General features: G+C 69.4%; 46 protein-coding genes and 4 pseudogenes. 31 read left to right on the top strand and 19 right to left on the bottom strand.

What is annotated here, in order from left to right; translation table 11 throughout:
* Positions 1–570 precede the first annotated feature (570 nt).
* The 7 genes from ABT114_RS29845 to ABT114_RS29815 all read left to right on the top strand — a co-directional run bounded on the left by ABT114_RS29845 (position 571) and on the right by ABT114_RS29815 (position 11,532).
* Positions 571–1,959 carry a hypothetical protein gene (locus ABT114_RS29845; RefSeq protein WP_351145977.1) on the top strand — a complete coding sequence of 463 codons (1,389 nt, stop codon included), beginning with the start codon at positions 571–573 and terminating at the stop codon, positions 1,957–1,959.
* Between the two features lie 904 nt (positions 1,960–2,863).
* Entirely contained in the window at positions 2,864–3,907 is a 1,044-nt protein-coding gene (locus ABT114_RS29840) for a LacI family DNA-binding transcriptional regulator (protein ID WP_351145976.1), read from the top strand.
* A 383-nt stretch (positions 3,908–4,290) separates the two neighbouring features.
* The gene (locus ABT114_RS29835) at positions 4,291–5,676 is read left to right on the top strand and encodes an ABC transporter substrate-binding protein (protein ID WP_351145975.1); all 1,386 of its coding nucleotides are present in this window, start codon (positions 4,291–4,293) and stop codon (positions 5,674–5,676) included.
* Positions 5,677–5,678: 2 nt separating this feature from the next.
* A complete protein-coding gene (locus ABT114_RS29830) occupies positions 5,679–6,605 on the top strand; it encodes a carbohydrate ABC transporter permease (protein ID WP_351145974.1) in 927 nt (308 codons plus the stop codon).
* Entirely contained in the window at positions 6,602–7,540 is a 939-nt protein-coding gene (locus ABT114_RS29825; protein ID WP_351145973.1) for a carbohydrate ABC transporter permease, read from the top strand. Before ABT114_RS29830 ends, ABT114_RS29825 begins: the two co-directional genes overlap by 4 nt.
* 27 nt (positions 7,541–7,567) lie before the next feature.
* Complete coding sequence (locus ABT114_RS29820; protein WP_351145972.1) at positions 7,568–9,721, top strand: beta-galactosidase; 2,154 nt, start codon at positions 7,568–7,570, stop codon at positions 9,719–9,721.
* A gap of 71 nt (positions 9,722–9,792) precedes the next feature.
* Positions 9,793–11,532 carry an RICIN domain-containing protein gene (locus tag ABT114_RS29815; RefSeq protein ID WP_351146123.1) on the top strand — a complete coding sequence of 580 codons (1,740 nt, stop codon included), beginning with the start codon at positions 9,793–9,795 and terminating at the stop codon, positions 11,530–11,532.
* Positions 11,533–11,553: 21 nt separating this feature from the next.
* Here ABT114_RS29815 and ABT114_RS29810 read toward each other — a convergent pair whose 3' ends face one another.
* Together ABT114_RS29810 and ABT114_RS29805 are read right to left on the bottom strand one after the other, a co-directional pair.
* On the bottom strand, positions 11,554–11,769 hold the full coding sequence (locus ABT114_RS29810) for a flavin reductase family protein (RefSeq protein ID WP_351145971.1): 216 nt from the start codon (positions 11,767–11,769) through the stop codon (positions 11,554–11,556).
* 129 nt (positions 11,770–11,898) lie between these two features.
* Positions 11,899–12,084: a hypothetical protein gene (locus ABT114_RS29805; protein ID WP_351145970.1), complete on the bottom strand. Its 186-nt coding sequence runs from the start codon at positions 12,082–12,084 to the stop codon at positions 11,899–11,901.
* A gap of 595 nt (positions 12,085–12,679) precedes the next feature.
* Here ABT114_RS29805 and ABT114_RS29800 point away from each other — a divergent pair.
* The 3 genes and pseudogenes from ABT114_RS29800 (at position 12,680) to ABT114_RS29790 (ending at position 14,600) form a co-directional block, all read left to right on the top strand.
* Positions 12,680–13,669: pseudogene (locus tag ABT114_RS29800) on the top strand (iron-containing redox enzyme family protein).
* A 60-nt stretch (positions 13,670–13,729) separates the two neighbouring features.
* Complete coding sequence (locus ABT114_RS29795) at positions 13,730–14,383, top strand: HemK2/MTQ2 family protein methyltransferase (RefSeq protein ID WP_351145969.1); 654 nt, start codon at positions 13,730–13,732, stop codon at positions 14,381–14,383.
* Positions 14,367–14,600: a CDGSH iron-sulfur domain-containing protein gene (locus ABT114_RS29790; protein WP_351146122.1), complete on the top strand. Its 234-nt coding sequence runs from the start codon at positions 14,367–14,369 to the stop codon at positions 14,598–14,600. Before ABT114_RS29795 ends, ABT114_RS29790 begins: the two co-directional genes overlap by 17 nt.
* A gap of 207 nt (positions 14,601–14,807) precedes the next feature.
* On the opposite strand, the gene ABT114_RS29785 is transcribed toward ABT114_RS29790, so the two are convergent.
* The 3 genes from ABT114_RS29785 to ABT114_RS29775 all read right to left on the bottom strand — a co-directional run bounded on the left by ABT114_RS29785 (position 14,808) and on the right by ABT114_RS29775 (position 17,256).
* The gene (locus ABT114_RS29785; RefSeq protein ID WP_351145968.1) at positions 14,808–15,728 is read right to left on the bottom strand and encodes a Rieske (2Fe-2S) protein; all 921 of its coding nucleotides are present in this window, start codon (positions 15,726–15,728) and stop codon (positions 14,808–14,810) included.
* 398 nt (positions 15,729–16,126) lie between these two features.
* Positions 16,127–16,660 (bottom strand): hypothetical protein, encoded by a 534-nt coding sequence (locus ABT114_RS29780; protein WP_351145967.1) that lies wholly within the window; start codon positions 16,658–16,660, stop codon positions 16,127–16,129.
* A 38-nt stretch (positions 16,661–16,698) separates the two neighbouring features.
* A complete protein-coding gene (locus ABT114_RS29775; RefSeq protein ID WP_351145966.1) occupies positions 16,699–17,256 on the bottom strand; it encodes a hypothetical protein in 558 nt (185 codons plus the stop codon).
* A 622-nt stretch (positions 17,257–17,878) separates the two neighbouring features.
* On the opposite strand from ABT114_RS29775, the gene ABT114_RS29770 reads away from it, so the two are divergent.
* Positions 17,879–18,349, top strand: a complete 471-nt coding sequence (locus ABT114_RS29770; RefSeq protein WP_351145965.1) for an SRPBCC family protein — start codon at positions 17,879–17,881, stop codon at positions 18,347–18,349.
* A complete protein-coding gene (locus ABT114_RS29765; RefSeq protein WP_351145964.1) occupies positions 18,342–19,931 on the top strand; it encodes a phytoene desaturase family protein in 1,590 nt (529 codons plus the stop codon). The genes ABT114_RS29770 and ABT114_RS29765 overlap by 8 nt, the downstream gene beginning before the upstream one ends.
* A gap of 185 nt (positions 19,932–20,116) precedes the next feature.
* Here the strand turns inward: ABT114_RS29765 and ABT114_RS29760 are convergent, their stop codons facing one another.
* Positions 20,117–20,272, bottom strand: coding sequence for a DUF6131 family protein (locus tag ABT114_RS29760; RefSeq protein ID WP_351145963.1), 156 nt, complete (start codon positions 20,270–20,272; stop codon positions 20,117–20,119).
* Positions 20,273–20,360: 88 nt separating this feature from the next.
* A complete protein-coding gene (locus ABT114_RS29755) occupies positions 20,361–20,921 on the bottom strand; it encodes an alkaline shock response membrane anchor protein AmaP (protein WP_351145962.1) in 561 nt (186 codons plus the stop codon).
* 91 nt (positions 20,922–21,012) lie between these two features.
* Between ABT114_RS29755 and ABT114_RS29750 the strand changes: the two genes are divergently transcribed.
* From ABT114_RS29750 to ABT114_RS29735, 4 genes are all read left to right on the top strand, one after another.
* Positions 21,013–21,270, top strand: coding sequence for an SRPBCC family protein (locus ABT114_RS29750; protein ID WP_351145961.1), 258 nt, complete (start codon positions 21,013–21,015; stop codon positions 21,268–21,270).
* Between the two features lie 83 nt (positions 21,271–21,353).
* On the top strand, positions 21,354–22,238 hold the full coding sequence (locus ABT114_RS29745) for an NAD(P)-dependent oxidoreductase (protein WP_351145960.1): 885 nt from the start codon (positions 21,354–21,356) through the stop codon (positions 22,236–22,238).
* A 13-nt stretch (positions 22,239–22,251) separates the two neighbouring features.
* Positions 22,252–22,674 (top strand): PPOX class F420-dependent oxidoreductase, encoded by a 423-nt coding sequence (locus tag ABT114_RS29740; protein WP_351145959.1) that lies wholly within the window; start codon positions 22,252–22,254, stop codon positions 22,672–22,674.
* Entirely contained in the window at positions 22,671–23,684 is a 1,014-nt protein-coding gene (locus tag ABT114_RS29735) for a zinc-binding dehydrogenase (protein WP_351145958.1), read from the top strand. Before ABT114_RS29740 ends, ABT114_RS29735 begins: the two co-directional genes overlap by 4 nt.
* Before the next feature lie 370 nt (positions 23,685–24,054).
* On the opposite strand, the gene ABT114_RS29730 is transcribed toward ABT114_RS29735, so the two are convergent.
* From ABT114_RS29730 to ABT114_RS29720, 3 genes are read right to left on the bottom strand one after another with little or no spacing between them, the layout of a single operon-like run.
* On the bottom strand, positions 24,055–24,915 hold the full coding sequence (locus ABT114_RS29730) for an alpha/beta fold hydrolase (RefSeq protein ID WP_351145957.1): 861 nt from the start codon (positions 24,913–24,915) through the stop codon (positions 24,055–24,057).
* A complete protein-coding gene (locus ABT114_RS29725; protein ID WP_351145956.1) occupies positions 24,912–25,886 on the bottom strand; it encodes a VOC family protein in 975 nt (324 codons plus the stop codon). The genes ABT114_RS29730 and ABT114_RS29725 overlap by 4 nt, the downstream gene beginning before the upstream one ends.
* A gap of 28 nt (positions 25,887–25,914) precedes the next feature.
* Positions 25,915–27,447, bottom strand: coding sequence for an FAD-dependent monooxygenase (locus tag ABT114_RS29720; protein WP_351145955.1), 1,533 nt, complete (start codon positions 27,445–27,447; stop codon positions 25,915–25,917).
* A gap of 113 nt (positions 27,448–27,560) precedes the next feature.
* Between ABT114_RS29720 and ABT114_RS29715 the strand changes: the two genes are divergently transcribed.
* On the top strand, positions 27,561–28,196 hold the full coding sequence (locus tag ABT114_RS29715; RefSeq protein ID WP_351145954.1) for a TetR/AcrR family transcriptional regulator: 636 nt from the start codon (positions 27,561–27,563) through the stop codon (positions 28,194–28,196).
* Here ABT114_RS29715 and ABT114_RS50685 read toward each other — a convergent pair.
* Positions 28,145–28,762: an iron-containing alcohol dehydrogenase gene (locus ABT114_RS50685; RefSeq protein WP_502988416.1), complete on the bottom strand. Its 618-nt coding sequence runs from the start codon at positions 28,760–28,762 to the stop codon at positions 28,145–28,147. The genes ABT114_RS29715 and ABT114_RS50685 overlap by 52 nt on opposite strands.
* Before the next feature lie 429 nt (positions 28,763–29,191).
* Here ABT114_RS50685 and ABT114_RS29705 point away from each other — a divergent pair.
* From ABT114_RS29705 to ABT114_RS29675, 7 genes and pseudogenes are all read left to right on the top strand, one after another.
* A pseudogene (locus tag ABT114_RS29705) lies at positions 29,192–29,809 on the top strand (amino acid permease); the annotation flags it as partial.
* A 385-nt stretch (positions 29,810–30,194) separates the two neighbouring features.
* Positions 30,195–32,717, top strand: a complete 2,523-nt coding sequence (locus tag ABT114_RS29700) for a DUF4118 domain-containing protein (protein ID WP_351145952.1) — start codon at positions 30,195–30,197, stop codon at positions 32,715–32,717.
* Between the two features lie 233 nt (positions 32,718–32,950).
* On the top strand, positions 32,951–33,040 hold the full coding sequence (gene kdpF, locus ABT114_RS29695) for a K(+)-transporting ATPase subunit F (protein ID WP_351145951.1): 90 nt from the start codon (positions 32,951–32,953) through the stop codon (positions 33,038–33,040).
* Between the two features lie 12 nt (positions 33,041–33,052).
* Positions 33,053–34,717, top strand: a complete 1,665-nt coding sequence (gene kdpA / locus ABT114_RS29690; protein WP_351145950.1) for a potassium-transporting ATPase subunit KdpA — start codon at positions 33,053–33,055, stop codon at positions 34,715–34,717.
* Positions 34,717–36,846 (top strand): potassium-transporting ATPase subunit KdpB, encoded by a 2,130-nt coding sequence (gene kdpB, locus ABT114_RS29685; RefSeq protein WP_351145949.1) that lies wholly within the window; start codon positions 34,717–34,719, stop codon positions 36,844–36,846. Before kdpA ends, kdpB begins: the two co-directional genes overlap by 1 nt.
* Before the next feature lie 18 nt (positions 36,847–36,864).
* Positions 36,865–37,494, top strand: coding sequence for a potassium-transporting ATPase subunit KdpC (kdpC, locus tag ABT114_RS29680; protein WP_351145948.1), 630 nt, complete (start codon positions 36,865–36,867; stop codon positions 37,492–37,494).
* Between the two features lie 66 nt (positions 37,495–37,560).
* The gene (locus tag ABT114_RS29675) at positions 37,561–37,743 is read left to right on the top strand and encodes a hypothetical protein (RefSeq protein WP_351145947.1); all 183 of its coding nucleotides are present in this window, start codon (positions 37,561–37,563) and stop codon (positions 37,741–37,743) included.
* An 814-nt stretch (positions 37,744–38,557) separates the two neighbouring features.
* On the opposite strand, the gene ABT114_RS29670 is transcribed toward ABT114_RS29675, so the two are convergent.
* Complete coding sequence (locus ABT114_RS29670) at positions 38,558–40,564, bottom strand: GxGYxYP domain-containing protein (protein WP_351145946.1); 2,007 nt, start codon at positions 40,562–40,564, stop codon at positions 38,558–38,560.
* A 6-nt stretch (positions 40,565–40,570) separates the two neighbouring features.
* On the bottom strand, positions 40,571–41,836 hold the full coding sequence (locus ABT114_RS29665) for an ROK family transcriptional regulator (protein WP_351145945.1): 1,266 nt from the start codon (positions 41,834–41,836) through the stop codon (positions 40,571–40,573).
* A gap of 104 nt (positions 41,837–41,940) precedes the next feature.
* Here ABT114_RS29665 and ABT114_RS29660 point away from each other — a divergent pair, with 104 nt between their 5' ends.
* The 6 genes from ABT114_RS29660 to ABT114_RS50680 all read left to right on the top strand — a co-directional run bounded on the left by ABT114_RS29660 (position 41,941) and on the right by ABT114_RS50680 (position 50,211).
* Positions 41,941–43,302, top strand: a complete 1,362-nt coding sequence (locus ABT114_RS29660) for an extracellular solute-binding protein (protein ID WP_351145944.1) — start codon at positions 41,941–41,943, stop codon at positions 43,300–43,302.
* Positions 43,299–44,219, top strand: coding sequence for a carbohydrate ABC transporter permease (locus ABT114_RS29655; protein WP_351145943.1), 921 nt, complete (start codon positions 43,299–43,301; stop codon positions 44,217–44,219). Before ABT114_RS29660 ends, ABT114_RS29655 begins: the two co-directional genes overlap by 4 nt.
* A complete protein-coding gene (locus ABT114_RS29650) occupies positions 44,219–45,040 on the top strand; it encodes a carbohydrate ABC transporter permease (RefSeq protein WP_351145942.1) in 822 nt (273 codons plus the stop codon). Before ABT114_RS29655 ends, ABT114_RS29650 begins: the two co-directional genes overlap by 1 nt.
* Positions 45,041–45,043: 3 nt before the next feature.
* Complete coding sequence (locus ABT114_RS29645) at positions 45,044–49,111, top strand: glycoside hydrolase family 38 N-terminal domain-containing protein (protein WP_351145941.1); 4,068 nt, start codon at positions 45,044–45,046, stop codon at positions 49,109–49,111.
* Positions 49,108–49,677 carry a DUF7158 domain-containing protein gene (locus tag ABT114_RS29640; RefSeq protein ID WP_351145940.1) on the top strand — a complete coding sequence of 190 codons (570 nt, stop codon included), beginning with the start codon at positions 49,108–49,110 and terminating at the stop codon, positions 49,675–49,677. Before ABT114_RS29645 ends, ABT114_RS29640 begins: the two co-directional genes overlap by 4 nt.
* Positions 49,678–49,938: 261 nt before the next feature.
* A complete protein-coding gene (locus tag ABT114_RS50680; protein WP_502988415.1) occupies positions 49,939–50,211 on the top strand; it encodes a transposase in 273 nt (90 codons plus the stop codon).
* Positions 50,212–50,260: 49 nt separating this feature from the next.
* On the opposite strand, the gene exaC is transcribed toward ABT114_RS50680, so the two are convergent.
* The 6 genes and pseudogenes from exaC to xylB form a co-directional block, all read right to left on the bottom strand.
* Complete coding sequence (gene exaC, locus ABT114_RS29630) at positions 50,261–51,784, bottom strand: acetaldehyde dehydrogenase ExaC (protein ID WP_351145939.1); 1,524 nt, start codon at positions 51,782–51,784, stop codon at positions 50,261–50,263.
* Between the two features lie 96 nt (positions 51,785–51,880).
* Complete coding sequence (locus ABT114_RS29625) at positions 51,881–53,149, bottom strand: GAF domain-containing protein (RefSeq protein ID WP_351145938.1); 1,269 nt, start codon at positions 53,147–53,149, stop codon at positions 51,881–51,883.
* Positions 53,150–53,359: 210 nt separating this feature from the next.
* The gene (locus ABT114_RS29620) at positions 53,360–53,959 is read right to left on the bottom strand and encodes an N-acetylmuramoyl-L-alanine amidase (RefSeq protein WP_351145937.1); all 600 of its coding nucleotides are present in this window, start codon (positions 53,957–53,959) and stop codon (positions 53,360–53,362) included.
* A gap of 94 nt (positions 53,960–54,053) precedes the next feature.
* Positions 54,054–54,224: pseudogene (locus ABT114_RS29615) on the bottom strand (acetamidase/formamidase family protein); the annotation flags it as partial.
* Between the two features lie 203 nt (positions 54,225–54,427).
* Complete coding sequence (locus tag ABT114_RS29610; protein ID WP_351145936.1) at positions 54,428–55,636, bottom strand: ROK family protein; 1,209 nt, start codon at positions 55,634–55,636, stop codon at positions 54,428–54,430.
* A gap of 29 nt (positions 55,637–55,665) precedes the next feature.
* A complete protein-coding gene (gene xylB / locus ABT114_RS29605; RefSeq protein ID WP_351145935.1) occupies positions 55,666–57,111 on the bottom strand; it encodes a xylulokinase in 1,446 nt (481 codons plus the stop codon).
* Between the two features lie 180 nt (positions 57,112–57,291).
* On the opposite strand from xylB, the pseudogene ABT114_RS29600 reads away from it, so the two are divergent.
* Positions 57,292–57,671 (top strand): annotated as a pseudogene (locus tag ABT114_RS29600) (xylose isomerase); the annotation flags it as partial.

The raw sequence follows: 57,671 nt of genomic DNA, 5'->3' as shown, positions 1-57,671 counted from the left end.
ACCGCGGGCCGCACGCCCCGAGTCCGACGAGGACATCCAGCGGGTGCTTGTGCCGACAGCGCCGTCGACCGTACGCGGGAATCCGTGGCGACACTCCCGACGGGGACGGGCGCGGCCGCACTCCCGACGGGAACGGGCGCGGCCGCGGCGGGGACGGCCGAGGTGCGCGGCACCTCGGCGGCACCTCCGTCGCCCGGGTCGGCGGTACCGGTGGCATGGATCGCCGGAGTGTCGCTTCTCAGGGCTAGGGTCGGCAAGGCATCCGAGGCTCTGAGGAAACTGTGAATTCGTCCTGTGAGGTTGCGCTGTATTCCGTGTGATGCGATCGGGCGGGTTTACGGCGTGCGTCCGACCGGTGTTCTCGCCGGGCATGGCGAGAAGGCTCTCTACGAAATCAAGTCGTCGATACCTGCCGTGAAAGCTGAGGTTGCGTCCCGCGAATTGTTGTTTCCTGGAGCCGCTGTGATGCTTCCTCGGTGTTATGGCGCCGCTGTCGGCGCACGCCGAGTCAATCGGCCGAAAGCGCCGGCAGTCGGTTACGGGCCTGTCTTTTTCCTGTGGAGGACTGCGATGTCTGAGCGAAACGAGAACGAGATGGACGAAGCCGGCTTCTCCGGGGACGTGAGCCGCCGCTCGTTCGTCGCGGCGACGACCCTCGCGGTGGCGGCCACGGCCGTCGTGGGCAGCGCGACGGCAGCCGGGGCCGCCACGAAGACGGCGACCGGACTGAAGGTGGGCGCAGGCAAGGCCGCGTTCACGCCCAGTGCCTCGATCCTGCCCTTGGACAACTTCACCTCGGTGCACGACGATCTGTATGCGCGTGTCCTGCTGGTCGAGTCCGGCTCCCGTCGTGTCGCCCTGGCCGTGCTGGACCTCACCTCGATCAGTGCCGAGGCGATCGGACTGATGCGTGAGGCCATCACCGCGGCCACCGGCATCGCAGCGGCGAACATCATGGTCACCGTCACGCACTGCTTCTCCGCACCGCACGTCGCGGGCAGCAGCTCGTCGGCGGGTGCGGCGACGTACGTGCAGAACATCGTCACCGCCACCAAGAGCGCGGTCGCCGACGCGGTCAGGAACCTTCAGGACGCCCAGGTCGGCTACGGCCGCGGTGAGGCCGACGTCAACGTCAACCGCAACGTGCCCACCGCGGACGGCTACTGGCTGGGCGTCAACGAGCAGGGCACCTCGGACCACGGCGTGTACGTCGCCCGGTTCAACGATCTCGACGGCAACCCGATCGCTGTCCTGACCAACTACAACGTGCAGTCGTGTGTGATGCAGGACTCCGTCATGAGCGACGGCAGCCTGCCGATCACCGCCGACCTGGCCGGCGCCGCCACCGCGCACGTGGAGAGCCAGTACCCCGGCGCCGTCGGTTTCTGGCTCGTCGGCGCCTGCGGCGACCAGTTCCCGGCCTACCGCTCGAAGCGGTACACGATCGACAAGAACGGGGCGTGGACCTACGGCGTCGACCTGCACGACGCCGGCTTCGCACTGCTGACCGCGCAGGGCGAGCGTCTGGGCAACGAGATCGTGCGGGTGTCCCAGGCCATCACCAGGTACGAGAGCGGCAAGAACGTCACGGTCCGTCTGCTCACCGACGACGTCACCACCACCGAGATGGAGACCGACCATCCCACGGGCCCGGTGAAGACCGCCACCTACACGCCCACCGACACCGCCGAGGTGCCGATCTGGGTCTTCCAGGTCGGCAAGGGCGTGTTCGCCGGCGTGGAGCCGGAACTGTCGACCAGCACGGCGAACGCCATCCGCAAGGCGTCCCCGTTCGCCAGCACCTTCGTCATGTCGATGTTCGAGGGCGGCGCCAAGAACATGCCCGACCGCTGGAACTACGACAACTTCACCTACGAGGCACGGGACGGCTTCTACGTCGAGGGCACCGCCGAGAAGGTCGCGGCGCGGATCGAACGCCTCGTCAAGGCCCTGAACTGACACCTCCGGAGGGATACGCGAGGGGCGTCGGCCGCTGTCGGGGACGACTGTTGCGTCGTCGACGGCGGCGTTCGCACCGGCTGGCTCCCGTTGCCCGGCCGGCTTGGGGCACGGACGTCGTGCACGCCAGTCACCGGATGTCCGTCACGCGACGTCCTGCTGCCCCGCCGTTCCCACCTCAGAACCGGCTGGGGCGTTGTGCCGCCGCAGGTCGGCGGCGATGTCGGTCTTCGCGGCGAGGCAGAGGGCACCGATGGCAAGGTCGCTCCTGTCAGGGCCAGTTACAGCGCGTCGCGGGCGAAGAGGCCGTCAGGAATCTCGCTCGGGGAGCCTGATCGCCGCCGACGTACAAGCTCCGCTTGCCGGACAAGGATTGCCCCGTCCTTGGCCTGGGCCTCGGCCTGGACGATCCGGCAGAGGTCGGGCTCGATGATCGTGAGGGGCGATGCCGATCCGGGGCGGCCGGGCGGACCCCCTCGGCTGAGGCAGACAGCCGAGTTCGACCATCTGCTGCACGGTTCGGGGGAGTGGAGACGAGGTCCTGCTTCTGGTGATGATCGCCATCGCCGCCTCATTCCGCTGCTGCCCGCCGTGGTGTGCTGGGCCGGACTGCCCCCGTGGTACGGCGGGCGACGAGGCACGTTCACTCGCTCTGAACCTGGTCAAGTCCCCGGCGATGCGCGCTTTGGGGCAGGTGGGCGTTCCGCGCCGACTGTCACCCGCCCCTCCGCTTGGTACGACAGGCTCGCAGGCGTGACTCCGCCGGCAAGACCGGATTACCGAGATGTTGCGCGAAGTCTTGACGCGTCCTGCCCCGTTGCGTAGATATGACTGCGCAGTCATGACAGCGCAGTCAGAGGGTCGATCGGGACTAGGATTCGGCTGTCGAAGATCGGGAGGCACCATGACACCAGTGGCAGGACGCGGTGCGGGAGCCGCGCCACGCAGTGTGGATGTGGCGCGGCTGGCGGGCGTGTCGCAGAAGACGGTGTCCCGGGTCATGAACGACGAGCCGTACGTCTCCGCCGACGTGCGCCGTCGTGTCCTGGCAGCGGCCGAGGAACTTGGCTACCGCTCGAACAACGCGGCTCGCGCCCTGGCCTCCGGACGCACCCGGTCCATCGGTGTGGTGACACTCGGCACCGCCCTGTTCGGTCCGGCCTCACTGCTCATGGGCGTCGAACGTGCCGTGCGGGACAGCGGCTACGCACTCCGCGTGGTCAACACCATGGAAGGCGAGACGGCGGGCATCGCCGGGGCCGTGGACTCGCTCCTGGACCAGGGCGTGGACGGCATCGTCATCTCCGAGCCGATCGACGAGGAGGACGGCGCGGATCTCTCCGTACGGGTCGACGTGCCGGTCCTCGTCCTCGGTGCACCTCCGCCCTTCGCCGCCCCCCACGTGGTGACGGCAGGGATCGTCTCCAGCCAGATGGCACGGGCTGCCACCGAGCACCTGCTGGAGTTGGGCCATACCACCGTCCACCACCTGGCCGGTCCGCAGCGTTGGTACTCGGCCCGGGACCGTCTCGACGGGTGGCGCTCGGCGCTCGCCGCGCACGGCCGGGCAGAGCCGCCGGTCGTCGTGGGCGACTGGTCAGCCGCCTCAGGCCATGAGGCCGGCCGTGAACTGGTCGCCGACCTCGGCGTTACCGCGGTGTTCGCCGCCAACGACGACATGGCCATCGGTCTGATCCGAGCGCTGACGGAAGCCGGGCGGCGCGTGCCGGAGGACGTCAGCGTGGTCGGCTTCGACGACATCCCGGTCGCCGCCTACGTGACCCCGCCGCTGACCACGGTGCGTCAGCCGTTCGACGCCATGGCACAGGACGGCCTGAAGCTCTTGGTGCACGCCATCGACAACCCGCAGGGTGACCCGCTGCCGATGACCGACCCACCGGTCGAACTCGTCGTCCGCTCCTCGTCCGCGCCCCCGCCGCCCCGCTAGCCCCCGGGCCACCGGAGTCCCTCTGACCGACGGAGGTCCGCCCACACCAGAGCCAGCCCCGCCGCACATCTCATCTCGTGCTCGGCTTCTCCGCAGCACCCGACGCCGCTTCCGGGGCCTCGACCAGGGCCCGCACCGGCCGCCGTTCCCGCTCGCGCCCTTTCCGGTGCGGCTCCTCAGTACCCGTACTCGGCACAAGCACACAGCACGGATGACGCGCGCGGGCCGGAGCCCGCGAGAGGCGGCGAGGGACGTCCCCTGACCGGCCCGCCCTCCCTGCCCCGCCCGTCACGCCGCACAACACGCCTCAGACCACCGAATCGAGCTTCAGCACGCCGCCGCCCGGTGTGCCGGTAGCTCACACCCTTCTGCGGGAGTTCACCATGTCCGGACCCTTCTCCAGCCCCTCGTCCCTGAGCCGCCGGGGCTTCCTCGCCGCCACCGGCGCACTGTCGCTCGCCGCCACCCTGTCCGCCTGCGGCGGTGACAGCGGCGGCACCGGCGGCTCCTCCACCAAGCCCGTCAGCCAGGCCGACATCGACAAGGCCATGAAGACCCCGACCCAGCTGACGTTCTGGACCTGGGTCCCGAACATCGACAAGGAGGTCGCCCTCTTCGAGAAGAAGTACCCGGCCGTCAAGGTCAAGGTCGTCAACGCCGGTCAGGGCACCCCGCAGTACACCAAGCTGCGCACCGCGCTGAAGGCCGGCAGCGGCGCGCCCGACATGGTGCAGATCGAGTACCAGGCCATCCCGACCTTCACCATCACCGACAGCCTGCTGGACCTTCGCCCATACGGCGCCTCCGGGCTCCAGGCCAAGTTCGTGGACTGGACGTGGGGCCAGGTGAGCGGCAGCGGCGGTGAGGTCTGGGCGATACCCCAGGACACCGGCCCGATGGGCATGCTGTACCGCAAGGACATCTTCGACAAGCACGGGATCGAAGTCCCCACCACCTGGGACGAGTTCGCCGCCGCGGCGCGCAAGCTCCACAAGGCCGACCCGGACGTCTACCTCACCAACCTCGCCGCCAACCAGGTCGCCGCCTGGCACGGCCTGCTCTGGCAGGCGGGCGCCAAGCCGTATGTGACCTCCGGCAAGAGCGACATCACCGTCAGCGTCGACGACGCGGTCTCGAAGAAGCTCGGCGAGTACTGGGGAACCCTCGCCAAGGACGGCGTGATCGGCGTAGAGCCGGACTTCACCGACTCCTGGTACGCGGCCCTCAACAAGGGCAAGTACGCCACCTGGCTCACCGGCGCCTGGGGCCCGGCCTTCCTCTCCGGCTCCGCCAAGGCCACGTCGGGCAAGTGGCGCGCGGCCCCACTCCCGCAGTGGGACGCCGCCAAGCCCAGCTCGGGCAACTGGGGCGGCTCCACCACCGCGGTCATCCGCTCCACCAAGAACCCGATCGCGGCCGCGATGTTCGCGCAGTTCCTCAACAGTGACCCCGCCAGCGCCAGGATGTTCGCCACCGAGCAGTTCTTCTTCCCGGCCACCAAGACGCTGCTCGCCGACGCCGCATTCCTCGGGGACACGCCCGACTTCTACGGCGGCCAGAAGGTCAACGAGGTCTTCGCGGACATCAGCACCAAGGTCGATCCCTCGTTCCAGTGGCCGCCGTTCCTCGACCGGGTGGCCACGGACTGGACGGAAACCGTCGGCAAGTCTCTCGCCGACAAGACCGACACCGTCCGCGCGCTCGGTTCGTGGCAGTCGCGCATCACGACCTTCGCCAAGAGCCAGGGCTTCACGGTCAAGGGAGGATGACGATGGCCACCCCCACAGCGACCCCCACGACAGTGGCCGCCCGCACGAAGTCCCCGCCCCGCCGGCGCCACGGCGCGGCAGGAGCCCTGTTCATCGCCCCGTTCATGGTGCTGTTCCTGCTGCTCTTCCTCGCCCCGCTCGGCTACGCCGCCTACCTGAGCCTCTTCCAGGAGCGGCTGATCGGCGGCTCGACGTTCGTCGGCCTGGACAACTACGTGACGGCCCTGAAGGACCCGCTCCTCCTCAAGGGCATCGGCCGCGTCGCGCTGTTCTTCCTGATCCAGGTCCCCGTGATGCTGCTGCTGGCCCTGGTCTTCGCGCTCGCGCTGGACAGCGGCCTGCTGCGGCTCGCCAGAGTCATCCGACTCGGCATCTTCGTTCCGTACGCCGTGCCGAGCGTGATCGCCACGCTCATGTGGGGCTACCTCTACGGCCCCGACTTCGGGCCGTTCGCCCAGATCAGCCGCGATCTCCACCTGCCGGCCCCGCATTTCCTCAGCGACAGCTGGATGCTCGGCAGCCTCGCCAATATCGTGACCTGGGAGTTCGTCGGCTACAACATGATCATCCTGTACGCCGCCCTGCGCACGATCCCCGCCGAGCTGTACGAGGCGGCCGCCATGGACGGTGCCGGAGCCTGGCGGATCGCCTGGTCCATCAAACTCCCCGCGCTGCGCCCGGCGCTGACCCTCACCCTGCTGTTCTCGGTGATCGGCAGCTTTCAGCTGTTCAACGAACCGAACCTGCTGATGAAGGTCGCCCCGGACGTCATCGACAGCTCCTACACCGCCAACCTCTACGCCTACTCCGTCGCGTTCATCAGCCAGCAGACCAACTACGCGGCCACGGTGTCCTTCATCCTCGGGCTGGTCATCGTGATCGTGTCCTACGCCTTCCTGCTCACGGCGAACCGCAGGAGGACCTCATGAGCACCGTGACGCCCACCGCCTCGACCGCCCCGACGGCGAAGGGTCTCCCCGACCCGTCCTGCCCGCGGCGCCGGTCGCCGTCGCTCCACCGCCGCAGCACCCCGCTCACGATCGCCATGCTGGCCGTCCTGGCGTACTTCCTGCTTCCCCTGTTCTGGCTGCTGGTCGCCTCCACCAAGAGCACCCAGGACCTGTTCAACACCTTCGGCCTGTGGTTCTCGCACGCCCCGCAACTGCCGGCGAACATCAAGGCCACCTTCACCCAGGACGACGGCGTCTACGGGCGCTGGCTGCTCAACACGGTCCTGTATGCCGGGGTGAGCGCGCTCGGCGCCGCGCTGCTGGCGGCGGCGGCCGGGTACGGATTCGCCAAATACCGCTTCCGCGGCCACGGCGCGGCCTTCAACCTCGTCCTCGGCGCCATCATGATCCCGACCACCGCCCTGGCGATCCCCACCTACCTGCTCTTCGCCAAAGCGGGCCTGGTCAACACCCCTTGGGCAGTCATCCTGCCCTCCCTGATCAGCCCCTTCGGCCTCTACCTCATGCGTATCTACGCCGAGGACGCCGTCCCCGACAGCCTCATCGAGGCCGCGCGCATGGACGGCGCCGGAGAGCTCCGGATCTTCTGCACGATCGCGCTGCGGCTGCTGGCACCCGGCCTGGTGACCGTCATCCTGTTCACGCTCGTCGCCACCTGGAACAACTACTTCCTGCCGCTGATCATGCTCAACGACCCCGACCTGTACCCCATCACGGTCGGGTTCTCCCGCTGGGCCGACCAGGCCCAGAACGGCGGCGCCGGAGCCAGCAGCGACATGCTCGCCCTCGTCGTCACCGGCTCCCTCATCTCGATCGTCCCGCTCGTCCTGGCCTTCCTCCTGCTCCAGCGGTACTGGCAGAGCGGCCTGGCGACCGGCGGCGTCAAGCAGTAACTCCCCCTACTCTCCGGAGGTTTCTTCATGGCGGAACTGCCCGCCCGCGTGCTGTTCGGCGCTGCCTACTACCACGAGTACCACCCCGCCTACGGTCCGGACGTACGGCCCGACGAGCAGTTCAAGACCGACCTCGACCTGATGGCCGACGCGCACTTCACCGTCATCCGGGTCGGCGAGTCGGTCTGGTCCACCTGGGAGCCCGAGAACGGCCGCTTCGAACTGGACTGGCTCCAGCCGGTGCTGGACGGCGCCCACGAGCGCGGCATCTCCGTCATCCTCGGCACCCCGACCTACGCGGTACCACCGTGGCTGGCCCGGCAGTACCCGGAGATCACCGGCGAGCGGCGCACCGGCGAGCGCATCGGCTGGGGCGCCCGGCAGGAAGTGGACTTCACCCACCCCGCGTTCCGCTTCCACGCGGAACGGATCATCCGCAAGATCGTCGCCCGGTACGCCGACCACCCGGCCGTCATCGGCTTCCAGGTCGACAACGAACCGGGCCTGGAGCTCTTCCACAACCACGGCGTCTTCCAGCGCTTCACCGACCACCTGCGCGCCAAGTACGGCGACGTCGAGACCCTCAACCGCGAATGGGGCCTGGTCTACTGGTCCCACCGCCTGTCCACCTGGGCCGACCTGTGGACCCCGGACGGCAACGCACAGCCTCAGTACGACGTCGCCTGGCGGGAGTTCCAGGCCCGCCAGTGCACCGAGTTCATCGGCTGGCAGGCCGACATCGTCCGCGAGTACGCCCGCCCCGAGCAGTTCGTCACCACCTGCATCTCCTACACCCGCCCGGCGGTCGCGGACGACGAACTGACCGACCGCCTCGACATCGCCACCGGCAACCCGTACTACGACATGCAGGACGGCCTGCTCCTGCCCGACCCCACACCGGACGACCACGAGCAGAAGTGGAAGACCACCGGCGTCTGGTCGCTCTACCAGACCGCCGACTGGATGTTCTCCTCCCGCCAGGCGCCCTTCCTGGTCACCGAGACCAACGCCAACTCCATCGGCATGGCATGGGACAACCGCCCCGCCTATGACGGCCAGTGGCGCCAGGCCGCCTGGGCCCTCGTCGGCCGCGGTGCTCGCATGATCGAGTACTGGCAGTGGCAGACCCTGCGCTTCGGTGCGGAGACCTACTGGGGCGGAGTCCTGCCGCACAGCGGCCGACCGGGCCGCACGTATGCCGAACTCGCGCGGCTGGGGGAGGAGTTCGAGGCCGTAGGACCCCTCGTCGCCGGACTCGAACCGGACGCCGACATCACGATCGTCTACTCCACCCCCAGCAAGTGGCTGATGCAGAAGCATCCGCCTCTCGCGACCCCCGACGGCGAACCGGACCCGGCCGCCTACCACCGCATCCTCGATCCCTTCTACCGTGGCGCCTTCGACGCCGGCCGCCAGGTACGCGTCGTCCACGCCCGCCAACTGCATGACCCACGAAGCGAACGCGAAGGCATGGCCCCCGGCGAGGCCGCGCGCCGCCACCCCGTCCTCGTCGTCCCCGCCCTGTACCTCGCCGACGACACCACGCTCGACTGGCTCGCCGCCTACGCCCACGCCGGCGGCCACCTGGTCCTCGGCCCCCGCACGGGCTATGCCGATCACGAGGCACGCGCCCGGCACGAACCGGCTCCGGCCCGTCTCACGGACGCCGCGGGTCTCAGCTACGACGAGTTCAGCAACCTGGCGCGTACCGTCCCGGTCTGCACAGCGTCCGGGAGTTCGCTGACCCTGCCGGAGAGCGCCACGGCGACGGCTTGGGCCGACGGCCTCACCGTCACCGACGCCGAGATCCTCGCCACGTACGAGCACCCGCACTTCGGCCGCTGGCCTGCCGTCACCACGCGCCGTCACGGCGAGGGTCGCGTCACGTACGTCGGCACCGTGCCAGGCCGCGACCTCGCGCGTGCCCTGGCCGAGTGGCTGGCGCCGGCCGCCCGCAGCGGCTGGGCCGACCTGCCGGCGTCCGTCACGACGACCACCGGCACGGCGCCCGACGGACGCCGTGTGCACATCGTCCACAACTGGAGCTGGGAGCCGGCCCGCGTTGCGGCGCCGGTCGACCTCTCCGACGCCCTGAACGGCACGACCCTCCCCGCGGGCACGGCGCTCGACCTCGGCCCGTGGGACGTACGCGTACTCGTCTCCCCGAAGCCGAAGGAGTAACCGTGCGAGGAAGAAGAACATTGAAGGCGCTGGGCACGTTCGTCGCGGCGTCCGCGATACTGGCGATACCCATGACCACCAGTGCGCAGGCGTACAACCCGACGGGCGGCATCCTCTACCAGCTCGGTAGCGAGCCGTGCCTGAAGGGGCGGGGCAACTGCGCGGTCTACCCGAAGTCGGCGCAGCTGCCGAGCGGACGTCTGGTCGCGTCCTTCGAGAAGTCCACCGTCGTGCCGGCGACAGGCAGCGCCGACGGACAGACGCTCCCGGTCTACAAGAGCGACGACCACGGAACGACCTGGCAGCCGCTGTCCGAGGTCAAGGCTCCGGCCTACCTCTCCAGCGACCCCAAGTACGCCAAGTACACCAGCAACTGGACGAACCCCTACCTCTACACGCTTCCCCAGGACGTCGGGAACCTCAAGCAGGGCACCCTGCTCCTCGCGAGTGTCGTGTCGGGCGACGACCAGTACTACAGGGAGCACAAGGCGGCCGACCCCAACTGGACGCCCTCCAACGACGGCGACCGCAGCGACCTCGCCATCGCGCTGTACTCCAGCACCGACGACGGCGCCTCGTGGAAGGTCGTCAACGTCGTCGCGACGGGCGGCTGGCAGGGCGGCAGCGCGGGCGCGATCGGCCAGAACGTCGCGACGGCCAACACACACCAGCAGGTGGACCCCGTCTGGGAGCCGTACCTGATGGTCTACAAGGGCCAACTCCTCTGCTATTACTCCGACGAGAACGACTACACCGGCTTCGACGCGACCACCGGCGTTCCGGCCCTCGACCCCGCCAACGACTCCGCCACGGACTCGCACGGCCAGATCCTCGCCCACAAGACCTGGGACGGCCGCAGCACGCAGTGGAGCGCGCCCGTCGTCGACATCGCCGGCCTGACCCAGAGCATGGGCGGCGGCAAGACGGAGATCGGCGGCGGGCGGCCGGGCATGGCGAACGTCGTCCGGACCACGGACGGCAAATGGCTGCTCACCTTCGAGTACTGGGGCGGCGGAGCCAACACCCGGTACGTGATCGCCGACAACCCACTGCAGTTCTACCGGAGTTCGGCCACCGGCGACGCCGTCACCTCGCTGCCGGTAGACACCGGCTCCCGGCCGCTCGCCACCGGCGGCAGTCCGGTCGTCATCAGGCTGCCCGGCGGACGCCTGGTCTACAACGCGGCCGGCAGCGGCAACGTCTGGGTGAACGAGAGCGGGCGCAGCGACGGCGTGTGGAAGGAGTACCAGACGACCTCGAAGGCCGGCTACAGCCGCAACCTGCAGTACGTCGACGGCACCGGCCGCATCGTGATCCTCAACAACCAGGGCACCTCGACCATCGCCTACGCCGAGGTTGACCTCGGTCAATCGGACGGCGCCTACTACCAGTTGGTGAACCGCAAGACCGACCAGGTGATCGGTACCGGCGGCAAGACCAACGACGCGAACATCGGCAACGGAGACGTCCCCGACGTCGTCCTGGAGGACCCCGGCTCCGTGGCGAACCCGGACACCCAGTACTGGCACGTGGTGACCGAGCCGAACGGTGGCGTGACGCTGCTGAACAAGTCGGGCGGTCGCGCGGCAGCCATCTGGACCGGCAACGCGACGGCCGGGCAGCGGATCGGCCAGTGGGTCGACAACAGTGCCACCGGCAGCTGGAACCTGATCACGACCGCTGACGGTTTCTACAAGCTCCAGTCGGTCAAGAACACGAACCTGTTCCTGACCGGCACGTCCGACGGCGCGCCGCTCACCTTGCAGAACGCGGCCACGGACGGCTCGCAGGAGTGGGAGCTCATCCAGTAGGCGGAGACGCCGGACACCGCATCACCTCCCCTGCTCCTTGGAGACGGGCTCCAGCAGGAAGAGGCTGAAGGGGGCCACGAGGCTGCTGTCGGCGAGCCTGCTCTCGATGGTGGCGAAGCATTCGGCCACGAGTGGTGCCTGGACCTTCTCGCCGGTCACGGCGGTCAGGTCGAACTCCTCGAACGGGTCGACATCGGCGCCCGAGCAGTTGCCGATGTCGACCACGGTGGCGGCCATGCCGGCCGTCGGGACCGAGATGACGCGCTCTGTTTCGGCCAGGGCCTGGGTAGTTGTGGTCCCAGGGGCCGATGGTGCACGCGATCAGCGGTGGGGCATGGCGCACCATCATGTTGAGCCCGTTGGTCATCACCACCCCACGCTGTCCTTCGAAGCGATGGCCATACCCTCCATGAGCCGCCTGGCCTCCGCGTCCGTGGCAGCGGGCGGCCCCACCAGCAGGTCCCACCGGTCGCGGCCGGGCGCCAGCAGGCAGACGGCGGACGGGGGGTCCCGCTCCTCGACCGCGGGCGTCAACAGAATGGTCGCGGTCATGATGCGGACCCAACCCCGGGCCGGTCACGGCCGGCCCGGTTGTCGTGAAACGCCGAGAACGACGTCGGCTTGGAAGCCGGTGTACGAGGTGCTCTCGGTAATCAGCAGGATACTCCTCGTCGAGGCGCGACGGAGAGCTGCGGAGCCGCGGGCTGTACGGCGCACGAGTGCCCTGGTCATGCGCCGGCGCAGTCAGCGCGGACGTGCTCCGAGGTAGGGAGGAGCGACCAGGTGAAGTAACGCGATCTTGACGGTGCGGAGCCGCCGGACGGCAAGATTGCGATATGGCGGGTCACGGTGGCCTCCCTGGGCATTTCCTCATCACGCCACCCCTCCCTTTGGCCTTGTAATCCACGCCCAACCTCGGAGGCGGACAACAGTAGGAGATGTCAGCCCAGGGACATCGCCCCCCTGCGCTCCGGCGGCTCCGTGCCCGCAGTCGTCGAGGTCGACGACCTGGGCAGCTATGTTGTCCTGCTTCTCGAGTTCCGCTCCAAGCTCGGATCGGAAGTCATTTCTGTAGGTAAACGACGTCAACGCCCATCCGCCGCAAGCGCTCCTGTGAGATGGTCTGGGTCACGGGTACTCGGTGCCCATGGATTTCACATCGGTAGAGCCGACTTTGCCGTCTTCCCGAGGTTGGGTCTCGGCGGCGATTATCGAATACTTGCGGAATGCGGGACCGTCTCCGGGTGAAATGGAGGTTATCGGCGTGGCCCCGCTCGGGGAAGATTTGCAGCTGGCCCTGTATATCTGCTAAGAGGTGCATTACCGGGGGTTCGCCGGTGTCGATCCGGACCGGGAATGGGACCCCGACCTGCTCAAGATCCGGGTAGTCCTGGAGAAGTCGTTCCTCAGGGCCCTGCGCGACGGAGCACCACGGCACAGGCGCGCCGATGAGGCATTGGGCGAGTTGCTCGTCCAGCCTGTCGACGGCACCGGCGTCAGCCACTTTTTGCAGGACAAGGGTGAGCTGGGGCAGCTGCGCGAGTACGCCGCCCAACGGTCGCTGTACCACCTCAAGGACGCCGACCCGCATGCGTGGGTGCTGCCCCGACTGTGGGGCCGGGCGAAGGCGGGAATGGCGGCCGTGGAGTTCGACGAGTTCGGAGGAGGCCGCGCGGAGCGCGTGCACGCCCGCTTGTTCGCCGATCTCATGGCCGACCTCGCCCTGGACACCTCGTACGGACACTATCTCGATGCGACCGGTGGCGAAGCCCTCGCCCTCGTGAACATGATGTCCCTCTTCGGTCTGCACCGCGCTCTGCGAGGGGCCCTGGTGGGACATTTCGCCGCCGTCGAAATCACCTCGCCCCCGGGGTCACGGCGCCTTGCGCAGGCCATGAGGCGCACCGGCGCCGGACCTCCTGCCGAGCACTTCTACGACGAGCACGTCGAGGCCGACGCCGTGCACGAACAGGTCGTTCGCCGGGAAGTCGTTGCGGGCCTCCTCGAGGAGGAGCCCCGCCTCGAGGACGACGTCGCCTTCGGCGTGGACGCCACCACCTGTCTCGAAGACCGCTTTGCCGAGCGTCTCCTCGGCGCGTGGCGGGCCGGGAAGTCATCGCTGCGTACACCTGTCTGACGGACCCTCCACCGACGAGCAGGTGGGCTCGCATCCACAAGAACCGGAGACGAGATCCGCATGACCACCGTTACGTTGCCTGGTGTCTACACCCCGCAGGACGATACCGACCTACTCATCCGGTACCTGCACCATGAGCCTCTTCCCTCGCAGGCCGAAGTCCTCGACGTGGGCACGGGAACAGGTGCGGTGGCCATGGCCGCGGCCCGGCTCGGCGCGCGCGTCACAGCCGTCGACATCTCCTGGCGAGCTGCTCTCAACGCCAAGGTCAACGCGGTGCTGGCCCGTCTCCCGCTGCGCGTCAGACGTGGCGACCTGCTGGCCCCGGTGTCGGAACAGTCTTTCGACCTCATCCTCGCCAACCCGCCCTACGTGCCGGCACCCGCCGCGTCGTGCCCCCGGCGGGGGCCCACACGGGCCTGGGACGCCGGGCGTGATGGACGCCTGGTGCTGGATCGAATATGCCGGCACGCGCCCTTGCTCCTGCGGCCCGGCGGGGTGCTGCTGCTGGTCCAGTCCGCCCTGAGCCGTCCGGAAGAGTCGCTGCGGCAGTTGCAGGCGGTGGGGTTGCGCGCCGGGATCGTTGAACACCACTACATCGCCTTCGGCCCCGTCCTGCGGTCCAGGAGCGGCTGGCTGCGCAGCTGTGGTCTGGTCGAAGGCAGCGACGAGAGGGAAGAGCTGGTGATCATTCGTGCTGTACGACTCGGATGAACGCTGCCGCCGCGTAGTGGCTCAGCGTGCAGGGCCGCTGCTGGTTGAAGGACCGGTGGAGATCACCCTGGAGGACGGCACCCTCGTGAGGTCGAACCGGTTCTGTGTCGCCCTGTGCACCTGTAGACGCAGCCAGATCTACCCGTGGTGCGACACCAGTCATCGTAAGTCCGAGCGGCCCAGGCATTCGGATAGCGGGATCCGATCCGAGGCGTGAGCTTCATGACCGAACTCGTCTCAGGTTTGCTCCCGGGCGTCCTCTTCGAAGTACGGAGTACGGAGCTGCTTCCAGCCGCCCTCGGTCCGTGGGGTGGGCTGGGCGTCGTTCAGGTTGCAGGCTGCAGGCTGGTGAACTGAATCGGTGCGGCTGCCGTCGTGCCTGCGCCGCCGATGCAGGCGGGGGTGCTGCCCGTTGGGGGCGGTGTCAGGTGCGCAGCCGTGCTTCCACCCGGCCGTCGGTTATGCGGGTGTCGAAGGCGGGCTGAGGCGCGGTGGCTGGACCCGTGACGTTCCAGCCGTCGGTCAGTCGGAAGGTGCTGCCGTGCCAGGGGCAGCGCAGACAGCCGTCTTCCAGGGTCCCTTCCGACAGGGGGCCCGCCAGGTGGCTGCAGTGTTCGGCCAGCACGTGCACCCTGTCGTCCGGCTGGCGGACGGCGACCACGGCGACGCCGTCGAGGTCCCGGCGTGTCGGTCGGCCTTGCGGAAGGTCGGAGAGGTCGGCGACGTAGTGCCAGCCCGGCTCCACCATCTGAGGGACGGTTGCGGCGTGGTTGGTGCCGGCCGCCTGGTGGTAGGCGAGGTGGCCGCCGAGCGCGCCGCCGATACCGACGACGCTGAGCCCTGCCCAGCCGTACATCCGGCCTTTGGCTTCATGCCCGCGCAGACGAGCGGTGAGGGACACGGCGTACAGGGCGACACTCGTGATGTTCGCTGCGGCATGGACGATGCCGACACGCATCTGGCGGTGGCTCAGTTCCGCCCAGTCCACCCACCCTGACGCCGCAGCCGGTGCCGCAGCCAGCAGGCCGACGGTGATCAATGTGCGTGCGGCGCGTCGCTGGCCGGGCAATGCGTCGAGGACTGCGGCCGACAGCCAGCTGCCGAGGGGGATCTGTACCAGCAGCGGGTGTACCGGATGACCCAGCCAACGCCCGTGCAAACCGTCTCTGGCCCGGCCGAGTGGAACCGCCTGCACCATCCGCTGCACGACCCCGAGCAACGTGTCGGCGCTGGAGAAGCGTTCCAACCGGTCGACGGCTTGCACGACATGGCCAGGGCCTTCTGCATGGGGCAGGAGCCGTCCGGCCGCCGCGGGAATTCGGTGTGGGAGGGTGCTGAGTCTCATGTGTTCCGAGTAGCCGCTTCACCGTGCCGTAATCAGCCGGCCTCTGCCGAGCCAAACACGCCACGTGATCGGTCCTTCGACGCGATGATCGAGCGGCTGGAGGAGGCCATCGCTGACCGGAGTGGTCGGCCGGGCCACCTGCCGCCGCTGCGGTTAGAGCCGCGGGGCCGTCGCCGCCGTGATGCCGGACGAGGGTGTCCTCCCGGAACGGTGTGTCCTCTGCCGCAGTGGTCGAGCGCGGCATGTCAGTGATCGCGGACGCGGACTGGGTGACGACCTGGACTCGGGCGATGGCGACCGGGCCGGACGGGGTGCGGTGGCTGGACGTTCGCCGTCGTGGCCGGGGCCGTGAGTTGTGCGACGGCGTCCCTTGGTGGCCCGGGCTTGAGGAAGGGATCTCACGTGGTGAGCAGCCGGTTGAAGAAGGAACGGTAGCGACGTAGAGCCCTGCGCAGTTCCTCCGTGTCCACCTGCTCGCCCTGCCCCCACTGGCCCTCCAGGTCCTTCTTGTGCTGGGCGAACGTGGTGGCCAGGGTCTGCATGACGTCTGCGACGAGGGCGTCGGCGTCGTGTACGGCCTCGCGGGGATCGTCCACGAACTTGTTCTGGGTCTTCTGCCAGCGGTCGCGGAAATCCTGGTCCTCGTCCTCCGTCAGAAGCTGTGGAGCATCGTCCTCTGAAGTGTCCGTGGTGTCCGGGGCGCCCGGGGTGGCGGCTCGGGCGTCGGATCCGGCGGGGGACCGGTCTCCGTCGGCCTCGCTGGCCGAGCGCCGTGTCTGGGGCGTCGCGGTGCTCTCACCGGGGTACCTCGGGGCTTTCGCGGAGGCTTCCTCCGTTTCTCCCGGCGTCCTGGTGGTGGCGCCCGAGGGCTGTGCGAGGTCCTCGGTGGTCAGGCCGCCGGTGGTGCGGTCTGTGTCGTCGTTGCTGTGCATGGGGGTTCCTCCATGCAGGGTCGGGGCCGGGGTCGGCGTCAGGACCGGGCGGGCTGGGCCCGGCCGCCGTCGGAGAGCAACTCGTTGAACAGGGCGCGGTAGTGCACCATGGCGCCCCGCAATTGCTCGGTCGTTGCCTGGCTGTGGGTGCTGAAGGTCTCCACCTCGTGCGCAGCGCGGTAGTGCTCGAGGGTGCGCCCGTGTTCCACCGAGAGGTCCTTCATCTGCTGTTCGAACCCTTCGGTCGGGTAGCCGCGGTCGTGCATCAGGGAGGTCACCAGCTGGTCCGCGTCGTGCACCGCGTCCTCGGGCCGGTCCACGAACTCCTGCTGGACGCTGCTCCATTCGCGCGTGTAGCGGTCACGTGAGACCGGAGGCAGTGGTTTGATGTCCAGCGCGTCGTGCCGTTTCTCGCGTTCCCTGAGTTCGCGCTCGGCGGTGCGCCTGCTGTCGGAGTCTTCGACGGTCCGTTCGTACTCCGGGCCGAAGCGTTCGCGGAGGTGGCGGCGTCGCATCATGAGTGAGACCGCCACAGCGGCCAGGGCGAGCACCACCACGATCGCAATGATGATCGCCAGAAGTGTTCCCGTGGACATGGGTTGCACGCTCCTCGTAGGAGTAGTGATTTATGTCCTCCGAGTGCCCGGTTGCCTGCCGTTCATCCCTTTTGGGGTGATCGGCTCTGTGGTGATCGACGTCAGGCGACCGGTGCCACGTGTGTCCCACGCAGTCCGGCGCCGTCACGGGGGGCGACCTGGCTCCCGCCGGTCCGGGCGCCCCTCACTCAAGAGTGGGCCGGCACCGTGCCTTCAGGGGGCTGGATCACTTTCCGTGCAGCGTGCACGCCGAGTGACGGCTGGCCCTCGGAGCGGCCCCCGGGACGTTGCCTGACAATCAGCAGTGCCGATCCCCGGCGTGGCAGACGGTTCGGTGACGTGGGCGAGGAGACCGGAAAATGTCTGTCAGGTACGGATGACTCGCTGTCCTGCCCGGTTCCCGGTGGGCGCCGCGCCGCACTCTCCTCCGGCGCGGGCGAGATGCGAGGGCATTCGAGTACGCGCACCATGGCCGTGACACCAGATGGTGGATGAAGACTTGCGCCGCGCCCGAGAGTTCCAGCCCTGTGCGAGCGCCGGTTCGAACACAGGCAGGCGCTCCGAGTGCCGCACAACACGGCTGTGCCGCACACCGTCCGTTCCGGCAGAAGGGGCTCCTTCCATGGCAGTCCGACATCAGCTGATCCGGCGTCCCCCGCACGCGGTATGGGCGGTGCTTGCCGATCCGACCAGGTACGGGGAGTGGGTGGTAGGGCCCGCCACGTCCATGCCACTCGATCAGACCTGGCCCGACGTCGGATCCCGGCTCCGCTACACCGTGCGGCTGGGCCCTTGGTCGGTCGACGGGGTGACGACCGTCCGCCATCGGGAATCCGGCAGAGAGCTGGAACTGGAGGCGTCGTTCAAGTCGCTGGGCACCGCGAGGATCTTCCTCCAGCTCAGGCCGTGGGGCCAGGACGAAACGCTCGTCATCTGCGACGAGCACCCCCTGCGCGGCCTGGGAAGCACTTTCCACAACGCCGCGAGTGAAGCGGTGTTCCAACTGCGGCACCGGGGGATGCTGGCGCGCCTTGCCAGGCTCGTGGAACAGGATCACGTCGGACAGGATCACGCCGGGGCCCGTCATGCCTGACGCGGTGGTGATCGGCGCCGGACCCAATGGGCTGGTGGCTGCCAACGTGCTGGCGGACGCCGGGTGGAGCGTGGAAGTCCTGGAGGCACAGCAGGAGCCTGGAGGCGCCGTGCGCAGCGACCGCGGTGTCCATCCCGACTACGTCTCCGATCTCTTCAGCGCCTTGTACCCGCTGGCCGCCGTTTCCCCGGCCCTCGCCCGCCTCGGTCTCGCCGCGGAGGGACTGCGATGGAGCCATGCCCCGCGCGTGCTGGCCCACCCGCTGAGGGACGGGCGGTGCGCCGTGCTGGAGCGCCGCGTGCAGGAGACCGCATCCGGGCTGGAAGAGTTCGCGTCGGGCGACGGCGACGCCTGGCGGGACATGTACGAGGTGTGGAGCCGTGTCGGGCAGGACCTGGTGCAGGCCATGTTCACGCCCTTCCCTCCGGTCCGCTCCGGGCTCCGTCTGGCGGCGAACCTTCGGGCCGCGGGCGGACTGCGGCTGGTCCGGAAGCTGACCCTGCCGGTGCGCCGCCTGGGCGATGAGGAGTTCCGGGGCGAGGGCGGACGGCTCTTGTTGGCCGGGAACGCCCTGCACGCCGACCTGGCGCCCGAGGCGGTGGGCAGCGGCGGGTTCGGCTGGCTGATGTCGATGGTCGGACAGAGCCACGGCTTCCCGGTCCCCGTCGGCGGGGCCGGCGCCCTGACCGCGGCGCTCGTGAGCCGCCTCCAGCACCGCGACGGCGTCCTGCGCTGCGGGGAGCGCGCCGTGTCGGTCGTCGTACGTGGCGGCAGGGCGGTGGGCGTCAGGACGGCCGGCGGGGAGACCGTCGGCGCGCGGCGCGCCGTGCTCGCGGACACGTCGGCGTCGGCCCTGTACCGGGAGCTGGTGGGCGAGGAACACCTTCCGTCCCGGCTCCTGCGGGACCTGGAGCGTTTCCAGTGGGATTTCGCTACCTTCAAGGTCGACTGGGCGCTGACCGGCCCGGTGCCGTGGACGGCTCCGCAAGCCGCCGGCGCCGGGACGGTCCACGTGGCCGACGGCATCGACAGCCTGACCCGGTTCGCCTCGCAGATCGCCATGGGACACGTCCCCGACGAGCCGTTCGCCCTGCTCGGACAGATGACCACGGCGGATCCCAGCCGCTCGCCCGTCGGTACGGAATCGGCGTGGGCCTACACCCACGTCCCGCAGCACATCGTCTCCGACGCCGGCCCCGACCGCATCACCGGCCGTTGGGACGCCCGCGAACAAGAAGCCATGGCGGACCGCATCGAGGCACAGGTGGAACGATTCGCGCCCGGCTTCCGTACACGGATCCTCGCCCGCCGGATCCTGGCCCCCACCACCCTCCAGGCCATGAACGAGAACCTCCACAACGGCGCCATCAACAACGGCACCACCGCCCTGCACCAACAGGCGATCTTCCGCCCCGTCCCCGGCACAGGCCGACCCGAGACCCCCGTCAAGGGCCTCTACCTCGCCTCAGCGGCCGCCCACCCCGGCGGAGGGGTCCACGGAGCCCCCGGAGCGAACGCCGCCCGAGCCGCGCTGCGACCCTACGGACTGCACACCCTCCTCCACCGTGCCCAACGGATCTGAACCGCCTGGCACAAGGTGCTCGACGCGTTCGTCGTCCGGATGCGTTCGGTCCCCCCTCTGGTGTGCGTACTCCAGTGTGCCGCCCGGTGACTGCCGCGTTGCCCGCAGCGCCTCGCCGTCGGCGCAGGCGTCCGCGCGACTGCCGGCGGTCCCGGGGGATCGGTGGCGGCAGGCCGCCGGGTCGGTCACCAGTAGTGGCGTCGACCGGCGACGGCGTGTCCCATCGAGCCGAGGATCCACAGGATGGCTCCGACGACCAGCAGGATGATTCCAATGGTCCACAGGATGGATATCCCGGTGAGGAAGCCGACGACGAGCAGAATGATGCCCAGGATGATCATGACCTCTCCATTGGGGAGTGGTGCACGGTGCCCCTGTGAACTGCGAGAGATCGCAAGGGGGTGGACACGGGGATGGTCGGTCTCCTCCTTACTCCGCGCGGTGCGGTTTGTGGCCGGCGACCTGTAGGCGGACCTCGGTGGGCATGTGAGGGGAGCCGGTGGACCGACGAGCGGTCCGGAGCGGGCCCTCGCACAGGGCGTCGAGGAGAGTGCCGGGTGACGCCTGAGGAGTGAGAGTGAGTGCGACGCGGGTGTGGGGATGGGCAGGGCGGCCGGGCCCGCTACCGCACCGCCCCCGATCTCCTCGCCGCCACGGACGAGCAAACCAACACACCGACAAGTTGCTGATGCGGACGGCCGCGTGCTCGACCGCCGGCAGGGCACTGGCTTCGGTCGCGATCGCGTCGCCGAGCGCGCGGTCGCGCAGTTCGACGCCCTGCTGCGGGGGTGTGCCGCCGACGGGCAGTGCGCCGGGGTGGCGTCGGCGCAGTTGGGCGAGCAGCCACCACAGGGCGAGCAGGGCGACGAGGGCGAGGGCGGCGATGACCGCGGGCCACCACCAGCCCTGACCGCTCCAGCGGGCCCGGTCGGCGGAGCCGAGCAGGACGTCGGCCGGGGCGGTCAGGGGCCAGCCGACAGGCGGGACCATCTCCTTCCCGCAGGGCGGCGGCCCCGAGCTGAAGGACGGCCTCGTCTTCAGCTTCGGCACCTTCGGCTTCCCGCCACTGGACGCCCACGTCGTGGAGTTCCAGGCCCCGGCCGACGGCGTCCCCGGCCGCCTGTCCTGGACCGCCAAGCAGGACGGCACGCCCGAGCAGCGGCTGGATGTGCTGCACGCCTGGCTGGTCGAGGACCTGCCCGGCGGCCGGGTGCGGATCCTGACCCAGGAGACCCAGATCGGTCAGCCCGCCGCCGCGCTGGCGGGCGAGCGCCCCAACCCGATGCTCAACGGCCACCAGGCCTGGCTCGACGGCCTCGTCACCGCCGCCGCGAAGTAAGCGCGCCCCGGGTGCGTCCCGTGACACCGGGGCACACCCGGTTCTTGTCTTCACCGCACCGTATGGACAGGGAAGTTGACGTCATGACCGACAAGCTCACCGTGAGCGTGCTGGGCACCGGCATCATGGGTGCCGCGATGACCCGCAATCTCGCCCGCGCCGAGCACACCGTCCGGGCCTGGAACCGCAGCCGGGACAAGGCCGAACCGCTCGCCGCCGACGGCGTCGAGATCGCCGGCACCCCCGCCGAGGCCGTCGAGGGCGCCGATGTCGTCCTCACCATGCTGTACGACGGCCCCGCCACCCTGGACGTCATGAAGCAGGCTGCGCCCGCGCTGCGCCCCGGGACCGCCTGGGTGCAGTCGACCACCGCCGGTATCGAGGCGATCGGTGATCTGGCCGCCTTCGCCCGCGAATACGACCTTGTTTTCTACGACGCTCCGGTCCTGGGAACCCGCCAGCCTGCCGAGGCCGGCCGGCTGCTTGTCCTGGTCGCCGGTCCGAGCGAGCACCGCGAGGCCGTGACCCCGGTTCTCGACGCGGTCGGTGCCCGCACGGTGTGGACCGGCGAGGACGGTGCGGACGGCTCCGCGACTCGGCTGAAGCTCGTCGCCAACAGCTGGGTCATCGCGACCACCGCCGCGGCAGGCGAGGTCCTGGCCCTGTCGAAGGCCCTCGGCGTGGACCCGCAGGACTTCTTCGACGCCATCGGCGGCGGCCCGCTCGACATGCCGTACCTGCGTGCCAAGTCCGGCCTCATCCTCAACGAGCAGTTGTCCCCGGCCCAGTTCGCCGTGGCGACCGCCGCCAAGGACGCCCGACTGATCGTCGAGGCGGGGGAGGAGAACGGCGTACGCCTGGACGTGGCCGCGGCGAGCGCCGAGCGTCTGGAGCGGGCCGCCGCACAGGGGCACGGCGACGAGGACATGGCCGCCGCGTACTACGCGAGCTTCGACGAGCAGCACTGAGAAAGGGACCGACATGTCCAAGCCGCCACTGCCCGCCGAGGCCCAGGAACTGCTCCGCCGACCCAACCCGGCCGTGATGGCCACCCTGCGTTCCGACGGCACGCCGGTGTCCACCCCCACCTGGTACGTGTGGAAGAACAACCGGGTGCTGATCAGCCTGGACGAGGGCCGGATCCGCCTGAAGCACCTGCGCCGGGATCCCCGTGTGACCCTCACCGTCCTCGACAAGGACGACTGGTACACCCACGTCACCCTCATCGGCCGCGCCATCGAGATCTACGACGACGAGGGCCTCGCCGACATCGACCGCATCGCCGGCCACTACACCGGCAAGCCCTACCCGGACCGGGTCCGGACCCGGGTCAGCGCCTGGATCGAGGTCGAGCGCTGGCACGGCTGGGGCGCGCACCGGGACAGCGACCAGGCGGTCGTGTGAGCCCGCACTCGACCCGCCGTACGACCATGCGCGCGCTGGTCCTCGACCGCCCCGGCGCCCCCGAGACCCTGCGTCTGAGCGACCTGCCTGTACCCGAACCGGGCCCTGGCCAGGCGCGTGTGAAGGTCGAGGCCTGCGGCCTCAACCCCGTCGACTACCAGGTCGCAGCCGAGGGCCACCCCGACTGGACCTGGCCGCACGTTCTCGGCCTGGACGTGGCCGGCACCGTCGACGCGGTGGGCGAGGGCGTGACGGGCGTCCACCCGGGACAGCGGGTCGTCTTCCACGGCGATCTGCGCCGCCCCGGAGGCTTCGCCGTGTACGCCCTCGCCGACACCACGACCCTGGCCACGGTGCCCGACACGATCGAGTGGGCTGTCGCCGCCGGCCTGCCCTGTGCCGGTATGACCGCCTACCAGGCGGTGGTACGGCGACTGGTCGTCACTGCCGGGGACACGGTCCTGGTCACGGGGGGTGCGGGCGGCGTCGGCGGCTTCGCCGTCCAGCTCGCCGCACGGGCCGGAGCCCGAGTGATCACGACGGCGTCCGCCCGCAACGCCGACCGCGTTCGCGAGTTGGGGGCGGACGAGGTCGTCGACTACCGGACAGAGGACGTCGCCGCCCGCATCCGAGACCTGACCGACGGCCGGGGTGTGGACGGGGTGGTGGACACCGTGAGCCCGGAATCCGCCACGGCGAACCTGTCCCTGCTGGTGCACGGCGGCGGACTCGCCTCGGTTGCCGGACGGCCCGACCTGACCGTGGTGGCCCCGTTCACCATCGCGCCGTCGGTTCACGAGATCGCGCTGGGCGCTGCCCACAGCCACGGCGATGAGCGCCCCCGAGCCGACCTCTCCGCGATGCTCGGAGAACTGCTGACGCTGGTCGCGGACGGACACCTCGACCCCATGCTGTCCCGGACTCTCCCGCTCAGCGAAGTCCCGTCCGCGCTGGGTCAGTTGTCCGAACGGCACGTGCGGGGCAAGCTCGTGTACACCGCTTCCGGTTGAGCCGGACTCCGGGCAGACGTACCCGGCCGTACGGTTGCCCGCGTTCGCTCGGCCGGTAGGGCAACATCGAGCCCATCGGCGTCCCGTCCGAGGCCACGCCCGCCTTCGTGGGCTTCAGCAGCCGTGATGTCGAGGGCCTGGCGGACGGTCGGTGTCCGACGGCGATGCCAGGGCTACAAGGGTTTCGAAGTCGGCTCTGGTGATCTCGGACTCGTGCCAGGCATATCCACACCGGCAGCGGTTGCGGCTGACGAAGGCCCCGTCGCGGCGGGCCCTGGCACAGCGGGAGCAGCGAACTGCCCGGCGCTGCCGCCGTTCGTAGGGCACCAGGGCCCGCGATCGCTCCGAGGCCCCGAAAGGCCGCTGAGTCCTACTCGGTGAGGAAGAGCTTCGCCTGTGCGGTGAAGCCGGCCGCCTGCTCGATCTGGATCCAGTGACCGGCGTGCGGGAGCACGTGGAGCCGGGCGTTGGGAAGGTTCTCGGCCAGGTAGTACCCCGCCGCAACCGGGAGCATCCGGTCTTCACGACCGTGCAGCACGAGCGCCTGGTGCTGGATGGCCGCCAGCTCGTCCTCGGTGTACTTGACCGGTCCGTACTCGGGGTTGAAGGTCGCCAGGTGCGAGCGGCGCACGTCGTCACGGGTGGCCAGCGCGACCCGTGTCCGCGCGATTTCCTCCAGCTTGCCGGCGAAGAGGCCGGTGTCGTCGACGAATCGTACGAGGAGGTCGGCCATCGCCTCGGGCGACGGGTCCTGGTAGAAGGTGATCAGCTTCATCAGGTCCGCGGTCGGCGGGATCGGTGCCCCACCGCTGCCCATGAGGATCATCTTGTCGATGCGGGCAGGCTCGATCTGAGCGACACGAAGCGTGATCATGCCGCCCATCGAATTGCCGACGAAGTGTGCCTTGGCCACACCCAGGGCGTCGAGCAGCGCGAGGAGCGACCGGGCACGCAGGGTGGTGTATGCCGGCATGCCACCGTTCGGGGCGGGTTCCGGGTGCTCGGAGTCGCCGAACCCCAGCACGTCGGGTGCGATGCAGTAGTAGTCCCCGGCGAACGACGGCATCAGATGTGCCCAGTTGGACGGCGCGCTGACACCTGGTCCCGAGCCGTGGACGAAGAGGATCGCGGGCTTGGACGGGTCGCCGCACGTGTAGACCCGCAGTCGGTGTCCGCCCGCCTGGATGTCCTGGCTGCGGACCTCGCGGTTGTCGGCAGTGGTCGCTGTCACTGGGTGACCTCCCCGGCCGCCTTCATCGCCGCCTCCCGCAGTTCCTGACCGCGCTTGGCCAGCTCGACGAGGGCCGTGCCCAGCTTCATCGGGTTCTTGTGGCCCCACGCGCTGATGGAGTCGTACTCGCCGACCTCCCAGGTGTCGTCGTCCTCGATGATCAGGCCACCCCAGCCGTACTCAACCGCGATACCCGACGGGGAGTTGGCGTAGAAGGAGAACATCTTGTCGTTGGGGTGCATGCCCATGGTGTGCATCATCGGGACCCGTGCCTCGACGATGCGGTCGTAGGCCCAGCCCACGTCCGACATGTTGTTGTTCTCGATCAGGAAGTGGTGGAGCTTGATCGGCGCCGGCATCTCCGCGAAGGCCAGCGTGTGGTGACGGCCGTTGCAGTGGGTGAAGGCGGCGTCGACGAAGAGGCCGGGCTCGACCTCGTCCTTGATGTAGTCCGACAGCTTGAAGCCGAGGTGGCCGTAGAACTCCAGCATTCGCTCGCGGCCGCCGCCGGGCGTACAGAGCAGGAACATGTGGCCGGCGCCGCCCTGGCGGGTCTGGAAGCCGTACTTGTTGACCTCGTTGGCGTAGGGCTCATCGGCCTTCTTCAGGCCGTTGATCAGCTCGACGCGGTTGCCCTCGGGGTCGGCGGTGACGTAGATGCGGGCGACTCCGCGCTCGGCCGCGAGCTCAGGGTCGCCTTCGGTGACGTCGTGTCCGTTACTGCGCAGCAGCGCGACGACCTCGTCGAGTTCCGCGTCGGAGCCGCAGTCGAAGCCGGCGAAGGCCAGGTCGTTGCGCGGGCCCCGCACGATGATCGTGCGGTGGATGTGGTCGTCGAGCCGGAAGGTGCGGATGTCGTCCTCGTGACGGGCCGGCATCAGGCCGAGAAGCTGCCCGGCGAAGCCGCTCCAGGCGTCGAGGTCGTCGGCCTCGATGCCGACGTAGGAGAGTTCTTTGATCGTTGCGGCCATGTCGATTCCTTAAATCGGAGGATGGTGGTCAGGCGGGAACGGAGAGGCCGGTGGGATCGGCCGCGACCACGAAGCGGTCTGGGCGTACGACGACCACGCGGGCGCCGCGCTCACGCAGCCAGCCGATGAGGGCGCCGTCGATGTCGACGATCTCGTCGGGACCCTTGGTGCCCTGGTCGGCGGCGCGGACGGCGAGGTAGCGCGCACCGATGGCGTCCCAGCCGGCCTTGTCCTCGGCTGACAACACAGTCGTCGGGTCGACGTTGTCGCCGAGTACGACGAAGCCGTTGCCGAGCAGATCGTCGAGTCGGCCGATGATGCCGTTGACGGTGGCGGCTCGCGGCTGCGGGATCATCTTGCCGACCGCGCTGTCGGGTGTCGCGGCGCCGGTGAACCAGCCGGCGACATAGGACGGCGGCCAGAGCAGCGGCGGCAGTTCCTCCGACTGCGCGGCCAGAGCGGCCTGCTCCTCCTCGGTGAGTTCCTGCTTGATGATGCGGCCCAGCTGTATCGAGACCTCGGTGTAGAAGTCGACGTTGGGGCGGCGCTCCGCCTCGTAGGAGTCGAGGATCGAGGTCGGGAGCGAGCCGCCGAGCACGCCGGCGAGCTTCCACGCGATGTTGAACGCGTCGCGGATGCCCGACTGCATGCCCGATCCGGCCCACGGCGGCATCAGGTGAGCGGCGTCGCCGAGCAGGAAGACGCGCTCGCCGACGCGCCACGACTCCGCGGAGCGGACGTGGTGGCTGTAGAAGGCGTGGCCGTGGATGTCGATGTCGTCGCGCGAGACCCCGAGCGACTCCAGCAGCGGCCAGAGATCCTCGTGGGTGGCGAAGTCCGCGTCGGTCTCGCCGGGCTTGAGCGGGATCTCCCAGCGGTGGTTGTCGCGGCCGAGCGCGATGTCGACGACGGGGCGCTCCTTGTCGGACCAGAAGGTGAGGATGTGGCGGTTGGGCCACCAGCGCTTCACCTTGCCGTCGACGACGACCCAGCGGACATCCAGAGTGTCGCCGACGAGGTTGACGCCCAGCCGCTCGCGGGTCGCGGCTTCGCCGCCGTGGCAGGCGAGGGCGTACCGGGCTCGCACCGTGGAGGACTCACCGGTGGCGAGGTCACGGACGGTGACCGTGACGCCGTCGGCGTCCTGAGCCACGTCGGTCACCTCGGCGCCGTACTCGACCCGGATCTTGTAGCCGAACCGCGCTGCCCCGTCGCGCAGGGTCTGCTCCATGGTGGGCTGGTAGATCGCGTACGACGTCGCGTGGCCGAGCTGCCCCGGCGGGAACGGCAGGTGCAGCAACTCGGTGCCGTCGTAGGTGATCCAGCGCAGGGCGAGAGTGGGATCCATGTCGGCTTTGACGCGCTCGTCGAGGCCGACCTGCTGGAAGAGGCGCATCGTCCAGTCGTTGATCGTGACGGCGCGGGCACGGCTGTAGATGTCGCGTTCGCGCTCGAAGGCGATCGCGTTGATGCCAAGCGTGCCGAGCGCGTTGGCCGCGGCGACGCCCGAAGGGCCGTAACCAATGATCGCGACGTCGGTGTCGTAATCATGAGGACGCATGGATGCCTCGGTTCTGTAATGAAGATTCCAGACAGAAGTACGTGGGCCATTAGAAGTGGCCGAAAAAGAGGCTGTCAAGGGTCTGGAGCGAACGATCCAGATAGGGTGTGGGTATGCCGACCACAACCGCCGGACGCCGCAACAAGCGCCTGCTCCAGGGTGAGCGTTCGCGTGATGAGATCCTGGATGCTGCCTCGCGGATGATGTCGATCCGCGGATTCGACGGCACGAGCATCGCCGACATCGCCCGAGAGTCAGGGCTGCCCAACAGCTCGATCTACTGGCACTTCAAATCCAAGCTGGGCATCCTCGCCGCCGTCATGGAGCGCGGGGCCGACCGCTTCTTCATGAATGCCACCACACCTGAACCAGACCCGGGCGACACACCCGAGGTGTACTTGCGCCGCGCTCTCCGCGCCTCCGGTGCCGCGTTCGTCGACCACCCGGAGTTCCTGCGGTTGTTCGTGCTGCTACTGCTGAGCAGCGACACCCCGGAGACGGCCGAGATCATCGGACGAGTACGAGCACACGGGCGCTCCAACCTCCACGCTCTGATCACCCACGCCTTCACCACCATCGCCCCCGACCAGGCCGGGCAGGTGGCCGACGACACTGTCGACTTCGCGCTCGCGGGCTTCGACGGCGCCTTCCTCGCACTCCAGGCGAACCCTGCCGCAGCGCACGAACGCCTGATGGATCAGCTCGCCATCGCGCTGTCAAGCCTCGGTAGGGAGGCTCTCGGCGCATGACCGGGACCGGCCAGGACGGACGCCGGTCTTAGGCTTCGGCGCATGACGGATTCCCCTCGCGCCGCCGGAACCCGGACGCTCGCCCGCGGCCCGCACGCCATGCAACTCGTCAGCACGGCGAGCGACGGCCTGAGCATCCACAGGGCCTCGACCGCGTGCGCGATGGCGTTCATGCCGCTGGTCGCGGACACGATCGTCGGCAGGGTCACGGTGAGTTCGGGATCGTAGAGCACCGAGACCGGCAGGACACGCGTGTCCTTCCCGGTGCGTTTGACGCCGTCCTTCGTCAGCCCCCACACGGGTGCCATCTCGGATCCGGCGTACGTCGTCGGTACGGCGATGATCGGCAGGCCGTGGCGGAGGGCGACGGCCTTGCCCAGGCCGATGGCCGAACCGCCGCCCACGGCCACGCAGCCGTCGGCATTCAGTTCCGCCACGCGGTCACGGGCTTGGGTAGCCGCTTCCACGGGGACGTGCATCCTGGCGTGGGGATGAACGCCCGCCGCCCGTTCCCCGATCAGGCCGGCGACGGTTACTGCGAGCTCTTCCTGTTCGGGACGGGTCACGCTCCGGACGGAGTCGTGTGGGTCACACTGCCGTCAACGTCGCGTCAAGGTCCGCGGCTTGGGCGTGAAGAAGCCGCAAGGAGAGGTCGAAAGCGGTGGGGGACGGACAGAACCTGGGCCTACCCGCGTACTGCCTTCCCGCGTGCGCGGGCCCTTTGTGAAGGAGCACGTATTCCATGTCCGTCCTGACCACCGAACCGGTCGGCGCCGCCCCGCCCGACGAGGAGCCGCGGGATACCGGCGAGCGCCACCGGCTCACCGCCGTCACTGGGCTCGCCGCCCTCTCCCTGGATGCCATGGCGTCGGTGGCGTACGGTTCCGAGGCGATCGTCCTCGTCCTGGCGGCCTTCGGCGCGCACGGCCTCGGGTTCACGCTGCCGGTGACTCTCGCGATCGCCGCACTGCTGGCGGTCCTGGTGGCTTCGTACCGGCAAGGCGACGCTCAACGGCTTCGGCGCCGTGCTCACCGGCATCGCGGCCGTCGTCGTCACGGCGACCAAGTTCGAGGACGGCGCCTGGCTGATCGTGATCGCCCTGCCGCTGCTGGTGGTGGCCTTCGAAGCCGTGCACCGCGCCTACGCCCGGATCGGTGAGCGGCTCGGCCTGGGGTGTATCCCGGAGCCGCCGCACCGGGACCGGTCCGTGGTGATCGTTCCGGTGTCGAACCTGTCGCGGCTGACGTGCGAGGCCCTGAACGCCGCCGCCTCGCTCGGCGACGAGGTGCGCGCGGTCACCGTCTGTCACCCCGATCCCGAGGACAGGGCCCACACCCATGCGCTGGCGCGCGACTGGGAGCTGTGGAACCCCGGCGTGCCCCTGATCCAGCTGACTTCCGAGCGCCGCGCTTTGGGCAGCCCGATCGCCGAGTACGTGGGCGAGACGGTCGCTGCTGAGCCCGGAACCCGTGTGACCGTTCTGATTCCCGAGGTCGAGCCGGACCGTCTGCGGCTGCGGCTGCTGCAGAACCAGCGCGGTGCGGTCGTCGCGCACGCGGTGCGCCGGGACACGGACGCGGTGATCTGCCGCCTGCGGTTCCGTGTTTCTTGATGCCTCACCCTGCTGTTGGCCCGCACCCCGCTGGTGCGGGCCAACAGCAGGGTGGGCCGTACGGCGGGATCGGTTCCCGCAGACGCACGAGTGGGCCGTAAGAGTTCCGTCACAGCCGTACGGGCCGCCCTAGGGGGGTGTCAACGGCGCTCGAATTCGGCCGGAGAGCGGCACCAGAGCCCTTCCCGGTCCGCGGGCGCGTTTCGCGCGGGAGGCGTGACATGCACCCACCGCACCGGGCGCTCTGGGTCGACAGCGGGACTCGATACACCCCGAGGGGGTCTTGCCCGACGCTGGGCCGGTGTCGTCGCGAGGAGCGGCCCGTAGGGGCGCACCATGGTAGGGCGCACGCACGAATGGTGTGTGACCTGGCAGGAGCCCGCTGGTGGCACGTGGACGGTTGCGGATCTACCTCGGGGCCGCCCCCGGGGTCGGAAAGACGTACGCCATGCTCACGGAGGGGCAGCGGCTGCGTTCACTGGGTGCGGATGTGGTCGTGGGCTTCGTCGAGCCGCATGGGCGTCGGCCGACCGCTGCCCTGGCCGACGGTCTGGAGACGATCCCCCGGCGCACCCTGACCCATCGCGGTGCGGTCTTCACCGAGATGGATCTCGACGCCGTGCTGGCCCGCCGCCCCCAGGTCGCGCTGGTCGATGAACTGGCCCACTCCCACGTTCCGGGGACCCGCAATGCCAAGCGGTGGCAGGACGTCGAGGAGCTCTTGGCTGCCGGCGTCGATGTCGTCACCACGCTCAACGTCCAGCACCTGGAATCCCTCAATGACCTGGTCCGGCAGATCACCGGGGTCAGGCAGCGCGAGACCCTGCCCGACGAGGTGGCGCGCCGCGCCGACCAGATCGAACTGGTGGACCTGCCGCCCGAGGTGCTGCGCCGCCGCATGGTGCACGGCGATGTCTACCCGCCGGACCGCATCGAATCCGCCCTCACCCACTACTTCCGGGTCGGCAACCTCACCGCACTGCGCGAACTCGCCCTGCTGTGGCTGGCCGACCGAGTGGAGGAGGGGCTGCAGCGCTACCGGGCCGAACACGGCATCTCCGCCCCCTGGGAGACCCGGGAGCGGATCCTGGTGTCACTGAGCGGGGGGCCGGAGGGCGAGACCCTCATCCGCCGCGCCGCGCGGATCAGCGCTCGTACGCCCGGCACCGAATTGTTGGCCATCCACGTGATCCCGGAGGACGGGCTCACCGCAGTCGACCCGGGCGTACTTGACGCCCAGCGCACCCTTCTGGAGTCGCTCGGCGGCAGCTACCACCAGACCACGGGCGAGGACGTCGTCGATGCCCTGCTCCAGTTCGCCGAGGCGGAGAACGTCACCCAGATCGTGCTGGGCGCCAGTCGGCACGGCCGTCTCGCCTCCTTCCTGCGAGCAGGCGTGGGGGCGCGGACGATCAAGGGGTCCGGCCCCATCGACGTGCACATCGTCACCCATGAGGAGGCAGCCGGTTCAGCTGCGCTGAGGCTTCCCCGTCCGAGTCGTGGCCTGGGCCCAAGACGGTACTGGTCCGCGCTGGCCGGCGCCGTGGTGCTGCTGCCCGTACTGACGCTCCTGCTGACCGCGCTGCGGGACCACCTCAGTCTCGCCGGAGACCTGGTGATCTATCTGCTCGTCGTCGTGGTGGTCGCCCTGGCCGGCGGGCTCTACCCCGCTCTGCTGGCCGCTGTTGCCGCGGCGTTGCTCGCCGGCTACTACTTCACCGCACCGGTGCACTCGCTGGCGATGGAGCGCGCCGACGAGATCACCGCGCTCGTGGTCTTCATCGCCACGGCCGCTCTCGTCGGCACCGCAGCGGGAGCGGCTGCGCAGCGTACGCACCAGGCGGTACGCGCGACATCGGAGGCGAGGGCGTTGAGCCGCCTGGCCGCCGCCGTGATGCGTGGCCAGGATCTGCCGGCACTCGTCGAGCAGATCCGGGAGAACTTCGGCCTCAGCGCGATCAGCCTGCTCGAAAGGGACCCGGAAGCATCCCCCGTGCCCCGCTGGTACGTGATCGCCAGCGCGGGGGAGCGGCCGCCGGAAAGGCCCTACGAGGCGGATGTGGAAAGCCCGGTCGACGACACTCTCACGCTGGCGGCTCGCGGCTCAGGACTGAGTACGGAGGATCAGCGCGTGCTCGCCGCATGCGCCGCCGAACTGGGGCTGGCCCACGCTCGGGGGCGGATCGCCGGGCGTTCCGGTGGCACGGACACCTTCACCGAGACCGAACGCACCCGGGCATCCCTGCTTCTCGCGGCAGGCCGCGATCTGCGTGCTCCGCTCCGCACAGCCGAAGAAGCGCTCGTGCGTTTGCGGGGCCGACTCGCATGCGAGCGTGCCCGGGAAGCGGCGCAGCTGCTGGACACCGCCCGCGCGGCCGTGCACCGTGCGGCGCAGTTGGTCACCGATCTCGACGACCTGAGCCGTCTGCACGCCGGGGCACTCGATCTCTACCTGCGCCCGGTCGACCTCAATGAGGTGCTGGGCGCTGCCTTGGACGACCTCGGGCCCGGTGGCCACTCGATCGTTCTGCGCCTGCCGGAACAGCTGCCCGACGTGATCGCCGATGCCGCCCTTCTCACCCGCGCCCTGACCGCCCTCGGGGCCGACGCACTGCGTCACAGCCCACCGGACCGGCCCCCCGTCTTCTGCGCCCAGGTCCGGGGCGACCGCCTGGTGATCCGGGTGGAGGACGGGATGCCTGAGCAGAGAACGGAATCGAGCACGCTCCCCTCCCGGGCACCGGGTACCAGGAAGGCCGACAGCCTGGCTCTGCGGCTTTCGCGTGACCTGGCCGAGGCCATGGACGGGACCCTGGAGACGACCGCCGACGGGCCGGCCTTCTCGGTGACGCTCACTCTTCCGAGCTGTGCTCCCGGCGGCGGCGCGACATCCGACCGCGACGGGTGAATGCCTGCGCTCCACCATCACCCCATCGGCCCACACAGCGTCAACGCTTTGCCGAAGTCAACTGATATAGCGTCAGAAACGCGCCAACCCCATATTCCGAACAGGGCGCACCGTAAAGCTCCGCCCCTGACGACTCTGCGGGGTGCCTCGCGCATGTCGGACGTCGCATACATCGCGCTCACGGTTGTGGTGTTCGCCCTCATCGGCCTTGCCGCCAAGGGGGTCGGACGCCTGTGAGCCTGGAAAACATCGTCGGCCTCGTCGTTGCCGCGTGCCTCGTGGTCTACCTGGTCGTGTGCCTGATCTTCCCCGAGAAGTTCTAGGGGCCGGCTCCGATGAACGACACTCTCGCGGGCTGGCTCCAGGTGCTCGCCCTGGTGGTCGTGCTGGGTCTCTCGTTTCGCCCGCTGGGCGACTACATGGCCCGCGTCCTGACCGCCGATCACCATGGCCGGGCTGAACTCCTGGTCTACCGGGCCGGGGGAGTGAACGGCGACGTGGACCAGAGGTGGTCGGCCTACCTTCGGAGTGTCCTGGCCTTCTCCGCGGTCTCGGTGCTGTTCCTGTACGTGTTTCTGCGCCTGCAGAACCATCTCCTGCTGTCCCTGGGGACGAAGCCGGTCACTGCGGACCTGTCGTTCAACACCGCTGCATCCTTCGTCACCAATACCAACTGGCAGGCGTATTCCGGCGAGTCGACCTTGGGCTATTTGGTCCAGATGGCGGGCCTCGCGGTGCAGAACTTCGTCTCCGCAGCCGTGGGTATCGCCGTCGTCGCCGCACTGATCCGCGGCTTCACACGGAAGAAGACCGATCGCGTCGGGAATTTCTGGGTGGACCTGACTCGGATTGTGCTTCGTGTTCTGCTGCCCATTGCACTCGCCTTCGCGATCGTTCTGGTGGCCGCCGGTACCATTCAGAATTTCCACGGAATCCACGACATCACCACCATCGCGGGCGGGCAGCAGAGCCTGACCGGCGGGCCGGTCGCCTCCCAGGAGGCCATCAAGGAACTGGGCACCAACGGCGGTGGTTTCTACAACGCCAACTCCGCGCACCCCTTCGAGAACCCCAACGCCCTCACCAACCTGATCGAGATCTACCTGCTCCTGGTCATCGCGTTCTCGCTGCCGCGGACTTTCGGGACGATGGTCGGGGACAACCGCCAGGGCTATGCGATCATCGCGGTGATGGCGTTGATCTGGGGTGCGTCGGTCGCCATCGTGACCGCCAACGAGCTGCACAGCGTCAGCAGCGCGGCCGGCCACGCGGCCGGCGGAATGATGGAGGGCAAGGAAACGCGGTTCGGGATCTGGGCCTCGGCTCTGTTCGCCGTGTCCACCACCCTCACATCGTGCGGAGCGGTCAACTCCTTCCACGACTCGTACACGCCGGGCGGCGGCGGAATGACGATCTTCAACATGATGCTGGGGGAGATCGCGCCCGGCGGCACCGGCTCCGGGCTCTACGGCATCCTGATCCTGGCGGTCGTCGCGGTCTTCGTCGCCGGACTGATGGTCGGCCGTACGCCCGAGTACCTCGGCAAGAAGCTGCGGGGCCGGGAGATGAAGTTCGCCTCCCTCTACATCCTGACCACGCCCGCGCTCGTGCTGGTCGGTGCGGGGCTGGCGATGGCGTTCCCGGGTGAGAGGGCGGCCATGCTCAATTCCGGGCCGCACGGCTTCGCCGAGGTGTTGTACGCCTTCACGTCGGCTGCGAACAACAACGGCTCGGCGTTCGCGGGGCTGAGCGTGAACACCGTCTGGTACAACACCGTGCTCGGCGTAGTCATGCTCATCGGCCGGTTCCTGCCGATGGTGTTCGTCCTGGCACTCGCGGGCTCGCTCGCCGCGCAGCAGCCCGTTCCGGTCACCGCGGGCACCCTGCCCACGCACCGGCCGCAGTTCGTCGGGCTGTTGACCGGGGTGATCCTCATCGTCGTCGGTCTGACGTACTTCCCCGCGCTCGCGCTCGGACCCCTTGCGGAGGGGCTGCACTGATGTCCACGACCGCCGCTCCCGCTCCCGTCCCGCCGGGCGCCGGGCGTCAGCCGCACCGGGTCTCCGGCGGACTGCTCGACCCCAAGCAGCTTCTGACGTCCTTCCCGGATGCCCTGCGCAAGCTGGATCCGCGCGTGATGTTCCACAACCCCGTCATGTTCGTGGTGGAGGTCGGGGCGGTCCTGACCACACTGTCCGCCATCAGGACACCCAGTGTCTTCGCCTGGGTGATCACAGCGTGGCTCTGGCTGACGTCCGTCTTCGCCAATCTCGCCGAAGCCGTGGCCGAGGGACGCGGCAAGGCCCAGGCGGAGACTCTGCGCCGGACCAAGACGATGGCGACGGCCCGCCGGCTCGTCGACTGGCGGCCGGGCGCGACCGACATCGCGGAGGAGGAAGTTCCAGGCGTCGACCTTCGTCTTGGCGATCATGTCGTCGTCGAGGCCGGGCAGATCATCCCGGGCGACGGCGATGTGGTCGAGGGCATCGCGAGCGTCGATGAATCGGCCATCACGGGCGAGTCGGCGCCGGTGATCCGCGAGTCGGGCGGTGACCGGTCGGCGGTCACGGGCGGCACAAAGGTGCTCTCGGACCGGATCGTCGTGAAGATCACCTCGAAGCCGGGGGAGACCTTCATCGACCGGATGATCGCCCTCGTGGAGGGCGCCGCCCGGCAGAAGACGCCGAACGAGATCGCCCTCAACATCCTGCTGGCATCCCTCACGATCATCTTTCTGATCGCGGTGGTGACCCTGCAGCCCTTCGCCCTCTTCGCGGGGGCCGAGCAGACCATCGTGATCCTCGTCGCCCTCGTCGTGGCCTTGATCCCGACGACGATCGGCGCGTTGCTGTCGGCGATCGGCATCGCAGGCATGGACCGGCTCGTGCAGCGCAACGTCCTGGCGATGTCCGGCCGCGCGGTGGAAGCCGCGGGTGACGTCAACACCCTCCTGCTCGACAAGACCGGCACCATCACCCTCGGCAACCGCCAGGCTGCCGAATTCCTGCCCGTGGACGGGGTGGGCGTCGAGGAACTCGCGGACGCCTCCCAGCTGTCGTCGATCGCCGACGAGACGCCCGAGGGCCGCTCGATCGTCGTCCTCGCCAAACAGCAGTACGCGCTACGTGGCCGCGGCGAAGGAGAGCTGGCCCAGGCACAGTTCGTACCCTTCACCGCGCAGAGCCGGATGAGCGGCGTCGACATCAACGATCCCCAGGAGAACCGCTCTTTGCGCAAGGGGGCGGCGACGGCAGTGATGCGCTGGGTCCGTGACAACGGCGGCCACCCCACGGCAGAGGTCGGCGGCATCGTCGACGGCATCTCCGCGAGCGGCGGCACCCCACTGGTCGTCGGCGAGGTGACCCGGCACGGCGGCACGCCCGTCGCCCGCGTCCTCGGGGTGATCCACCTCAAGGACGTCGTCAAGGAAGGCATGCGGGAACGGTTCGACGAGCTGCGTCGGATGGGCATCAAGACCGTCATGATCACCGGCGACAACCCTCTCACCGCCCGCGCCATCGCCCAGGAGGCAGGGGTGGACGACTTCCTCGCCGAGGCCACCCCCGAGGACAAGATGGCTTTGATCCGGCGCGAACAGGAGGGCGGCAAACTGGTCGCGATGACCGGAGACGGCACCAACGACGCCCCGGCGCTCGCGCAGGCGGACGTCGGCGTGGCGATGAACACCGGTACGTCGGCCGCCAAGGAGGCCGGCAACATGGTCGACCTCGACTCCAACCCGACCAAGCTGATCGAGATCGTGGAGATCGGCAAGCAGTTGCTGATCACGCGCGGTGCATTGACGACGTTCTCCATTGCCAACGACGTCGCGAAGTACTTCGCGATCATTCCGGCGATGTTCGCGAGCGTCTACCCCGGCCTCGACAAGCTCAACATCATGCGCCTCCACAGCCCGACCTCGGCGATCGCCTCCGCGATCGTCTTCAACGCGCTGATCATCATCGCGATGATCCCGCTCGCGCTGCGGGGCGTGCGCTACCGGCCGTCCTCAGCCGCGAAACTGCTCAGCCGCAACATCTGGATGTACGGGCTCGGCGGGCTGGTACTGCCCTTCCTGGGCATCAAGCTGCTCGACCTCTTCATCCAGTTCGTCCCCGGCCTGCGCTGACAGAAGGCGATCCCACCCGTGCGCACCCTTCTTCCCCCTGTACTCCAGCACCATCTGGTGGCCCTGCGGATGCTGCTGACGTTCACCGTGATCACCGGCATCGCCTATCCACTGGTCGTCACCGGCATTGCCCAGGCCGGTCTCTCCCACCAAGCCAACGGCTCCCTGCTGACGACGAACGGCACCCCGGTGGCTTCGAGCCTCATCGGCCAGAACTTCGCCCTGTCGAAGAAGAATCCCCATGACGCGCAGGAGCCGCTGCGCCCCGACCCCAAGTGGTTCCAGCCCCGCCCGTCCGCGGGCGGCTACGACCCCCTGAGCTCCGGCGCCTCCAACCTGGGACCGAACAACACCGACCTGATCAAGACCGTCAAGGACCGCCGAGCCGCCGTCGCCGCCTTCGACGGGGTCCCGCCCTCATCCGTCCCCGCGGACGCCGTCACAGCCAGCGGCTCCGGGCTCGATCCGGCGGTCTCTGCGGCGTATGCCTACGAACAGGTGGCCCGCGTCGCGAAGGCCCGCCACCTCGCCCCCACCAAGGTCAGGGCTCTGGTGGCCCGACACGTCCAGGGACGTGTTCTGGGCTTCCTGGGTCAGGAACGCGTCAACGTCGTCGAGCTCAACCACGATCTGGCCGGGCTGGTGTGACCACAACGTGAGGGTGTCGGCGACGGCGGCCGAGGCGGGGACGAACACCGGAACGGGGGGCGTGGCGTGAACGTGGGGGCCGTGGCCGTACTCGCGGGGATCGCCGCGTTCGGCGGCACGTCGGCCGTCCTCGCGGGGACCTATGGGCTGTGCCAGGCACGGCGTGTGACCAGGACGGACGTGCGCGTCGAGGCACTGGTCAAGCGACGCCCGGGAGAGACTCCCCACTCGGCGACAGCCGCTCATTGACGGCGGCAACGTACTTGTCTCCTACGCTCCGGCCGACCCGCGAAATGTTGTCGTCCACGGGCGGGTACGCCTAGGGCCTGAACGCGTGTTCATCGCCGGGGGCGCCCTCGTGGCGCTGCTCTCCGTCGTCCTGCTCGTTGTCGCGATCGCGGGTCAGTGACAGATCCCGAGCGCTTACTACGCGAAGTTCCTGGCCGGAACACATGACCGCGCCAACCAGCTGATCGAGCATTCGATGAACCACTGGGAGGCGACGCGGATGCCGAGTCAGGTGCAGGCTGGTCCGGAAATATTCCGGACCAGCTGGTCAGGGCGGGGATGACAGTGGGACGAACTGGGAGTGAGGAAGCATTTCGCCTTGCTGCTTGATTGCGGGCCATGAAGGGCGCCCGGCTGGGAGTTTCCCCAGCTCGGGCGCCCTTTTCCATGCCTTTAGAAGAAACCCAGCTTCTTCGGGGAACAGCTCACCAGTAGATTCTTCGTCTGCTGGTGGTACAGAGGTTGCACCGCTGTTGACCAGGGAAGACAGCGGTTCAGCTGTGGCTACCCCGAGTTGCGGTCCGCGAATGGTCCGGATCTTGGTGCCGCAGCGACAGCTGACGCGGCGATGCCAGAGCGGCGCTCAGGCGGCAGCGCCGGCCGCATCGAGGCCCCATGACACTCAAGGACAGCCGCTATGTCCGAACTGCCTGATCATAGACCCGGCCAACCTGGAGACCTGCATCGTCTGCGCAGCGAACGACGCCTGGTGAACAGCTCAGAAGCCGTACGAGCCATACTGGTTGTTTTTGTGGCGGGGCTACGGCGCCCCCTCCTACCGGGTGGCCCGGTTCAGCAGCTCGAAGAAGGTGTCTCCCCTCACCACTTCGAACGGGTCGGTGAGCAGTTCGCCGAGCTCGGCGATGTCGCTCGGCGTCCAGTTCCACGCGTTGACCGCCCCGGCGATGAAGAGCGGACCGCTCCCGTCCCAGCCCTCGATGTGCTTCACCAGCCCGTCCCGGTACTCCGCCGCGTTGCCCTGCGGCCAGTAGCTGCCGATCACCGGCAGCCCGGCGGGGCTGATCTGCAGGTCACCGGTCTCCCAGGACTGGATGATGCCGCGCACCGGGGTGTTGTCCCGGTAGGAGCGGGCGATGCGCTCGTCGAAGGGGACCCAGCCGGTGCCCTCCGTGAGTCGCTGGTTGTAGGCGTAGACCAGGTCCATGCCGGTCCGGCGCAGGAAGCTCCCGGTGAGCTGGGTGTACGCGTCCAGCGCCTCCTCGGGCCAGGAGCCGGGATAGGTGTATCCGGCGCCGGACGGGCCGGCGATCAGCAGGTCGTTGGCGGTGGCGGTGCGCTGGTAGTAGGACAGCAGTGCGGGGCCGATGTCGGCCAGGAGCGGACTGACCGTCCAGTTGAGGGGCACCTGACCGCGCGCGGAGTTGTCCCACAGGTCGCGCATGCGGCGCTGGCAGTACTGGATGTTGTCGCCCTCGCCCACGGTGAGCGTGAGGTACACCCGGTTGCGGAGCTTCGCCGACGGACGTGGCCGAACCCGGTCGGAAACTTTCGCCCGGGTGCCGGCGTGCACCGTGCCGTTCATGTAGTAGTCGGCGGCCACCACTTCCACCCCGTGCTGTGAGGCCCGGTCGACGCCGCCCCATTCCCCCGCCACGTCATTGGAGAACCAGCCGCAGTACGGGGTGGTCGGCTCGACCTGGCTGAACACTTCGTCGAGCAGCGCGCCGGTGGCTCCTGAGGGCGGCAGCCACACCACCATGGCCCGGGAGGCGACCGCGTAGTCGCGGAAGTACGGGAAGGGCTCGACGCGGGTGGGCGCGGTGGTCGTAGCGGTGACCAGGTACTGGTTCCACAGGTCGACATCGACCGTGAGCCGGGTGGTCCCGGCCGGTGCGGTGAACCGGTAGATAAAGTAGCCGCCGCCGTCACTGAAGCGGTTGGCGTCGCCGCCGATGGAGGAGTTGAGCCCGTCGAAGAGGTAGGGGGCCTCGGCATCCGTACCCGGCGCGAAGGACGCTATCTCCTGGCCGTCGGCCCGTACGGTGACCTGCCCCACCGAAGCGCCCCAGCCGTCGTCCCCCAGGGCGTCCTGGAAGCGGAGGAAGACCCCGTCCGTGCCGGGGAGTTCGGTGCTGAGGTCGAAGGTGCGTACCTCCCGGTTGGAGGAGTCGCGGATACGGTCCGGTTCGCGGGCGATCTCCCGCCACTGGACACCGTCCACCGTCACGGTCCTGGTGGGCGGGAGCCCGGCCAGCAGGGTGTGGGTGCAGCGGGGGAACAGGTTGTCCAGTTGCCAGCGGTAGACCGCCTGCGGGTCGTCGGCGAAACGGCCCCGAAGGTCGGCGACGACCTTCAGGCCGTACCGGCTCGCCTGTTCGGCGGTGGCCGCGACGGCGTTCTCCAGACCGGCCAGGGTGGTGGCGACGTTGACCGAGTCGGGGACCTCGGGGTCGTGCAGGACGGCCCCGCGGACCTCGCCGCGGTAGCGACCGATCAGGTCGAGAGCGTTGTCGTGGCGGGTTATGTCGGCGCCGGTGCCGGTCAGCCAGCGCAGGTCGACGCCGCCGGCGTCGTAGTTGAAGTAGAGGCGGGGGCGGCGCCGGTTGACGACCCCCTGGAGGGTGGTCAGCAGCAGCTGATCGTCCCCGTGGAGTGTGCTCACGTCGGCGACGTCGAGCGTGGTGGCGCGGCCGAAGGACGGCAGCAGGGGAGTGGGACTGTCGCGTTCGGTGGCGGCGGCCTGACCGGGGAGGCCGAAGCCCAGGCCGGCTGCCGCCAGGATCGTTCCGTTGGTCAGCAGGAAGTATCTTCGGGACACCATTGACGATCACTGCTCCTCGGGCGCGGAAATGACAGCGTTGTCATCAGCCGGTGAAGGTAGCGATGCGTGGGGCGCGTGTAAAGGGGGCGGACGCCTCGGCCGGGTCGGCAGCGTGGGCGCGTAGGTCGAGTGGAAGACCAGCGAGGCTGCGCCGATCGCCGCCGCGTCGGCTCCCATCGGCGCGATCTCCACCCGCACGTCGTGCAGACGGCGGTTGAAGGAACGGGTGTTCACCGCCTCCGCCATGGCATCGCGGAAGGCATCCGCGGCTTCACGCAGCGCCGGGCCGCCGATCAGCAGGAGGTCGACGTCGAGCAGGTTGACGATACTCACGGCGGCATCGGCCAGCCGTACGGTGACGCCCCGGATCGTCTCGACCGCGGCGGCATCTCCGGCGCGGAAGGCCGCGCAGATCCCGGCATGGGTGAGCCGGTGGCCGGTGCGCGCGGCGTGGGCTGCCTCGATCGCTGCCGGGCGGCACTCGGCCTCCAGACAGCCCCGGTTGCCGCAGTAGCACTCGGCCCCGCCGGGGACCACGGTGAGGTGACCGAACTCGGCCGCGCCGAGGGACCGGCCCCGGTAGATCTGATGGTCGAGGACGAGGCCGCCACCGATGCCCGTACCCAGGTACAGGTAGGCGTAGCTGGGCACTGATCTGCCCGCGCCCGCCCAGCGTTCGCCGATCGCGGCGGCGGTGGCGTCGTTGTCGGAGCTGACGGCGAAGCCGGTGGCCTCCTCCAGGAGTGCCCGGATGGGGATCCGGTCCCAGCCGCTCAGCTGGGGTGGCGAGTACATGGTGCCGTCCGCGTCCAGCGGGCCGGGGCAGGCGAGCCCGACGCCGAGGACCCGGGCGTCGGAGACATGCGCGGCGTCCAGCAGAGATCGTGCGGCGCGCGCCATGACGGCGATCACCGACGCGGGCCGGAGTCCGGTCGTCAGGGTGCGGCGGCAGGTCCGTACGGGAACTCCGGCCAGGTTGGCCAGGACGACCGTGATCTCGGCGGGATCGAAGTGGATCCCGATCGCGTATCCGGCGCCGGGGTTGATCCGCAGGATCGTGCGTGGTTTGCCGCCGGTCGACGGGAGAGTCCCGCCCTCCCGCACCAGTCCCTCACCGAGAAGCCGCCGCACGATCACGGAGACGGTCTGCGCGGTGAGTCCCGTACGGTCGGCGATCTGGACCCGGCTGATGCCTTCCGAGGCCCGGATCGCCTCCAGTACGACAGCCTGGTTGTAACTCCCGTTTCCGGGGTGGTTCGTTCCCATCGGCATGCGAGGAAATGTCACACAGCGTATTGACTTAGTCAATCAGACTGACTTACGTTTCCCGGCACTTGAGGCACGACAGCGCACAACACCGTCACCAGGAGGACGAGTTGAAGAGGCGCACTATGTTGGCCGGGGCACTCGCGACGGCAGCCGCCGGCGCGACCGCCGTCACGGGTTGTTCGGGTGGCTCCGGGAAGGAGTCGAACGAGATCGAGGTCCTCTACCGCGTGGAGCCGACCTGGCCCCACTTGGAGAAGTCCCTCAAGGGAGCCAAGGCCGAGTACGAGGCCGCCCACCCGGACGTCAAGATCAAGCTGACGGCCGTCCAGGGCACCAACGAGGACTACTACACCAAACTCGCCTTGCTGAACCGGTCCGCCGACTCCGCCCCCGACGTCTACCTCCACGACACCTTCCAGGTGAACGCCGATGTGGCGGCCGGGAAACTGGCACCGCTGGACGATTTCCTCGCCAAGTGGCCCGACTGGAAGGCGCAGTTCCCCGAGTCTGTCCAGAAGGCGGCGCAGGGACTCGACGGAAAGACGTACGGTGTGCCCATCTCGACCGATACCCGCGGTCTCTGGTACCACAAGGATGTCTTCGAGGCCGCCGGTCTGCCGATCCCCTGGACGCCGAAGACCTGGGACGACGTGCTGGAGGCGGCGCGTACCGTCAAGCGCAAGGTGCGCGGGGTCACCCCGTTCTCCATGTACTCGACGAAGATCCTCGGTGAGGCCGCGACCATGCAGGGCTTCGAGATGCTGCTGTACGGGACACCCGGCGGGACGCTGTTCGAGAACGAGAAGTGGGTGACGGCCAGTGCGGGCATCACCGATTCACTGAAGTTCGTCGACACCGTCTACCGGGAGGACCTCGGCCCGAAGAAGGCCGACGCCCTCAACGCCAAGCTCGGCGACAAGGTGCTCCTGGAGTGGTTCCCCAAGGGCAAGATCGGCATCGCGCTGGACGGCGCGTGGGCCTCGGGCGCCTGGAAGCCGACCAGCCCCACCCCGTGGGCAGACTGGACGAAGAAGATGGGCTGGACCCCCATGCCCACCCAGAAGGGCGAGGCGCCTGGTGCGGTGAGCATGTCCGGCGGGTGGGTGATGGCGGTGAGTTCGTACAGCAAGCGCAAGCAGAAGGGCTTCGACTTCATCACGTTCGCGCTGAACAAGAAGCACGCCATGGAGTACTCACTGGGCACCGGCGACCTCGCGGTCCGCAAGGACGTGGCGGCCGACCCGAAGTACCTTGCGGAGAACCCGTCGGTGGAGTTCTGGACCGATCTCGCGAAGGTGTCGCACTACCGTCCTGCCTACGAGGCGTACCCGAAGGTCTCCACCCAGATCCAGGAGGCGATGGAAGCGGTCACCCTGGGGTCGAAGTCCCCCGAGGAGGCAGCGGAGCAGTACGCGGAGGGTGTGGAGCGGGCCGTAGGATCCGACAACGTTGTCAGCAAGGCGTCGTGACGCTCACCACCGCGGCCGGACCGAAACGGGCGCCGGTCGCGAAAACGCAGCCGTCGCCCGTACGGCGCGGGAAGACCATGCGCTGGCTGCTCCCCCTGGCCCCCACGCTCCTGCTGCTCGCGATCTTCCTGGTGGGCCCGGTCGGGTGGAGCGTGTACGTCGCGTTCACCAACGAGACGCTCACCGGGTCGGCGTCCGTCCATCCCCGCTTCATCGGGCTCGACAACTTCACCCGGCTCTTCGACGACGAGGCCTTCGTCAGCTCACTGATCCGCACCCTCGTCTTCGTCCTCGGCTCGGCCGTCATCGGGCAGAACATCCTCGGCATGCTCATCGCGCTGCTCCAGCGCGGCAAGAGCCGCATGGTGCGCGGCGTGGTGAACGGGGTGGTCATCGCCGCGTGGGTGATGCCCGAAGTGGTCGCCGCCGCCTGCTGGTTCTCGTTCCTCGGCGACGAGGGCACCGTGAACTCGGTGTTCGGGATCCACCAGGAGTGGCTGATCACCGCACCGCTCTTCGCGGTGATCCTCGCCAATGTCTGGCGTGGCACCGCTTTCTCGATGCTCGTGTACTCGGCGGCGCTCTCCGAGGTGCCGCGCGACCTGCTGGAGGCCGCGAAGGTCGACGGCGCGTCCACACTGCGTACGTTCTTCAGCGTCACACTGCCGCTGATCCGCCGCTCGGTGCTGTCCAATCTGATGCTGACCACCCTCCAGACCCTGGCGAGCTTCGGCCTGATCTACGCCCTGACCGGCGGCGGGCCGGGCGAGGCCAGCCAGACCACCCCGCTGTACATGTACGAGCAGGCGTTCCGGTACTTCGAGATCGGCTACGGCAGTGCCATGGCGCTGGTGATGCTGGTCATCGGCGCCCTCTTCTCGCTGGTCTACCTGCGACTGATCAAGGTGGAGTCCTGATGACCCGCTGGGGCGCGCGCTGGTCGGCCCACGCCGTACTCGCGCTGATCACCCTGTCCTTCCTCGGCCCCTTCCTGTGGGTGCTGCTCTCGTCCGTCCAGCCCGGTTCCTCTCCCGCCGCCAAACCCTCCTTCTCCTTCTCCCTCGACAACTTCAAGGCCGTCCTCAACTACGACACCGTGTACGGTCCACTGCTCAACTCCGTGGTCATCTCCGGCGGGACCGCCGTCCTCACCGTCGTCGTGGCCGGTCTCGCCGCCTATCCGCTCTCCCGCTACCGGCTGCGCTTCAAGCGCCACTTCATGCTCACCCTGCTCTTCTCCACCGGCCTCCCGCTGACCGCGATCATGGTCCCGGTCTATGCGATGTTCTTCCGCTTCAGCCTGTACGGCTCGGTCCCCGCGATGGTCCTCTTCCTGACGGCGAGTTCGCTGCCGTTCTCGATCTGGATGATGAAGAACTTCATGGACGGCGTGCCGATCAGCCTGGAGGAAGCCGCCTGGGTCGACGGAGCCGGCTGGATGAAGTCGCTGCGGTTCGTCGTCGCCCCGCTGATGGCACCGGGCATCGCGGTCGTCGCGATCTTCGTGTTCGTCGGCCAGTGGGGCAACTTCTTCGTCCCGTTCGTGCTGCTCGACGCCCCCGACAAGCAGCCCGCCGCCGTCACCATCTACACGTTCTTCTCCCAGTACGGCCGGGTCGCCTACGGTCAACTCGCCGCGTTCTCCGTCATCTACACCACCCCCGCGGTCCTGCTCTATGTCGCGGTCAACAAATACCTCTCCGGCTCGTTCAACATGGCCGGCTCGGTGAAGGGATAACAGGTGCGCATTGTCGAGGTCGAGTCGACCGACCTGTTCGTCGGAACCGCGGACGATCCGCTCCAGGTCGTACGGGTCACGCTGAGCGAACCCGCCCAAGTCGTCATCAGCGGCCCCGGTGTGCACGGGGAGGGGATGGCGGGCGAGATCGGCGTACGGTGCGAGGCCGCCGTGCCCGGCACCGTCGTGCCCATCACCGTCCGGGCCGGCGACGCGCGGATGGAGGCAGAGCTGACCGTCGCCGAACCGGGGTGGACGGTGTGGATGGTGCCGCACTTCCACTACGACCCGGTGTGGTGGAACACCCAGGCCGCCTACACCACCACATGGGACGCGGCCGGCGACACCGCCCAGCAGTTCCGGGTCGACTTCCAGCAGACCGGCTTCGAGCTGATGCGGCTGCATCTGCGGACCGCCCGCCGTGACCCCGACTACCGGTTCGTCCTGGCGGAGATCGACTACCTCAAACCGTACTGGGACGCCCATCCCGGCGACCGCGCCCTGCTGCGCCGACTGCTCGCCGAGGGGCGGATCGAGCTGATGGGGGGCACGTACAACGAGCCGAACACCAACCTCACCTCCGCCGAATCCACCGCCCGCAATTTGGTCTACGGCATCGGCTTCCAGCGCGGTGTGATGGGCGGTGACCCGCAGACCGCCTGGCAGTTGGACGTCTTCGGGCACGACCCGCAGTTCCCCGGCCTGGTCGCCGACGCCGGGCTGACCTCCTCGTCGTGGGCGCGCGGCCCCTACCACCAGTGGGGTCCGATGCTCACCGACCGCGACCGGGAGCAGGACGGCTGGGGCGACCCGTCGGGGATGCAGTTCCCCGCCGAGTTCGAGTGGCTCTCGCCCAGCGGGCGCGGGGTGCTCACGCACTACATGCCGGCGCACTACAGCGCGGGCTGGTGGATGGACAGCGCGACGACCCTCGGCGAGGCGGAGGACGCCGTCCTGGAGCTGTACCGGCTGATGCGGAAGGTGTCCGCGACCCGCAACATCCTGCTGCCGGTGGGTACCGACTACACGCCACCCAACCGCTGGGTCACCCGGATCCACCGCGACTTCGCCGCCCGCTACACCTGGCCGCGCCTGGTGTGCGCGCTGCCCCGCGACTTCTTCGCGGCGGTCCGCGCCGAACTGCCCGCGCCCTCGCCGCAGACCCGGGACATGAACCCCGTCTACACCGGCAAGGACGTGTCGTTCATCGACACCAAGCAGGCCCAGCGTGCCGCCGAGACCCTGCTCACCGACGCGGAGAAGTTCGCCACCCTCGCCGCGGTCGAGACCGGGGCGGCCTACCCGTACGCCCGCATCGACAAGGCGTGGCGGCAGCTCGCGTACGGCGCGCACCACGACGCGATCACCGGCTCGGAGTCCGACCAGGTCTATCTGGACCTGGTGACGAGCTGGCGGGAGGCGTACGACACCGGGCGCGATGTGCTGGCCGCGTCGCTGCGGCGGCTGGGGACCGACGACGCGATTTGCGTGTTCAACCCGTCCGCCTGGCCGCGCACCGATCTCGTCCGCACGCGCCTGGCACTCCCTCAACCTGGCTTCCATGGCTGGGAGTTGGAGGACGGCACACCGATTCTGGTGGAGAACGTCGTCCACCACGAGGACGGCTCGCTCGCGGAGGCCGACCTCGTCTTCCTCGCCCGCGATGTGCCCTCGCTCGGCTACCGCGCCTACCGGCCGCGCCCTTCGCGTACGGGCTGCGCCTGGACGCCGTCCGACGGAAACCGGATCGCGAACTCCACCCACACCCTGGAGGTCGACCCCCGGCGAGGTGGCTGCGTCTCCCGGCTGGCTGTCGAGGGCCGCGAGCTGCTTCAGGCGGGGCGGGTCGGCAACGAGCTGCTGGTGTACGAGGAGTACCCGGCGCATCCGCGCTACCACGAGGGCCCTTGGCATCTGGTGCCCAGCGGCCCCGTGACCGGCTCGGCGTCCCTCCCCGCCAAGTCGGTGACGGTCGAGACGAGCCCGTTGGGCGAGCGGATCACCGTCACGGGCACGGTCGGCCCGGTCTCGTACACCCAGACGCTCACCCTGTGGCACGGGCTCGACCGGCTCGACGGGGTCACCCACATCGACGCTTTCGACGGGGCCGACCAGCTGCTACGGCTGCGCTGGCCGGTGCAGGTGCCTGGTGCGCTGCCGGTGAGCGAGGTCGCCGACGCGGTGATCGGGCGCGGGTTCGGGCTCATCGACGTCGACTCCGAGGAGCACCCCTGGACACTGGACAATCCGGCGGGCAACTGGTTCGCGCTGTCGTCGACGGCCCGGGTCGATCTGCCCGGCGGGGCGCGTGCGATCGGTATCGCGGAGATCGTCACACCTGACGGTGGCGGGGCACGCGATCTGGCGGTGGCGCTGGTCAAGTCCGGTGTGACCAGCACCTGTTCGGCTGCTCCGGGCGCCCGGTACGGGGATCTGACCGTCGACTCCAACCTGCCCGATGTGCGCATCACGATCGGCGGCCCCGAAGAGAACCCGTTCACGGCGGAGGTGCTGAGCGGTGTGTACGCCGACGTGTTCGCCGAGCAACTGGCCACGACCGGGCGGGTGCGGTTGTGGATCCCGGCCGACAGCCCGCTGGAGAAGGTGTGGGTGCCGGGCGCCGATCTGCGTGGCCCCCGTGCGCTGCCGGTGCTGGTGATCGCCGGCGAGGGGGCGGTGGACGCGCTCGTGGCGGACCTCGACGACGCCGTGATCGAGGTCACGGAGGGCGGTCCGCTCACCGAGCCGCCCCTCGACGACTACACCGTCGCTATCGTCAACCAGGGCATGCCGGGCTTCGCCGTGGACACCGGCGGCGCGCTGCACCTGTCGCTGATGCGCTCCTGCACCGGCTGGCCGTCGGGCATCTGGATCGACCCACCGCACCGCACCACCCCCGACGGGACCGCCTTCCAACAGCAGCACTGGACCCACTCCTTCGACTACACGCTCCTCGCGGGCGCCGGGGACTGGCGGGCGCGAGGCGTCGTACCGCTCGCGCACGACATCAACCACCCGCTGCGCGCGGCGCACGGCGAGCGCATGGGGCAGCCGGAGCAGCGCTCTTACCTGTCGGTGGAACCGGCCGGGCAGGTCGTTCTCACCGCCCTCAAGCCCACCGGCAATCCCCTGTCCGACGGCCACGACCCCGGCCCGGTCGAGAGTCTCACGATGCGCTGGCACGAGGCGACCGGCCGGGACGCGCGGGCCGTCATCACCACGGACCTCCCGGTGTCCGACGCCCACCGCGCGGACCTGCTGGAACACCCCGGTTCTCCGCTTGCCGACCTCACCCTGGACCTCGGCGGCATGGACATCGCCACCGTCGTCGCCCCCCTCACCACCCCGGGCGGCGCCCCCGCCCCCGGCCGGGAGCCGCACCAGCCGGTCTTCACCCGCTACTGGCTCCACAACACAGGTCCCGCCCCGATCGGCAACATGCCGCTCGCCCTCCACCTCGAACCGCCGGTCCTGCGGAACACCGACGACGAGATCGTGGTGACGGTCGCTTCGGCCCTCGCCGACCGACAAGCCACAGGGAACGTCGAGCTCATCCTCCCCGAGGGCTGGTCGACCCGGACCGGCCTCCTCCCGTACGGCCTTGAGCCCGGTGGTCACACCTCCCGAACGGTCCGGATCACACCACCTGCCGCGGCCGAGGCGGGCACGTACTGGGTGCGGGCGCGGACGACCCATGACGGCCAGGTCTTCGAGGACGTGACGCGGGTGCTGATCGGTGACGCTCCGGCCGCCGAGCCGGTGGCGACGCTGGGGACGACCCGGGTGCGACTGGCACCGGGCGAGTCCGGGGCCTTGGAGGTCACGCTCACCTCCCAGGTGCGCACCTCCGTCTCCGTACAGGCTCAACTGATCAGCCCCTGGGGGACGTTCGAGCTGTTTCCCGAGTGGGACACGGGCACCGAGGTGCCGGCGCACGGCGTGGCCGTGGTGCGCTTCCCCGTCACCGTCCCGGCCGGGACCCGCCCCGGCGGCTGGTGGGCCGTGGTCAAGCTGGCGGCGGCGGGCTGGCTGCACTACACCGAGGCGGTAGAGATCGAGGTGGCCCCGTGACCGGGCCGCGGGCGGCCGCGCACGTCGGGGCGCGCGCCGTCACCGAGGACGAGGTCCAGGCAAGGGTCACGGCACTGCGCCGGGGCCCGCTGGCCACCCGGCTGCCCCGCCCGGGCACGGCGGACGCCCGCAATCTGCGCCGCTGGGTGGTCCAGCTGCTGACGTACGAAGCGGTGATCGAAGACGCGGCGGCGACCATGGGCCTGGTCACTGAACAGCCCCACCGGCGAAGGGAGTTCAATCTGTCCGCCGCACTGAGCACGGGCGGGGTCACGGCAGCCGTACTCGCCTCGCTCCCGGTCGCCATGGCGGTGTACGACCGCATCACCGCCCACATCACTGTCCCCCCGTCCGAGGTACGCGCCTACTACGACCGCAACCGCGACGAGCACCCCGACCCGTACGAGAAGGCCCGCCCAGCCATCGCGCACGAACTGCGCCGAGCGGCGGCGGACCGCCACTTCGCCCTCTGGCTGGAACACCGCCACGCGATGACGGTCACCCTCCATCCCGGTTTCGAACATCCCGCCGATCCCCGCCATGCCGACGCCACCCACCGGCACTGACGCGGCAAGGCACCACGCCTACAGTGAGGTGACCCCCGGAGTGGGGACACAGGGGTACATGCGGTGAGTGAGATTCTAGCGATCTTGTGGTGTTGCTGTTCGAACTCCATCGGCGATAGGTATGGGCTTGATCCGCTTTGACGGACATCCGAGATCAGGGGTTCCGCCCCGGAAGGTTGTCCATCATGGAGATCATGGGGCAGAAGAAGCCTCGCCTCGCCGTTCGTTCACGCCGGAGTCCAAAGCCGAGATCGTCGAGTTGTGCCGAGCGGTGACCGCTCGGTCGGCCAGGTCGCCAAGGACTTCGATCTGACCGAGACCGCGGTGCGGCTGTGGGTCAGCCAGGCCGAGGTAGATGCGGGCGAGCGCGACGGGCTGACCAGCAGCGAACGCGAGGAATTGGCCACGCTGCGGCGGGAGAACCGCCGGCTGCGGGAGGACGATGGACCGGAACTACTGGTCCGGAGCGGGAAATCCATGGGAAGAACCGGGAGTTATCGCGCCAATCGACCTCGGTTGTCTCGTTTCGAGTGAAAGGTGCCTGACGGGTATCTGTCCTGGTCAGGCGCCCTTTTTCCTGTGGCTAGAAGAAGCCGAGCTTCTTCGGCGAGTACGACACCAGGAGGTTCTTCGTCTGCTGGTAGTGCTCCAGCATCATCTTGTGCGTCTCGCGGCCGATCCCGGACTGCTTGTAGCCTCCGAAGGCCGCGTGCGCGGGGTAGGCGTGGTAGCAGTTCGTCCAGACGCGGCCCGCCTGGATCGCCCGGCCCGCGCGGTACGCCGTGTTGATGTCGCGGGTCCACACACCGGCTCCGAGGCCGTACAGCGTGTCGTTGGCGATCTTGATGGCGTCGTCGAAGTCGCCGAACGAGGCCACGGAGACCACCGGTCCGAAGATCTCCTCCTGGAAGATCCGCATACGGTTGTCGCCCTCGAAGATCGTCGGGCGGACGTAGTAGCCCCCCTTCAAGTCGCCGTCGTACTCGGCGCGCTCGCCACCGGTGAGCACCTTGGCGCCCTCCTCGCGACCGATGTCGATGTACGAGAGGATCTTGGCCAGCTGATCGCTGGACGCCTGGGCCCCGATCATCGTGTCGGTGTCCAGGGGGTGGCCGGGCTTGATCAGCTCGGTGCGGGCGACGGCCGCCTTCAGGAAGTCGCCGTAGTTGCCGCGCTGGATCAGCCCGCGGGACGGGCAGGTGCACACCTCGCCCTGGTTCAGCGCGAACATGGTGAAGCCCTCGAGAGCCTTGTCCCGCAGGTCGTCGTCCTTCTCCCACACGTCGTCGAAGAAGATGTTGGGCGACTTGCCGCCGAGCTCCAGCGTGACCGGCTTGAGGTTCTCCGAGGCGTACTGCATGATCAGCCGCCCTGTCGACGTCTCGCCCGTGAAGGCGATCTTCGCCACGCGCGGGCTGGACGCGAGGGGCTTGCCCGCCTCCTCGCCGAAGCCGTTGACGATGTTCACGACTCCCGGCGGCAGCAGGTCGGTGACCAGGCTCATCCAGTAGTGCAGGGAGACCGGGGTCTGCTCGGCGGGCTTGATGACGACCGCGTTGCCCGCGGCGAGCGCCGGGGCGAGCTTCCACGTGGCCATCAGGATCGGGAAGTTCCACGGGATGATCTGCGCGACGACACCGAGCGGCTCGTGGAAGTGGTACGCCACCGTGTCGTCGTCGACCTCGCTCAGCGCCCCCTCCTGGGCACGGATCGCGCCCGCGAAGTACCGGAAGTGGTCGATGGCCAGCGGGATGTCGGCCGCCAGCGTCTCCCGGACCGGCTTGCCGTTCTCCCAGCTCTCGGCGACCGCCAGCGGCTCGAGGTTCGCCTCCATACGGTCGGCGATCTTGAGCAGGATGTCGGAGCGCTCGGTCGCCGACCTGCGGCCCCAGCCCGGCGCGGCCGCGTGCGCGGCGTCGAGCGCCCGCTCCACGTCCTCCGCCGTGCCACGCGCCACCTCGGTGAACGGCTGACCGTTCACCGGACTCGGGTTCTCGAAGTACTGCCCACGGGCCGGAGGCACGTACGCACCGCCGATGAAGTGGTCGTAGCGCGCCTGGTAGGAGACGATCGCGCCTTCGGTGCCGGGCGCCGCGTAACGGGTCATGCTGGTCGGCCTCCTTCAGAAGCGCTGCCCGCCGTTGGGCAGCTCTCGGCGCGAGGCTAGGGACGCGGACGTTGCGACCACGTTGCGGGTCCGTGCTCAGCGTCCCGACGGCCGGGCCGGTGCCGCCAGCTCCGCCTCCAGCGCGGCGAGTCGCGCCCGTACCACCGCCGTCGGGCGCACCGCGGCAAGCGCCCGCCATACGTCGAGGTCGTCCTCGCCCCACGGCGTGTGCGCCCAGTCCGCCAGCAGATCGGGGTCGCGGCGGGCGATCAGCGCCGCCCGCAGACCGTCGGCTATGCGCTGCCTGAGCCGCACCACGGCCGGGGCCTGGGAGCCTGGCAGCAGCGGTCCGGCGTACGCCGCCGCGGCCGCCGTGACCGCCCCCGTCTCCAGGCGTCTCTCGACGGCCGTGACATCGGACTCGACCGGCACCGTCAGCCGGTAGGGGCGCGAGGCCAGCAGCCCGGGGCCGAGGACCCCGCGCAGCCGGGCCAGTTCGGCGCGCAGCGTCACTGGCGTCACCGACTCGTCCTCGTACAGCGCGCACAGCAGCTCGTCGCCGGTCAGGCCCTCCGGGTGCCGGGCCAGCAGCACCAGGATCTCGCTGTGCCTGCGGCTGAGCCTCACCTTGCGGCCGTCGGCGAGCAGCCGTGCTTCGTCGCGGCCCAGTGCGGTCAGTTCGGCCGTGTCCTCGGCGGCTTGTTCGGGGGCGAGCAGCGCCAGATGGGACTCGGCGGCGCGTGCGACGGCCTGGACGAACCCAAGGCTGTGCGGATGCGCGAGCCCGTCCCCGCCGGTGATGTCCACGGCACCGAGCACCCGTCCGGTGCGCGGATCGTGCACCGGCGCCGCCGCGCAGGTCCAGGGCTGCACCCGCCGGCTGAAGTGCTCGGCCGCGAAGACCTGCACCGGCCGGTTCACGGCGACCGCCGTGCCCGGCGCGTTCGTCCCGACCGCCGTCTCCGCCCACCGGGCACCCGGCACGAAGTTCATCAGCCCCGCCTGCCGCCGGGTCGCCGCGTGACCCTCGACCCACAGCAGCCTGCCGTGCCCGTCGCACACCGCCAGCAGATGTTCGCCGTCGGCGGCGAACGTGCCCATCAACTCACGAAACAGCGGCATCACCCGCGCCAGCGGATGCTCGGCGCGGTACGCGCCGAGGTCGCCGTCCATGAGTTCCACGCTCGCGGTGCCGTCCGGCCCGACCCCGGCCCGCACGGAACGCCGCCACGAGTCCGCCACCACGGCGCGCACCGGCCGCGTCACCGTGCCCGCCTCGGTGAACGTGTCGTGCGCACGGCGCAGCACCTCCGCGCGCTCGACGGGGTCGGCCCCCGGCTCCAGGGCCACCCAGGGATCGGTCAACTCGGCCTCCCGGAAAGCGATACTGCTGAGGCGATGCGACTGAGGCGATGAGGCTCGGGCAACGGGCTCAGGCGACATGGCTCGGCAGTGCGGCTGAGGACATCGTCACTCCGGGTGTGCGTGCCGACAACCGTTTCGACCACGGCGATCCGAACAGTGCCGACCATGGGCACGCCGATTCGGTCGGGTCGGTCAGGCAGATCAGGTGGGTCAGGCGAAGTTGACGAGCCTTATATAGCGGGTCCAATCCCAGTTCGGTCCGGGATCGGTGTGGTTCGTGCCCGGTACCTCGTAGTGCCCGATGATGTGCGCGCGGTCCTTGGGGATGCCGTACTCGGCGCAGATCGCCGCCGTGAGCCTGGCCGACTCTTCGTACAGGGCGTCGGTGAAATAGGCGGGCTCGTCCACCCAGCCCTCGTGCTCGATGCCGATGCTGCGCGTGTTGTAGTCCCAGTTCCCCGCGTGCCAGGCGATGTCGTGCTCGCGGACGCACTGGGCGATGTGCCCGTCGGCGGAGCGGACGACGTAGTGCGCGGACACGCCCTTCGCCGGGTTCTGGAAGATGGCGAGGGTGTCGGGGTAGGTCTCCTGGGTGACGTGGATGACCACGTAGTCGAGGGGGTAGGCGGTGGGGCGGTTCGACGCCGTGTAGTTGGAGGTGCTCGCCGGCTGCCACTCGGCGAGCGGGTAGTCGACGGCCTCTGCCTGCGCATCGGCCCGGGTCCCGGGGAGCAGCGCGTACGGGATGGCGGCGAGGGCGGCTCCTTTGAGGAGCCGTCGCCTGCTGGGCAGTGGTCTTGCCCGTTCCATGCTCGATCACCTTTCGGTGGGGGAGGGCTGTCATGAGGATTGGGCCATTAGGGCATTGGGGCATTAGGCGTTGGGCTCTTTGGGCCAAGTGCGATCAGAGCTGGAGACCTGACGCGGCCTCACGCATTCGCGCGTGCAGCCCGTGGTGAGTCTCGCGCGTCGGCAGCCATTCCTTGCGGAGCTGGGCCATACACGTGTAGTTGGTGTCGCGCCCGTTGGCCGACGGCGACTCGACGGCCTGGGTAGCGAACTGGTATGCGTCCAGCGACATGTGAAGCCCCCCCACGTTCACCCGACACGCCAGCCGTCGTCACGATACGGCGGCTGCGCCTCGCGTGAATCACGGTACGGCGCCTGCGGGTTGGGCAGAAGAGCGTGGCAGGCTTCCGTGGACGGCCGGGACGTTGTGGAGAACTCGGTCACTCGAACGAGTGGTTTCAGTTCTGAGTGGATCCCAGTCGCCGGGGCTCAGCCCCGCTCCGCCACCGCCGCCGGATCATCCAGCACCATCCGGACCACCGAGTGCGCGGCACCCAGCAACGGCCCCTCGGAACCCAGACGTGACACGGACACGGGACAGGCCGGCCCCGCCGTGCGCCGGGCCAACTCTTCCCGCAGGGACGGCAGCAGCCAGGGGGCGAGACCGGCCAGCGCACCCCCGAGCACGACGCTCTGGGGGTCGAGGAGGTTGACCGCCCCGGTCAGCGCGATACCGAATGCCGTTCCCGCTTCGCTCAGCGCCCGCCGTACGGCCTCGTCACCCTCCGCGGCGCGCCCCGCGAGCAGCCCGACACGGTCCTCGCCGGGCTCCAGGCCGGCCGCGCGCAGCACGGCTTCCTCACCGGCGTACTGCTCCAGGCAGCCGCGCCCGCCGCACGCGCACTCCGGCCCGTCAGGATGGACCGGAACATGTCCCAACTCGCCCGCGAACCCCCGAGTTCCGCGCAGCAGCCGCCCATCCACCACGACCGCCGCGCCGATGCCGATCTCAGCGGACACATGGAGGAAGTCGCGCGGGGTGCCCTCGCCGAGCCACAGTTCGGCGAGGCCGCCGAAGTTGGCCTCGTTGTCCACGGTCAGCGGCAACTCCGCCGGCAGCAGGCGGCCGAGGTCGAGGTCGTGCCAGTCGAGGTTCGGAGCGCGTACGACGGTCCGCGCGTCGGGGGCGACCAGACCGGGCACGGCCACGGCGAGCCCCGCCGGCCACAGGCCGTCACGTTCTGTCTCGGCGGCGACCAGGCGCACCAGCGAGGCGAGTTCCTCGACGACCGGTTCGGGGGAGCGGCCGCGGTTCGTGCCGTGCCGCACGGCCCTCGCCCGCACTTCCCCGCGCAGGTCGACCGCGCAGACCGCGAGGTGGTCGACCCCCACCTCGGCGCCGATCCCGGTGGGCCCGCGCCCGCTGACGGCGAGAGCCGACCCGGGCCGGCCGACTCGGCCGGGTCGCTCGGGGCCCAGTTCCTCCAGCAGGCCGGAGCGTATGAGCTCGTCGACGAGGGTCGACACCGCCGCCCGGGTCAGACCGATGCGCGAGGCGACCGCGGCGCGGGAGAGCGAGCCCTCGGCGCCGACCGCGTGCATCACCCGGGCGAGATTGCGCCGACGCATGCCCTGCTGGGTGTCGGGCAGCGCGCGACCGGGGCCGGTCGGGTGTCCCTCGTGCAGCGGTGTGGTCATGCCTGCGGTCAGTCCTCGGTCCGTGTCCTTCAGCGGGCGCTCGTCCCTCGCTCCAGCAGCGGGGCCGCGTCGGAGAGTACCCCGCCGATCCTTGCCAGCGTCTCCTCGTCCCGTTCCACCGCCTCCAGCACCGGCCCCTGCGCGGTGTTCCAGCGCCGGGCGACCGCGGCCGGGTCCTCGCCGGTCAGCAGGCCGGCGGCCTGGGCCGCGGCGCCGAGCGCGACCAGTTCCCTGGCCTCGGGGACCTGGACGGGCCGCCCCGACAGCCGCCGTACCGTCTGCTGCCAGGCCGTGCCTTGGGCACCGCCGCCGATCAGCAGCAGCGGGGCCGTGCGGTCCGCGTCCTCGTCGAGCACCAGGTCGAGCGCGCCCAGCAGGGAGTGAACGGCGCCGTCGTAGGCGGCCTGCAGGAGCTGGCCGGCGGTCGTGTCATGGCGCAGGCCGTGCAGGAGCCCCGAGGCGTTCGGCAGGTTCGGGGTGCGTTCGCCGTCCAGGTAGGGCAGGAGTGTGATCCCGGTAGTGGGCTCAACCGCCTCGCGGTCGAGGCCCAGCAGGGCGGCGAGGCGGTCGACGGCGAGCGTGCAGTTCAGCGTGCAGGCCAGCGGCAGCCAGTCGCCGTGCGCGTCGGCGAAGCCCGCCACGGTGCCGGTGGGGTCTGCGGGGCGCCGCTTCGACACCGCGTACACCGTGCCCGACGTGCCGAGACTGAGCACCGGAGTGCCGGGACGCAACCCCAGCCCCAGCGCGGCGGCGGCGTTGTCGCCGGTGCCGGGGGCGACCAGGGTGCCCTTGGAGAAGGGCAGGTCGTGGCTGTCGCGGACGGTACCGGCCACCTCGCCGGGCCGGACCACGCGGGGCAGGAGGGCGGGGTCGAGACCCACGTGGGCGAGGGTCTCCTCGTCGTACGCCTCGGTCCCGGACGCCCACCAGCCGGTGCCGGAGGCGTCACCGCGGTCGGTCGTGCCCTGCCCCGTGAGACGCTCGGTGAGGTAATCGTGGGGGAGGCGTACGGCCTTGGTGGCGCGGACCGCCTCCGGCTCGTGCTCTGCCAGCCAGGCCCACTTCGTGACCGTGAACGACGCTCCGGGCACACTCCCCGTGCGCTCCGCCCAGGCCTTCGGCCCGCCCAGTTCCTCGATCAGCCGACGGGCCTGCGGCGCCGAGCGGACGTCGTTCCACAGCAGGGCCGGGCGAACCGGCTCGCCCTGGGCGTCGAGGGTCACGAGCCCGTGCTGCTGCCCGCCGATCGACACCGCGGCGGCCTCGTGGGCCGCCTCACCGCACTGGCGCAGGGCCTCGCACAGGGCGTCCCACCACTGACGCGGGTCGCTCTCACGGCCCGCCCCGGAGGAGACGGTGTGCCGTGCCTGGCCGCTCGCGACGACCTGACCGGTGGCCGCGTCGACGACGAGCGCCTTGGTGGACTGGGTGGACGAGTCCACGCCGACGACGAGCGGACCCTCGGCTGCTGACATCGGGCTCTCCCTCTTTTTCCGCGGCTCCGCGGGATCTGACCTGCTGTTTTCATGGTGCCCGGGGGTTCGGAGACCCGGATCTCACCCTTCGGGGACATCTTGTCCCTTCCCAGGGATGTGCTGGCATACTAATTTGTAAACAGCCATGACGAAATAGTTCAGCAACAAAGGAGCCGCGGCATGAGCTACCAGCCCACCCCTGAGGACAGGTTCACCTTCGGCCTGTGGACCGTCGGCTGGCAGGGACGGGACCCGTTCGGTGACGCCACCCGCCGTGCCCTCGACCCGGTCGAGACGGTGCAGCGCCTGGCCGAGCTCGGGGCCTACGGTGTGACCTTCCACGACGACGACCTGATCCCCTTCGGGTCCTCGGACAGCGAGCGTGAGTCGCACATCAAGCGGTTCCGGCAGGCCCTGGACGCGACGGGTCTGAAGGTGCCGATGGCGACCACCAACCTCTTCACACACCCGGTGTTCAAGGACGGCGCGTTCACCGCGAACGACCGGGACGTGCGCCGTTACGCGCTGCGCAAGACGATCCGCAACATCGACCTCGCGGT

The sequence above is a fragment of the Streptomyces sp. NPDC002088 genome (assembly GCF_040296605.1).
Classification (GTDB): domain Bacteria; phylum Actinomycetota; class Actinomycetes; order Streptomycetales; family Streptomycetaceae; genus Streptomyces.
Note: the sequence above shows the minus strand (reverse complement) of the source record. Positions and strands in the feature narration are given on the sequence as shown.

Coding starts and splice junctions, on each gene's coding strand:
- ABT114_RS29725 (WP_351145956.1), bottom strand. CDS start 25,886: ATGGCCGCAACGATCAAAGAACTCTCCTACGTCGGCATCGAGGCCGAC.
- ABT114_RS29840 (WP_351145976.1), top strand. CDS start 2,864: ATGACACCAGTGGCAGGACGCGGTGCGGGAGCCGCGCCACGCAGTGTG.
- xylB (WP_351145935.1), bottom strand. CDS start 57,111: ATGTCAGCAGCCGAGGGTCCGCTCGTCGTCGGCGTGGACTCGTCCACC.
- ABT114_RS29740 (WP_351145959.1), top strand. CDS start 22,252: ATGTCCAAGCCGCCACTGCCCGCCGAGGCCCAGGAACTGCTCCGCCGA.
- ABT114_RS29665 (WP_351145945.1), bottom strand. CDS start 41,836: ATGCCGATGGGAACGAACCACCCCGGAAACGGGAGTTACAACCAGGCT.
- ABT114_RS29760 (WP_351145963.1), bottom strand. CDS start 20,272: ATGATCATCCTGGGCATCATTCTGCTCGTCGTCGGCTTCCTCACCGGG.
- ABT114_RS29820 (WP_351145972.1), top strand. CDS start 7,568: ATGGCGGAACTGCCCGCCCGCGTGCTGTTCGGCGCTGCCTACTACCAC.
- ABT114_RS29670 (WP_351145946.1), bottom strand. CDS start 40,564: ATGGTGTCCCGAAGATACTTCCTGCTGACCAACGGAACGATCCTGGCG.
- exaC (WP_351145939.1), bottom strand. CDS start 51,784: ATGACCCGTTACGCGGCGCCCGGCACCGAAGGCGCGATCGTCTCCTAC.
- ABT114_RS29720 (WP_351145955.1), bottom strand. CDS start 27,447: ATGCGTCCTCATGATTACGACACCGACGTCGCGATCATTGGTTACGGC.
- ABT114_RS29795 (WP_351145969.1), top strand. CDS start 13,730: ATGACCACCGTTACGTTGCCTGGTGTCTACACCCCGCAGGACGATACC.
- ABT114_RS29845 (WP_351145977.1), top strand. CDS start 571: ATGTCTGAGCGAAACGAGAACGAGATGGACGAAGCCGGCTTCTCCGGG.
- ABT114_RS29830 (WP_351145974.1), top strand. CDS start 5,679: ATGGCCACCCCCACAGCGACCCCCACGACAGTGGCCGCCCGCACGAAG.
- kdpB (WP_351145949.1), top strand. CDS start 34,717: ATGTCCACGACCGCCGCTCCCGCTCCCGTCCCGCCGGGCGCCGGGCGT.
- ABT114_RS29785 (WP_351145968.1), bottom strand. CDS start 15,728: ATGAGACTCAGCACCCTCCCACACCGAATTCCCGCGGCGGCCGGACGG.
- ABT114_RS29610 (WP_351145936.1), bottom strand. CDS start 55,636: ATGACCACACCGCTGCACGAGGGACACCCGACCGGCCCCGGTCGCGCG.
- ABT114_RS29780 (WP_351145967.1), bottom strand. CDS start 16,660: ATGCACAGCAACGACGACACAGACCGCACCACCGGCGGCCTGACCACC.
- ABT114_RS29835 (WP_351145975.1), top strand. CDS start 4,291: ATGTCCGGACCCTTCTCCAGCCCCTCGTCCCTGAGCCGCCGGGGCTTC.
- kdpA (WP_351145950.1), top strand. CDS start 33,053: ATGAACGACACTCTCGCGGGCTGGCTCCAGGTGCTCGCCCTGGTGGTC.
- ABT114_RS29810 (WP_351145971.1), bottom strand. CDS start 11,769: ATGGCCGCCACCGTGGTCGACATCGGCAACTGCTCGGGCGCCGATGTC.
- ABT114_RS29755 (WP_351145962.1), bottom strand. CDS start 20,921: ATGGTCCCGCCTGTCGGCTGGCCCCTGACCGCCCCGGCCGACGTCCTG.
- ABT114_RS29765 (WP_351145964.1), top strand. CDS start 18,342: ATGCCTGACGCGGTGGTGATCGGCGCCGGACCCAATGGGCTGGTGGCT.
- ABT114_RS29775 (WP_351145966.1), bottom strand. CDS start 17,256: ATGTCCACGGGAACACTTCTGGCGATCATCATTGCGATCGTGGTGGTG.
- ABT114_RS29620 (WP_351145937.1), bottom strand. CDS start 53,959: ATGGAACGGGCAAGACCACTGCCCAGCAGGCGACGGCTCCTCAAAGGA.
- ABT114_RS29805 (WP_351145970.1), bottom strand. CDS start 12,084: ATGACCGCGACCATTCTGTTGACGCCCGCGGTCGAGGAGCGGGACCCC.
- ABT114_RS29715 (WP_351145954.1), top strand. CDS start 27,561: ATGCCGACCACAACCGCCGGACGCCGCAACAAGCGCCTGCTCCAGGGT.
- ABT114_RS29770 (WP_351145965.1), top strand. CDS start 17,879: ATGGCAGTCCGACATCAGCTGATCCGGCGTCCCCCGCACGCGGTATGG.
- ABT114_RS29650 (WP_351145942.1), top strand. CDS start 44,219: ATGACCCGCTGGGGCGCGCGCTGGTCGGCCCACGCCGTACTCGCGCTG.
- ABT114_RS29745 (WP_351145960.1), top strand. CDS start 21,354: ATGACCGACAAGCTCACCGTGAGCGTGCTGGGCACCGGCATCATGGGT.
- ABT114_RS29825 (WP_351145973.1), top strand. CDS start 6,602: ATGAGCACCGTGACGCCCACCGCCTCGACCGCCCCGACGGCGAAGGGT.
- ABT114_RS29815 (WP_351146123.1), top strand. CDS start 9,793: ATGACCACCAGTGCGCAGGCGTACAACCCGACGGGCGGCATCCTCTAC.